Annotated in this window: 44 protein-coding genes (1 of these 44 cut by a window edge); 23 read left to right on the forward strand and 21 right to left on the reverse strand. The window is 47.1% G+C overall.

Features of this window, described 5'->3' with window-relative positions; genetic code table 11:
- Positions 1-562: 562 nt before the first annotated feature.
- On the reverse strand, positions 563-3,382 hold the full coding sequence (locus QUA07_RS01965; protein ID WP_333322113.1) for a TIGR03960 family B12-binding radical SAM protein: 2,820 nt from the start codon (positions 3,380-3,382) through the stop codon (positions 563-565).
- Between the two features lie 143 nt (positions 3,383-3,525).
- Complete coding sequence (locus tag QUA07_RS01970) at positions 3,526-3,876, reverse strand: STAS domain-containing protein (RefSeq protein WP_333209172.1); 351 nt, start codon at positions 3,874-3,876, stop codon at positions 3,526-3,528.
- A gap of 383 nt (positions 3,877-4,259) precedes the next feature.
- On the opposite strand from QUA07_RS01970, the gene QUA07_RS01975 reads away from it, so the two are divergent.
- A complete protein-coding gene (locus QUA07_RS01975) occupies positions 4,260-4,454 on the forward strand; it encodes a hypothetical protein (RefSeq protein WP_333209171.1) in 195 nt (64 codons plus the stop codon).
- Between the two features lie 461 nt (positions 4,455-4,915).
- Here QUA07_RS01975 and QUA07_RS01980 read toward each other — a convergent pair whose 3' ends face one another.
- Positions 4,916-7,750, reverse strand: a complete 2,835-nt coding sequence (locus tag QUA07_RS01980) for a PAS domain S-box protein (protein ID WP_333322115.1) — start codon at positions 7,748-7,750, stop codon at positions 4,916-4,918.
- A 1,263-nt stretch (positions 7,751-9,013) separates the two neighbouring features.
- On the opposite strand from QUA07_RS01980, the gene QUA07_RS01985 reads away from it, so the two are divergent.
- From QUA07_RS01985 to argH, 6 genes are all read left to right on the forward strand, one after another.
- Positions 9,014-9,739: a DUF502 domain-containing protein gene (locus QUA07_RS01985; RefSeq protein ID WP_333082723.1), complete on the forward strand. Its 726-nt coding sequence runs from the start codon at positions 9,014-9,016 to the stop codon at positions 9,737-9,739.
- A 272-nt stretch (positions 9,740-10,011) separates the two neighbouring features.
- A complete protein-coding gene (gene nusB, locus QUA07_RS01990; protein WP_333322117.1) occupies positions 10,012-10,644 on the forward strand; it encodes a transcription antitermination factor NusB in 633 nt (210 codons plus the stop codon).
- A 121-nt stretch (positions 10,645-10,765) separates the two neighbouring features.
- On the forward strand, positions 10,766-12,523 hold the full coding sequence (gene ftsY, locus QUA07_RS01995; protein ID WP_333322120.1) for a signal recognition particle-docking protein FtsY: 1,758 nt from the start codon (positions 10,766-10,768) through the stop codon (positions 12,521-12,523).
- Positions 12,524-13,098: 575 nt separating this feature from the next.
- Positions 13,099-14,586 carry a PP2C family protein-serine/threonine phosphatase gene (locus tag QUA07_RS02000; RefSeq protein WP_333322122.1) on the forward strand — a complete coding sequence of 496 codons (1,488 nt, stop codon included), beginning with the start codon at positions 13,099-13,101 and terminating at the stop codon, positions 14,584-14,586.
- Positions 14,576-14,815 carry a hypothetical protein gene (locus QUA07_RS02005; RefSeq protein ID WP_333082718.1) on the forward strand — a complete coding sequence of 80 codons (240 nt, stop codon included), beginning with the start codon at positions 14,576-14,578 and terminating at the stop codon, positions 14,813-14,815. The genes QUA07_RS02000 and QUA07_RS02005 overlap by 11 nt, the downstream gene beginning before the upstream one ends.
- 288 nt (positions 14,816-15,103) lie before the next feature.
- Complete coding sequence (argH, locus tag QUA07_RS02010; RefSeq protein WP_333322124.1) at positions 15,104-16,489, forward strand: argininosuccinate lyase; 1,386 nt, start codon at positions 15,104-15,106, stop codon at positions 16,487-16,489.
- 99 nt (positions 16,490-16,588) lie between these two features.
- Here argH and QUA07_RS02015 read toward each other — a convergent pair whose 3' ends face one another.
- Entirely contained in the window at positions 16,589-16,780 is a 192-nt protein-coding gene (locus QUA07_RS02015) for a hypothetical protein (protein ID WP_190738786.1), read from the reverse strand.
- A gap of 465 nt (positions 16,781-17,245) precedes the next feature.
- On the opposite strand from QUA07_RS02015, the gene bcp reads away from it, so the two are divergent.
- From bcp to QUA07_RS02035, 4 genes are all read left to right on the forward strand, one after another.
- Positions 17,246-17,719: a thioredoxin-dependent thiol peroxidase gene (gene bcp, locus QUA07_RS02020; RefSeq protein WP_333322126.1), complete on the forward strand. Its 474-nt coding sequence runs from the start codon at positions 17,246-17,248 to the stop codon at positions 17,717-17,719.
- Positions 17,720-17,796: 77 nt separating this feature from the next.
- The gene (locus QUA07_RS02025) at positions 17,797-18,252 is read left to right on the forward strand and encodes an NUDIX hydrolase (protein WP_333322129.1); all 456 of its coding nucleotides are present in this window, start codon (positions 17,797-17,799) and stop codon (positions 18,250-18,252) included.
- Positions 18,253-18,467: 215 nt separating this feature from the next.
- Positions 18,468-19,625, forward strand: a complete 1,158-nt coding sequence (locus tag QUA07_RS02030; RefSeq protein ID WP_333322133.1) for an RNA-guided endonuclease TnpB family protein — start codon at positions 18,468-18,470, stop codon at positions 19,623-19,625.
- 116 nt (positions 19,626-19,741) lie between these two features.
- On the forward strand, positions 19,742-20,548 hold the full coding sequence (locus tag QUA07_RS02035) for an alpha/beta hydrolase (RefSeq protein ID WP_333322137.1): 807 nt from the start codon (positions 19,742-19,744) through the stop codon (positions 20,546-20,548).
- Between the two features lie 75 nt (positions 20,549-20,623).
- On the opposite strand, the gene QUA07_RS02040 is transcribed toward QUA07_RS02035, so the two are convergent.
- Positions 20,624-21,535 carry a pantothenate kinase gene (locus QUA07_RS02040; protein WP_333322140.1) on the reverse strand — a complete coding sequence of 304 codons (912 nt, stop codon included), beginning with the start codon at positions 21,533-21,535 and terminating at the stop codon, positions 20,624-20,626.
- A gap of 315 nt (positions 21,536-21,850) precedes the next feature.
- Between QUA07_RS02040 and QUA07_RS02045 the strand changes: the two genes are divergently transcribed.
- Together QUA07_RS02045 and QUA07_RS02050 are read left to right on the forward strand one after the other, a co-directional pair.
- The gene (locus tag QUA07_RS02045; protein ID WP_333322142.1) at positions 21,851-23,959 is read left to right on the forward strand and encodes a GAF domain-containing protein; all 2,109 of its coding nucleotides are present in this window, start codon (positions 21,851-21,853) and stop codon (positions 23,957-23,959) included.
- A 643-nt stretch (positions 23,960-24,602) separates the two neighbouring features.
- Positions 24,603-27,209, forward strand: a complete 2,607-nt coding sequence (locus tag QUA07_RS02050; protein ID WP_333322145.1) for a Calx-beta domain-containing protein — start codon at positions 24,603-24,605, stop codon at positions 27,207-27,209.
- Positions 27,210-27,680: 471 nt separating this feature from the next.
- Here QUA07_RS02050 and QUA07_RS02055 read toward each other — a convergent pair whose 3' ends face one another.
- Positions 27,681-27,881 carry a hypothetical protein gene (locus QUA07_RS02055; RefSeq protein ID WP_333322148.1) on the reverse strand — a complete coding sequence of 67 codons (201 nt, stop codon included), beginning with the start codon at positions 27,879-27,881 and terminating at the stop codon, positions 27,681-27,683.
- Between the two features lie 9 nt (positions 27,882-27,890).
- Positions 27,891-28,121, reverse strand: a complete 231-nt coding sequence (locus QUA07_RS02060; protein ID WP_333322151.1) for a hypothetical protein — start codon at positions 28,119-28,121, stop codon at positions 27,891-27,893.
- Positions 28,122-28,359: 238 nt separating this feature from the next.
- Between QUA07_RS02060 and QUA07_RS02065 the strand changes: the two genes are divergently transcribed.
- From QUA07_RS02065 to QUA07_RS02075, 3 genes are all read left to right on the forward strand, one after another.
- A complete protein-coding gene (locus QUA07_RS02065) occupies positions 28,360-30,087 on the forward strand; it encodes a diflavin flavoprotein (protein ID WP_333322155.1) in 1,728 nt (575 codons plus the stop codon).
- 324 nt (positions 30,088-30,411) lie between these two features.
- A complete protein-coding gene (locus tag QUA07_RS02070) occupies positions 30,412-31,041 on the forward strand; it encodes a hypothetical protein (protein WP_333082706.1) in 630 nt (209 codons plus the stop codon).
- Positions 31,034-32,779 carry a diflavin flavoprotein gene (locus tag QUA07_RS02075; protein WP_333322160.1) on the forward strand — a complete coding sequence of 582 codons (1,746 nt, stop codon included), beginning with the start codon at positions 31,034-31,036 and terminating at the stop codon, positions 32,777-32,779. The genes QUA07_RS02070 and QUA07_RS02075 overlap by 8 nt, the downstream gene beginning before the upstream one ends.
- Before the next feature lie 105 nt (positions 32,780-32,884).
- Here the strand turns inward: QUA07_RS02075 and pgsA are convergent, their stop codons facing one another.
- From pgsA to QUA07_RS02105, 6 genes are all read right to left on the reverse strand, one after another.
- Complete coding sequence (gene pgsA, locus QUA07_RS02080; protein ID WP_333322163.1) at positions 32,885-33,403, reverse strand: CDP-diacylglycerol--glycerol-3-phosphate 3-phosphatidyltransferase; 519 nt, start codon at positions 33,401-33,403, stop codon at positions 32,885-32,887.
- A 341-nt stretch (positions 33,404-33,744) separates the two neighbouring features.
- Positions 33,745-34,590, reverse strand: a complete 846-nt coding sequence (locus tag QUA07_RS02085) for an ADP-ribosylglycohydrolase family protein (protein ID WP_333322165.1) — start codon at positions 34,588-34,590, stop codon at positions 33,745-33,747.
- 82 nt (positions 34,591-34,672) lie between these two features.
- Positions 34,673-35,383 carry a sugar transferase gene (locus QUA07_RS02090; RefSeq protein WP_333322167.1) on the reverse strand — a complete coding sequence of 237 codons (711 nt, stop codon included), beginning with the start codon at positions 35,381-35,383 and terminating at the stop codon, positions 34,673-34,675.
- A gap of 274 nt (positions 35,384-35,657) precedes the next feature.
- Positions 35,658-40,019: a hypothetical protein gene (locus tag QUA07_RS02095; RefSeq protein WP_333322169.1), complete on the reverse strand. Its 4,362-nt coding sequence runs from the start codon at positions 40,017-40,019 to the stop codon at positions 35,658-35,660.
- A 232-nt stretch (positions 40,020-40,251) separates the two neighbouring features.
- Positions 40,252-40,413, reverse strand: a complete 162-nt coding sequence (locus QUA07_RS02100; protein WP_333322171.1) for a hypothetical protein — start codon at positions 40,411-40,413, stop codon at positions 40,252-40,254.
- A 259-nt stretch (positions 40,414-40,672) separates the two neighbouring features.
- Entirely contained in the window at positions 40,673-40,840 is a 168-nt protein-coding gene (locus QUA07_RS02105; protein ID WP_333322173.1) for a hypothetical protein, read from the reverse strand.
- Between the two features lie 273 nt (positions 40,841-41,113).
- Here QUA07_RS02105 and QUA07_RS02110 point away from each other — a divergent pair, with 273 nt between their 5' ends.
- The 4 genes from QUA07_RS02110 (at position 41,114) to cobT (ending at position 44,607) form a co-directional block, all read left to right on the forward strand.
- Complete coding sequence (locus QUA07_RS02110; protein WP_333099436.1) at positions 41,114-41,827, forward strand: Crp/Fnr family transcriptional regulator; 714 nt, start codon at positions 41,114-41,116, stop codon at positions 41,825-41,827.
- 90 nt (positions 41,828-41,917) lie between these two features.
- Positions 41,918-42,415 carry a universal stress protein gene (locus QUA07_RS02115; protein WP_333322175.1) on the forward strand — a complete coding sequence of 166 codons (498 nt, stop codon included), beginning with the start codon at positions 41,918-41,920 and terminating at the stop codon, positions 42,413-42,415.
- A gap of 249 nt (positions 42,416-42,664) precedes the next feature.
- A complete protein-coding gene (locus QUA07_RS02120) occupies positions 42,665-43,420 on the forward strand; it encodes a DUF2232 domain-containing protein (protein ID WP_333322177.1) in 756 nt (251 codons plus the stop codon).
- An 80-nt stretch (positions 43,421-43,500) separates the two neighbouring features.
- Positions 43,501-44,607 carry a nicotinate mononucleotide-dependent phosphoribosyltransferase CobT gene (gene cobT / locus QUA07_RS02125; protein ID WP_333322179.1) on the forward strand — a complete coding sequence of 369 codons (1,107 nt, stop codon included), beginning with the start codon at positions 43,501-43,503 and terminating at the stop codon, positions 44,605-44,607.
- 428 nt (positions 44,608-45,035) lie between these two features.
- On the opposite strand, the gene QUA07_RS02130 is transcribed toward cobT, so the two are convergent.
- Positions 45,036-45,434 (reverse strand): hypothetical protein, encoded by a 399-nt coding sequence (locus QUA07_RS02130; protein WP_333213295.1) that lies wholly within the window; start codon positions 45,432-45,434, stop codon positions 45,036-45,038.
- Positions 45,435-45,902: 468 nt separating this feature from the next.
- Positions 45,903-46,124, reverse strand: coding sequence for a hypothetical protein (locus QUA07_RS02135; protein ID WP_333322182.1), 222 nt, complete (start codon positions 46,122-46,124; stop codon positions 45,903-45,905).
- A gap of 93 nt (positions 46,125-46,217) precedes the next feature.
- On the opposite strand from QUA07_RS02135, the gene QUA07_RS02140 reads away from it, so the two are divergent.
- The gene (locus QUA07_RS02140; RefSeq protein ID WP_333322184.1) at positions 46,218-47,327 is read left to right on the forward strand and encodes an extracellular solute-binding protein; all 1,110 of its coding nucleotides are present in this window, start codon (positions 46,218-46,220) and stop codon (positions 47,325-47,327) included.
- 38 nt (positions 47,328-47,365) lie between these two features.
- Here the strand turns inward: QUA07_RS02140 and QUA07_RS02145 are convergent, their stop codons facing one another.
- The 4 genes from QUA07_RS02145 to QUA07_RS02160 form a co-directional block, all read right to left on the reverse strand.
- On the reverse strand, positions 47,366-47,893 hold the full coding sequence (locus QUA07_RS02145; RefSeq protein WP_333322185.1) for a hypothetical protein: 528 nt from the start codon (positions 47,891-47,893) through the stop codon (positions 47,366-47,368).
- A gap of 135 nt (positions 47,894-48,028) precedes the next feature.
- Positions 48,029-51,283 carry a PAS domain-containing protein gene (locus QUA07_RS02150; protein ID WP_333322187.1) on the reverse strand — a complete coding sequence of 1,085 codons (3,255 nt, stop codon included), beginning with the start codon at positions 51,281-51,283 and terminating at the stop codon, positions 48,029-48,031.
- A gap of 629 nt (positions 51,284-51,912) precedes the next feature.
- A complete protein-coding gene (locus QUA07_RS02155; protein WP_333322189.1) occupies positions 51,913-53,043 on the reverse strand; it encodes an aldo/keto reductase in 1,131 nt (376 codons plus the stop codon).
- 5 nt (positions 53,044-53,048) lie between these two features.
- The gene (locus tag QUA07_RS02160) at positions 53,049-53,555 is read right to left on the reverse strand and encodes a bifunctional nuclease family protein (RefSeq protein WP_015176672.1); all 507 of its coding nucleotides are present in this window, start codon (positions 53,553-53,555) and stop codon (positions 53,049-53,051) included.
- 228 nt (positions 53,556-53,783) lie between these two features.
- Here QUA07_RS02160 and ribE point away from each other — a divergent pair, with 228 nt between their 5' ends.
- Positions 53,784-54,497, forward strand: a complete 714-nt coding sequence (ribE, locus tag QUA07_RS02165) for a riboflavin synthase (protein WP_333099424.1) — start codon at positions 53,784-53,786, stop codon at positions 54,495-54,497.
- 85 nt (positions 54,498-54,582) lie between these two features.
- Positions 54,583-55,437, forward strand: coding sequence for a DUF4339 domain-containing protein (locus tag QUA07_RS02170; RefSeq protein ID WP_333099423.1), 855 nt, complete (start codon positions 54,583-54,585; stop codon positions 55,435-55,437).
- 305 nt (positions 55,438-55,742) lie between these two features.
- On the opposite strand, the gene QUA07_RS02175 is transcribed toward QUA07_RS02170, so the two are convergent.
- Both QUA07_RS02175 and QUA07_RS02180 read right to left on the reverse strand, forming a co-directional pair.
- Positions 55,743-56,633, reverse strand: a complete 891-nt coding sequence (locus QUA07_RS02175; RefSeq protein ID WP_333099422.1) for a glycosyltransferase — start codon at positions 56,631-56,633, stop codon at positions 55,743-55,745.
- A 15-nt stretch (positions 56,634-56,648) separates the two neighbouring features.
- Positions 56,649-57,671 carry the end of a hypothetical protein gene (locus QUA07_RS02180; protein ID WP_333099452.1) on the reverse strand. It continues 1,350 nt past the right edge of the window, so only the last 1,023 of its 2,373 coding nucleotides appear in the window; its start codon lies beyond the right edge, outside the window; its stop codon occupies positions 56,649-56,651.

The raw sequence follows: 57,671 nt of genomic DNA on the forward strand, positions 1-57,671 counted from the left end.
CTGGAACTAAAGTCTAAAATCTAAAATTTTTGGTTCTTCACGACTTAAGTCGGGGGCTTATTTCCGTTTTTTGACGGGTCAGTCGATTTGAGATTTTAGGTTTTAGATTTTAGATTTACTCCACAGATAAATCTGGGAGCTGGAACTTTAATCTAAAATCTAAAATTTTTGGTTCTCCACGACTTAAGTCGGGGGCTTATCTGCGTTTTTTGACCCGTAAAAAAAATCTATTGTTGAATACCCGCTCTGCGGTTTGAACCGTGAGATTTTTGAATAAGCCGACCACCGACAACCAGTCGATCGATCGAAATTAATCGCTAAATTTGGTTCAGACCCCGCTCCGGCGGGTTTGGCGCTAGATTTAGCCCGTGAATGTACAACAAAAAGGCTTGAAGTCTTGAACAGAAGCAATTTGCACCCAGCCCGCGTTGCTGGTTGACGAGGGCGGCGAGCGACTAAAGCGCTCGAGCCACCGCGGCTTCCATAACAAGCGATTATAGCGTGAAATGACACATCCCGATCGAGAGCCGAAGGTGAAATATTCCACCACGGCTTCCCTATCTTAACCATAACCTAGGATTAGCTGACTACGCTCAACCTGCAGAAGCTGAATTTCCTGCTGGCTGACTTGTTCGAGCATGAACACAATATGTTCTGGCTTTAGCAAGTTGCCATCGCTGCGACAACTGCCGGTAAAGCGCAAGACGGCTCTACCTTCGGATGTAGCACTAGAGGCAGAGGTGCTGTCTGGTTTCTGCTCTACAAGTTCTAGTTTGTGCAGTCGATCGCGCAAATTGACATCCTTCGTCTTTCCCGACTTAGTAGTATGCACCCGCCAAAAAGCCTCGGTTTCGGCGATCGTCTTGACCCAAGCTTCCCAGTTGGCATCAGGAGCCACGGAGACAGGAGCAGAATTTTCATGGTCTAATTCGCCATTTTCTGTCAACGAACCCCCTACAGCCACAGTAATCACGTACTCCGCTGCTTCTAACAACTGGTTAGCAGAAGGAGCCTTGAGATCGATCGACTCAACCTTGTAAATCGGAATATTTTCCGGCAGCTTAGCGGCCAACTTTTCCCGAAAACTCTCAATATCGATCAGCTCAGTGAGCTCAAAGTCGGCAATTTCCCCAGTGCTGGTAACACCCAGAGGCAGAGCATTTGCCAGAGAAATCCGAGGGTTCGGGTGAAACCCGCCGGTAAACGAAATCGGCAAATCGGCTCTGCGGACTACTCGATCGAACAATCGGATCAAATCCAAATGACCAACCAAAGCCATATCGCCCACCTTGCCGAACCAAACCCGCAAACGCTGTTTCCGCTCCGTATCCGGGACAAACTCCCCAGCAAACTCTGGAATTGGCAGCGCATCCACAACCACATTGTGTCCAAAATCGGTGCCACACACCCCGCAGCGCGAACACCCTTCAAAGGAACAGTCGGGAACCGTCGCTGCTTCTAAAGCCTTTTGCAAGTCAATTTTCAGCCAGTTTTTGTCGATTCCCGTATCTAAGTGATCCCAAGGCAGAGCCTGATCGAGAGAGAGGGGGACAGAGGGGGAGGGCGAGAGGGGGATATCCGGAGAATTGGGAAAATCTTCCTTGATTTCTCTGCCTTCTTCCTTCTTGCTTCTTCCGACTTCCATCGGACTGACATCCGTTACATCCGTTACTGAATCCGTTGCCGAACTTCCTTCTTCCTTCTCAAACAGATTCCACTCGCCGCTTTCGACTTGACGGTATTTCCAAGTAAGGCCCGACTCATCTATTGCCTGAGTCCAAGCTTTGTAAGCCTGATCCAAGCTTTCCCACCACGCATCCATACCCGCGCCAAGTTCCCAAGCGCGGCGGACTACAGCAGCCAAACGTCGATCGCCCCGTCCGACAAAATCCTCCATTGCCGAAATCCGCACATCAGTGTAATTCACCTTGACGCCCCGCATTCCCCGAAACTCTTCCTTCAGGAGTTTTTGCTTGCGGGAAAACTCAGCAGTAGAAACCGAGTGCCACTGAAAAGGAGTGTGAGGCTTAGGCGTAAAATTAGAAATTGTCAAGTTAAAAGTGAGTCCTCGCCTGCCATCGATCCTGCATTCCCTGTGCAGCCAGCGGACTGTTTCGGCGATGCCGAGAACATCAAAATCTGTTTCTCCGGGCAAACCGATCATAAAATACAGCTTGATTTTATCCCAGCCGCGATCGACCGCAGTTTTGACACCCCGAAGCAATTCTTCGTTGGTCAAACCTTTGTTAACGATGTCGCGCATTCGCTGAGTACCAGCTTCTGGGGCAAAAGTCAAACCGCCTTGTCGCGTACCGCCGAGAATGTCGGCAATATTATCGTCAAATCTGTCAACCCGCTGGCTGGGTAGAGACAGAGAAATATTTTTATCTTTCAGGCGATTTTTGATTTCCATCCCAACTGCTGGGAGTGCCAGATAATCGGAACAACTCAGGGAAAGCAGGGAAAACTCGCTGTGCCCGGTGGCTTGCATCCCCTGTTCGATCGCCTCTACGACTTGCTGCGGTTCGACATCGCGCGCGGGGCGAGTCAGCATTCCCGGCTGACAGAAGCGACAGCCGCGGGTGCATCCCCGGCGGATTTCTACTGTCAATCTGTCGTGTACTGTCTGGACGTAGGGAACCAGGCCGATCGAATAAGCTGGTATCGGAGTCGCCACGCGGCGCAGAATTCGTTCTGGAACTTGCGGGCGGTTGGGATGAACAGAACCGTCGGCCGCCATATCGTAGAATTGCGGGACGTAGACGCCTGGAATTTGCGCTAAATCCAGCAGCAATGCTTCTCGGCTCAAATTATTTGTTTTGCCTTCTGCCAAAATCAAGCCAATTTCTGGCAGCAACTCTTCTCCATCACCCAAAGCGATGAAGTCAAAAAAGTCTGCGTAGGGTTCTGGGTTGGAAGTTGCCGTTTGCCCGCCAGCAAAAATCAGCGGTATTTGACCGTTTTGGGGATTTGTTGCTCTTTCTTGCCAAGTTAGGGGAATGCCGGCTAAATCGAGCATTTCCAGAATGTTTGTGGCTCCGAGTTCGTAGCTGAGGCTGAAGCCCAGAATATCAAATTCTGTGAGAGATCGCCTCGATTCTACGGCAAACAGCGGAGTTTTGGTCGATCGCAGTTTTGCTGCCAAATCTGGTGCGGGCAAATAAGCTCGATCGCACAACTGTCTCGGCCCTGCGTTCAAAATGTTGTAAAGGATGATGTGCCCCAGATTGGAAGCACCAACTTCATAAACTTCTGGGTAAGTGAGAACCCAGCGCACCAACGCCCCGTCCCAAGGCTTGTGCGTAGCCCCCAATTCATTTCCCAGATAACGAGCAGGCTGATTAATGTCTGCTGTAAGTAATTCTTCGACTTTTACTGCCACGGCTCGACTCGCTAAATATTTGCGACTCTTAAGCAGCCTACCTTAAAATCTGCCAACACGCCAACGACAGTAGTCTGTCTTTTCGGGCATTTAACCGAATTTGCTGTGTTTTTTTGCCTGTTCTCGTCGTTCAGGAGGCTTTATCAGTGTTGTTTTACGCAGGAGTTTTCGGCTTCAAAGCTATCGACATTTTCAAATATCTCAAAAACTCGATCGAGTTGGCTGAGTTCCAGAATCATCTTAATCCCGGGGGATACTGAGCAAAGACTAAACCTGCGCCCCATTTTTTTCGCCTGCTTCAGGCCCGAAACCAATGCCATCAAACCGGCACTGTCAATAAATTTTACTGCGCCCAAATCTACGAGTACCGCTACAACCCCGGGGGCTGCAATTGCTGTCATGAGTTGCCGTCCGAATTCTCCGCAGGTGGCTGCATTCAGGTGGTCTAGGGGTCGAATCACCGTAATTGGTTTATGGGCAAGAAGTGTCTGCATATGTCAAACCTATGGTTGCTACGTACTTTCAACTACTGTGCTGGACAGATGTAAGCCTAAACCTACTTGATTACTCTGAGCCTAACTTGCTCTGAGCGAAATCGACCAGTTGTTTTCAGTAATTTTACTGAATCTTTATTTATTGACTCTTTTTTATAAAATTTTGTGCAAGATTTGCGAAGGAAACGTAAGCTACTATACTATTTTTTATTTATGCGGGCAGGTTTAGTCTTGAGAATTCTAAAAAATGCGATCGACTGTCCCCTGGCTGTTAGATAAAAGTGAATAATGTAATTGAAATCACTTGTTAGTTCTGATTTAGATCACGCGCGCGATCGGCTGTTCAGATAATAATTAAATTGTACGGAGTTCTCTGAGCTACTATGCAAGCAACCTATGCTATTCGTAATCTTGTAGAAAAAGCCCTCTACATTAAGCAGTTAACGCCTGACATTGAAAACGAAATCAACTACGAGCTCACCCGTTTGGGCTACATCTCCGATATTGATTATGAGGCTTTAGAGTTATTAATGGATGAAATGGATGCCGGTCGGGTGCAACTGGTATCTAGTCGATAGTTGAAACCAGGGCCCAGAAAAATCCAAGAGCGACACAAAATCCTTGTAGGGCGCGAAATAGAGGAGTGCGAGAAGCATTGACCCCGACATGGCATTTTTCAATTGAAGCACGTATTTACTGAACTTGATATTTGAGGAGATACAGTTAAGGACGATCGTCCCTGCAACTCATACAGTTTTAGATTTTAGATTTTAGATTTTAGATTTTAGATTTTAGAAGTCGGACTACTGATGATGATCAGGGTTGGGAACTTTTCTACAGTTGCATTCGTTTTAGAAACTGCTATCAGTATCAAAAATTACCAACTTTGAGGCTAATTAAATTTATAACTGTTGGGGCTTGACAAGTTAGATAGAGTTCTGATTCCTACTAAGAAAAACGTTGTTCTGCCGAATTTTCCGATCGCTCGAATGCAAGAAAAATGATGTGTAGTTACGACATCCGTCATCGCGGAGTCAATCTAAAATCTAAAATCTAAAATCTTTGAGCGCGCCGCCAAACTTGCCACCACCGCCACCAACTCAGCAGGCTCGATCGGCTTGGGCACGTAAATTTGAAAACCTTGCTGCAGTGCCCGTATCCGTTCCTCTACCCTACCAACCGCCGTGAACGCCAACGCCGGAATTTCCCTGTCCACCATCCGCGATCGCACTTGCCGCAGCAGAGCCTCTCCGTCAAGGGCCTGTATCCCGATATCGATCGCCAACACATCCGGATTCAGCCTTTCAATCGCCTCCAACGCACGTTTTCCAGAGCTAGCAGTCTCCACCTGGGCCCCGCAATCTTCGAGCACGGTACAGGCAAAATCCAGGGAATCCGCGTCGATATCGACCACCAACACCCGAACTCCCGAAAGATTGCTGTTGACAAAAGACTCCTTTACAGGGGCTCGCGCCTTGCTTGGAGGAATCGCCAACTCCCCGAGTCCCGCAACAGAAAATCCGCCGTCGCCAGGAAGCTGTTGAATTGGCAATCTCACTAAAAACCTCGACCCTTTTCCCTTCCCTGCCGAGTCGGCTTGCACCGTCCCCCCGTGCATTTCCACAAAATGCCGCACTAGAGCCAAACCCAAACCCAATCCGTTGTACGATCGCCTTATAGAGCTGTCAGCTTGGCTGAACCGCTCGAAAACGTGGGGCAAAAACTCTTCTGAAATCCCTTGTCCCGTGTCGCTAACCTCAATTTCGACACTAGCGGGCGACAAATTTTTACAGCAAGCGGATTCCTCACGGGCAAAAGTCCTCTCCATCTTTCGCACCGCCACCCTCACCTGTCCGCCATCGGGAGTAAACTTAATCGCATTCGACAGCAAATTCCAGGCTACCTGCTGCAAGCGACCGGAATCGGCAAAAATCCGTCCTGCAGTTGGGTCGAAATCCGTCACAATTTCAATATTTTTGGCGGCAATCGCGGGCGCGAGAGTATCGATCGCAGCCTCAACAGTCGAAATCACATCCACCCAACGCAAATTCAGCGACAGTTTCCCGGTAATAATCTGCGACACGTCCAGTAAATCCTCGATCAGAGTTGCCAGCGCTCGTGTATTGCGGTCGATCGTTTCCAGAGCCCGAACAGTCGTTTTTTCGTCAAACTTGCGGTTTCGCAGCAGTTGCGCCCATCCCAGCATCGCATTCAGCGGCGTCCGCAATTCGTGGGACAAAGTTCCTAGAAACTCGTCTTTAATTCGGTTCGCCCGCGCCAATTCCTCGGCTCGATCGTGCAGTTCTCTTTCCAACTGCTTGCCAACAGTCAAATCGAGAATAAAAGCCACAGATTCTTGCCGCTTTTGCGCCAGCAAAACATATCCGATTAACACCGGAATCCGGCTGCCGTCTCTCCTCCAGAATTCCTTTTCGTAGGGAGTGCAAGCCCCTGTTGCTTGTGCCTCTGTCATCCCCTTCTGGTCGAGAGACTGGTACTCCGGCGGCGTGATATCAATCGAGTTTAATTCCCCGCCATGCAACTGTTCCCGCGTGTAACCAACTATCCGCAAAAATTCATCGTTGGCCTCGATAATACGGCCGTTAACATCCCCGAAGATAATTCCTATCAAGTTAGCTTCGGCTAACATTCTCAGCTTTTCTTCGCTAGCTTGGAGTGCAGCTTCTGTTTGCTTGCGCTCGGTAACGTCTTGGATATAACCCGACAAACCAGAATCGGAAGGATAAAAACGCATCTTCAACCACTTATTCCATAACGGTACGAATTCTTCATACTCGATTGTTACCTTTTCTGCTAATGCTTGGGTCGCCATTTTGTAAAACGGTAAATCTAAAGCGCAGGGAAATATATCCCAAATTTTTTTCCCAATCAGTTCTACTTTTGGTTGACCTAACAGCTCAATAGCTTGGTGGTTGACATAGGTATAGTTCCAATTTAAATCAACAGCGATAAAAGCATCGGTAATGCTTTCGAGAATGTTAGTAATTTTATCGTTTGCCAATTGCAGCGCTTTAGCTGTTTCTTCTGCTTGCAACCTCGCTTCTTGTTCGCGGGACAAAGCTGCCGCCCGTTCTTGTTCTGCCTGTTTTCGATCGCTAATATCGATGTAAGAACCGATGTAACCGGCAAAAGTGCGATCGGGTCTGTACCGGGGTACGCCTGTACCCAAAACCCAGCGGTATTCCCCGTCATAGCGTCTCAGGCGGCATTCGAGTCGGTACTCGCTGCCAGCGTCGAAAGCTTTTTGGTAAATATCCAGACATTCTGGTAAGTCATCTGGGTGCAAGTTTTCCATCCAACCCGTGCCCATTTCTTGCGCCAAAGTTCTACCCGTAAACTCCAGCCAAACTTTGTTAAAGTAATCGCCAAGTTGGTCAGTATCGGACATCCAAATCATCACCGGCGCGGTATCTGCCATAATCCGAAATCGAGCTTCGCTTTCCTGCTGCTGTGCTTCGGCTTGCTTGCGCTCGTTCCGTTCTTGAACTTCCCGCAGGGCCCGCTCAATCGACGGCACTAGGCGTATCAAACGGCGTTTGAGAACATAATCTGTAGCGCCGCGTTTCAAAGTTTCGATCGCCACTTCCTCGCCCAAAGTAGCCGAAACAAAAATAAACGGCACTCCCGGACAAGTAGTGTGGGCGATTTCCAGCGCAGCTATCCCGTTAAAACAAGGCAGCATATAATCTGCCAAAATAATGTCAAAACGTTGTTTTTCCAGCGCCGTGGCAAAGTCTTCTCGATTTTCCACACACACCAGAGAAAATTGGAGCCCGCCATCCATTAGATATGCCTCAATCAGTTCGGCATCTAGGGGACTGTCTTCTACTAAGAGGATATTGAGCGTTTTCACAAAAATTCCTTTTACTTAAATATTAATTATCTGATACAAAATTTGATCTGGCTGCGGCTTTAAGTGAAGCCCACAAAAGTCTTGCGTGTTTAATGGCATAAAAAAATGTAAAAATCAATTGGTTTCATGAGTTGAGCATTCATATCTCAATCCTAGCTTCTAATCAAGTCTATTGCTGCTTGCAGCGAGGTAAATCCCCGCTCTGACTTGAGCGGCTAGTACGCTTGTTTTTCCTTAACTTTCGTCGGCTTCCAAGAAATCGGCATCGCTGGAGTCTTGCTTCTATGTAGCAGTTTAGCTATACCCTGTTAAACAAATAGTTTCGCGCTTCTGGCTAGAAACAACTAGCTATGTAGTAATTTATCTCGCTTGCTACTAACTACTGCTACCTCGTTTGGCAGATTATTTTTTTTGTAGTGATGCCAGAGTTAATTCTATATTGCTTTGTCGCTCCTCTCAAGCTCGAATTCGCTTGAATTCTGCCATTATTTCCTGAATATCGATCGATCGTGTCAAAAAAAGTCAAAGTTGCTGGTATGTCTGCTTTACTTTTTGCCGGATTTACGTACCATGCAAGTGTTGCATGGTAGGCAACTGTTGCCTTATTGATCGCAGTCGCCCTCAAAAAACACCGTTATTTCAGTAGCAAATGGGTACACTGAATCTATCTAAAGATAGATTTTTGCAGACACACTGCACTCAACCTGCAGAGATTCGCCAGAATTCGGTAAAACTCATAGGTTGCACCATTTTCAAGAACAGGCTTTCCGGCCTATTCCACAAAGAGTGAATTTGATTGTGGGATGGGCAGGAGAGCCCGTCCATAAAAAGCTTATGGAAAATGGTGCAAGATATAAGTAAAACGAAGTGCCACCCCGCCGAAAATCTGAGAAAGCTCGATCGACCAATTAATTTCCTATGCAAATCACAGAAAATTTGATCTGGACTCGCTACACTGCGACTCCCAGGCTGTCTCTGACCGATCGGCTTATTGATTGAACCGAGCCAAAGTGTCTTAAAATATACAATACGGTGAGCTGGTGCACAGCCCGCATATATTAAAACTAAGCGCCAAATTGCAATAATTCTTTAAAATAAAGGTAAAGCACCGGCGATCCCTAACTCTTCCCCCTCAGAAAGGGTAGGGTTTAGCAGAATTGAAGACGATTGTCTATGGTGACATCCAGTAAAGCCCGTGCAGTTGCTTTAGTCTCAGGTTTATTCAGGTTATTGGCAACCAGTTACGAGGAGATTTGACCCGCCGTGCTCCAACGCATCAAACAAGACTTAAAAAACGACCTGATCGCAGGACTATTGGTAGTGATACCCTTAGCTACCACCATCTGGCTGACAATTACCGTCGCCAGTTGGGTGATCAATTTTCTCACCAAAATTCCCAAGCAGATCAACCCTTTTGACGGACTCCACCCGATTTTGGTGAATCTGCTAAATCTTTTAGTAGGGCTGGCTGTACCCCTGCTGAGCATTTTAGTCATCGGTTTAATGGCCCGCAACATTTTCGGCAAATGGCTGCTAGACTTTGGCGAACGGGTGTTGCAGGCAATTCCCCTAGCGGGTTCGGTTTACAAAACCCTCAAACAACTGCTGGGAACCCTCCTCAACTCAAACGACAAATTTCGCCGCGTGGTGTTAGTGGAATATCCCCGGCGGGGAATCTGGACTTTAGCATTTGTGACCGGTACGATCGAGAGTAACGACATCCCGCCTCACCTTTCCGGTGAAACCCCGATCGGCATTTTCATCCCCACCACTCCCAACCCCACTACCGGATGGTACGCTATAGTGCCGGAGGCAGATTTAGTCAACTTGTCAATGTCGATCGAAGATGCCTTTAAAGTCATCATCTCTGGCGGCATCGTCAACCCCAACAACTCAATTGCTGTAACCCCCGAAAAAATCAAGGGCAAAACACTCGAACCCTTGGTATCCGAATCAAGATACCAGGCTGTTCCAGTCGAAGAAGAGTGAACCAAGACATCTTTAGTGACCCGTAAGACCGTGTAAACTTTCCCCATAGCAGATAATATTTCGACAAAACCAGCCCAAACCGAGAAGGCCTATACTCAGAAACCCGGTTTCGAGCATAAATCTTAGGTTTGACAGCCAAGTATCTGTAAACTACCCGCCGCTGGCGAGTCAGACGGCTGGTCTTGTACCGCTTTTAGTCGAGTTTTCTGCTAAAGTTCAAGTCCGCGCGCGATCGAAAAACTTCCTAAATTCTCAATTCCTATCTAAAAATTATGAAAAAAGCCCGCGAAACAGCACGCGAACTAGCACTCCTCGGTATCAGCCAACTGCCAGCGAATCCAGAACTCTTAGAAGCCAAGAAACTGCAAGACGTTCTCCTCGCCGCCATCCGTACCCTGACAGCAGAAGTTCAAGAATCCCTAGAAGCAGCAGCATCCGAAGTGCAGCGGAGTAGCGACAAACTGCTTGCCAGCGAAATCCGCGCCTCCGATATACAAAGTGCTAGAACAATGGTACGGGAAGCAGTCGAACTCACTCAAACCGCAATCAACCGTCTCGGTTCAGCAATGGAGTTTCCAGAACTAATCCAGCTAGCCAACCAGCAAGATGTCCGCACCTATGCTTTGCAAATTCTGACGAAAGTCAGCGCCAACCGTGTTCAAATTGATGAATTGCTCTCGGAATCCCTTGTAGATTGGCAAATAGAACGGTTGCCCCGGATCGATCGAGATATCATGAGAATCGCGATCGCCGAAATGCTATATCTCGGCTTACCCGAACAAGTCAGCGTCAACGAAGCCGTCCAACTGGCAAAACGCTACAGCGGCGACGAAGGACATCGCTTCATCAACGGAGTCCTTCGCCGAGTAGTCGATAAAATCAATGCAGAAGTTGTTAGTCCGTAGTCCTTAGTCAGTAGTCCTTAGTCAGCAGTCATTGGTCATTAGTGATTGGCAATCCGCAATCGGCTCTACACTAGGGACTGAGGACTAATGACTAATAACTATTCTCTATTCCCCATCAACTATGGTATTTAATTGGTTTCGTCGCCAGTACAGCGAAAGCAAATCTTCTGAAACAGAGGCAACCCCCGAACAGCCGCAAGATGAGTCGGCAAAATCCGCACCGGTTGAGCCTCAAACAGATACAACAGAGCAAGCTTCTCCTGCTGTAGCCGAAGATTATCTCAATTGGGCAAAAGCTGCTTACAAAAATATTCAAAAACAGCAAAAACCCGAAACAGAAGTTTCCGAGACAGCAGCGCCCGATGTTCCAGCAGCCGAAGGAGAAATCGCGACAGTTGCAGAAGTTCCAGAACCTGCGACTATTGAAGCAACCGAGCCGATCGAACTTGAACCAGCACCCACAGCACCAACTGTTGCAGAAGTTCCAGAAGTGGCAGCACCAGCAACAGTTGAAGCAACCGAGGTTTCGGAACTCGATGCAGCCAACCCAGCAGAAATTCCAGAAACTCTGCAACCAACAGCCGGGGCGATCGACATTGCACCTATTGCTCAACAATTAGAAGTTACAGCAGAAAATATAGAAATTGCCGAACCTGCAACGGAGGTTGTAGAAACCGAATCACTCGCATCCGACGGCGCAGCAGGCGAAGCCCTGCCGTTTTGGGCCAGAGCTCAGGCCGATCGCATGGAGCGCATCGAACGCCTCAAAGAAACCGCCCTTGAAGAACCAGAGGTAATTGCAGCCGCCGCCGAGAGAGCGGCAATTATCGAAGAAATTCCCGGTTTCGCCTTTGACGAAGGCTTCCTGTGGTCTTCAGAAATCTTAGCCAGTCAAGGCCGCCGCCCAGACCAAGTATCCGTCGAAGAAATCACTTGGCTGCAAAAACTGCGGAAAGGCTTAGAAAGAACTCGTCGCAGCTTAATTAATCGACTAAAGGCGATCGTCGGTCAAGGGCCGCTCAATCAAGACGCGGTAGCCGAAATTGAGACTTTGCTACTGCAAGCTGATGTCGGAGTCGCAGCCACCGACATCATTATCACGCGCCTCCAAGAAAGACTCACACAAGAAGTGCTGCCGCCAGAACAGGCTCTAGCCTACCTGAAAACCATCCTGCGCGACATTCTGGATGCTCCCTGTGCCGAAACCGCCGCCGGTAATCCCGCCTACAGCCTGACATTTGCCCCCGAAAAAGACACATTCAACATCTGGTTGATAGTAGGAGTCAACGGTGCGGGCAAAACTACGACGATCGGCAAACTTGCCCATATTGCTCAAAAATCCGGCTACAAAACCCTGATTGCTGCCGCCGACACTTTCCGCGCCGCCGCCGTCGAACAGGTGAAAGTTTGGGGTTCCCGCAGTGGCGTTGAAATTATCGCCAACCCAGGAAAAAATACCGATCCGGCTGCTGTCGTGTTTGATGCGATCGCCGCCGCCAGCGCCCGCGGCACAGAACTGCTGATCGTAGACACCGCAGGCCGCCTGCAAAACAAAAAAAATCTGATGGACGAATTAAGTAAAATCCGTCGCATTGTAGACAAGAAAGCCCCAGGCGCTACCGTAGAATCTCTACTGGTCTTGGATGCCACACTGGGTCAAAATGGTTTGCGACAGGCAGAAGTGTTCGCAGAATCGGCCAAATTAAGTGGAGTAGTATTGACAAAACTCGACGGTTCTGCTAAAGGTGGTGTTGCCCTAGCAGTAGTGCAGCAGCTTGGTCTGCCCATCCGCTTTATTGGAGTCGGGGAAAGCATCGAAGACTTGCGCCCGTTTTCTAGTTACGAATTTGTGGAAGCCCTACTCGATTTTAGATTTTAGATTTTAGATTGATGAGGTATCTGCCAGCCGCTTCCTTTTTTGGAGGCGGACACAGATCTTCAAAATCTCAAATTATTAACCTTAAACTAGCATCGCAGGACTTGCGCCGATCGCCACGAGCGATCAAGTGAAAAATAAATATCTAGAAACAATACCTTCGTTCTGTTATTACTTGGTTGGGCTCAAACCGCGAGCCAAAGCAAGCGTGTCAAATTAAGCTCAAATTTAGTATCAGTCGGCTGTCTGATTGCACATTCTTCCCGATCCCCCTGCCGCCCCCCTGATAGTCGGGTGGGACAGGAAATGCTCACAGTCCCCCTTCTTCTTAAGGGGAGCCGCTGCGGTCTTGGGCCCACCCAAGTAGAGCAAGCAGCGTGGATTTAGGGGGTATCTAGACTCAGCTATAAACGAGATTTCTTAAGAATTTTAGACTTAAGTTGATACCAATGTCCCAGTACCGAACCTACTTGCTCAAACCAAACTACTTGTTCTAAAAAAAACGGGTTTCTGTTCAAGTGGCCCGTAAGTCCTTAATCATTCCTCCTCCGTCTAAGATCGAAAATCACAAATTTAAAATGACTGCTGTGCCTTTGCCTCGCCCCTCACCTCAACCTGCTGACCGCCCACCGGGTCGCAATTCCACCGACGCGACGCCAGTATTTGCCCTCAAAGAACTGGTGGCGCGTTTGCACCGATATCAGCACAACGTTCAAGATATGTTGGGCTCGCTGGGATTTGCCCTGCGAAGTTTTAACAATCTCAACCAATTTTTGGAGTTGGTGCCTTTGGTGGCGACTCGCGTTACGGACGCCGACGGGGGAGCTTTAGTGCTGTTCAAACCCAACGGTCAAGTCAGGTTCCAGCAGTTGCATTGTCAGGAAGGACGGCAGTGCCAAGATATGCGAAAAGCGCTGGAAATAGCCACCAGGCAAGCTACAGCAGGTGTGGGCGCTACTGCTGGATCTTTTTCGGAAACCTCTGGGCAAACTTCTAGTCTAGACCTGCAAGTCGGTCGTTATTTGGGCCCGGATGTTCATTTGTTTGGGGCGCCAATTTTAGTCAACAATTTGGAACGCGGACGGCTTTATGTTTTTAGCAGTGATCCGCAATATCTCTGGACTCCCAGCAGACAGAAATTAGTTCGGTTGGTGGCGGATCAAACCGCTGTGGCTATTTGCAAAGACGAACTTACTGTTAAGTTGGCGGAAAAAGACCGCTTAGACAGAGAGTTAGAAATCGGGGCGGAAATTCAATTGCGGCTGCAACCCCGTAGTTGTCCGAAAATTCCCGGCCTTGACGTGGCCGCCCGCTGCCAAACTGCTAGCAGAGTCGGCGGAGATTATTATGATTTTATTCCCGCTGACTATGACCCGATCGGCAAGGAGAATGAGGGGGAAAACCCCCCATCCCTGATTAAAAATCTCAAGTCCAAAATCGACAAGGGCCGCTGGAGCATTGTGATCGGCGACGTGATGGGCAAGGGAGTGCCGGCTGGCCTGTTGATGACGATGACACGGGGTATGCTGCGGGCGGAGGTTTTGAACCGCCACTCGCCGTCGAGAATTTTGCAACATTTAAACCGGGTTATGCACGCGGATTTGGAAAATTCCCACCGTTTTGTGACTCTGTTTTATTCGGAGTATGACCCGAAAACTCGCGTTTTGTCTTACAGCAATGCTGCTCACCACCCGCCTTTGCTGTGGCAAGCTGCCACTAATTCGATTCTTCAGCTTGATACTTTGGAGGGAATGTTAATTGGGCTGGATGCTGATTCGCTTTACCAAGAAGCCCACATTCAATTGCAGCCAGGAGATACTATTATTTATTACACAGACGGATTTACTGATGCTTCTAATCAAAGGGGCGATCGGTTTGATGAGGATAACTTGACCTCGGCTTTTCAGTGGGCCTGTCAAAATTATCAGCAGTCTGAAGAAATTTTGGATTATTTGTTCGATCGCGTGCACCAGTTTATCGGCATCGGCAATCGTAACGAAGATGACATGACACTGGTTGTACTCAGGGTAACACCTTTAGCAGGAGAAAATCACCATGATAGTTAATTTAATGCCGGAAATTACTGCTGGATTAATCAACTCGATTAATTGGCACGATGCTGCTCACATGGTAGTTTTGAAATCTCATTTGAGTTCGACGGTGCTTTTGGGCCAAAGTTACGAAATTTTTACGAATTTCCAGAAAGCTTGGAACAATTTTGTTTCGACAGGTCAAATAGGAGCTTTTTTTATAGGTATTTTTGTTGGGTGGTTCTTGAAAGGGATTTTTCGTTAGAGTTATTGTCGCAGAAGGTATCGGGAACGGATTTAAAAGGTTTTTAGCCAAAACTTAACTTTTTTATGATGCAGCAAAAGTTTCACAATTTTGTAGTCCAGACTTCAGTTTTTTCTGGTCAAAAGATGTATAAAAACTTTGTAGTCAGAACTTGAGTTTTTTATTGCCGAATTGGGAATGGAGGACTAAAGTCCTGACTACAAACCGGAAGAAGGACTAAAGTCTTTGCTAAAAACCGGTTTTTATAGACTTCTGCAAGAGAGATATAATCTAGTTTTAGCTTGAGCAATGACAACACAACAAAAAACTTGGAGTCAAAGATTTGAATCGGCGTTGCACCCGGCGATCGCCCGATTCAATGCTAGTATTGGCTTCGATATTGAATTGATTGAGTATGACTTGACGGGTTCTGTCGCTCACGCTAAAATGCTGGCAAAAACGGGGATTATTTCCGCAGCAGAAGGGGAACAGTTAGTCAATGGTTTGGAACAGATACGCCGCGAATATCGCCAAGGACTTTTTGTTCCGGGAGTTGATGCAGAAGACGTTCACTTCGCTGTAGAGAAGCGGCTGACGGATATTGTGGGAGATGCTGGGAAAAAGTTGCACACGGCCCGATCGCGCAACGATCAAGCCGGCACTGATACTCGCTTGTATTTGCGCGATCGCATCGCAGAAATTCGCGAGCAATTACGGGAATTTCAAGGGGTTTTGCTCGATATTGCCGATCGTAACGTGGAAACTTTAATTCCCGGTTACACTCATTTGCAGCGCGCTCAGCCGATCAGTTTGGCTCATTACTTGTTAGCTTATTTTGAAATGACCGATCGCGATTGGGAACGCCTCGGCGATATCTGTAAGCGGGTGAATGTTTCGCCTTTGGGTTGTGGCGCGTTGGCGGGGACGACTTTCCCAATTGACCGACATTATACGGCAGAACTATTGCATTTTGACAAGGTTTATGCTAACAGCTTAGATGGAGTGAGTGATCGAGATTTTGCGATCGAATTTCTCGCTGCCGCCAGCTTGATTCTGGTACACCTGAGCCGCTTGTCAGAAGAAATGATTTTGTGGTCTTCTCACGAATTTGGATTTATTACGCTCAAAGATAGCTGCGCTACTGGTTCTAGCATCATGCCCCAGAAAAAAAATCCCGACGTGCCGGAGTTGGTGCGAGGCAAAGCGGGGCGGGTGTTCGGTAACTTGCAAGCCTTGTTGGTAGTAGTGAAGGGACTTCCTTTGGCCTACAACAAAGATTTGCAAGAAGATAAAGAGGCTTTGTTTGATACCGTCAAAACGGTACAAGGTTGCTTGGAAGCAATGACCATTTTGCTGCGGGAAGGCATCGCCTTTAATGGCGATCGCCTCGCCGCTGCCGTTACAGAAGACTTTTCTAATGCTACAGACGTAGCCGACTACTTGGCCGCCAAAGGCGTTCCCTTCCGGGAAGCTTACAACCTTGTCGGCAAAGTCGTCAAAACTTGCCTTTTGGGGGGCAAACTCCTCAAAGATTTGACACTTGAGGAGTGGAAAGACTTGCACCCAGCTTTTGAGACAGACATTTACAGCGCGATCGCACCTCAGCAAGTGGTGGCGGCTCGCAATAGTTACGGGGGTACCGGGTTTGAACAAGTGAGAAAATCACTTATCGCTGCGCGCGATCGGATCGCCTAAACATCGTTGAATTATTCGACAAATTCCGGCTGGCTATCTCTCCTTAGAGCGATCGTGTTTTCCACTCTGGTTCTAAGTTCGGCAGATAGCCTGACTCAATTAATCTTCAGCAGCAGCCATGTCTTTGTCTCTGCCGCCACCGCTCATGGCGCCCATGCCACCGCCGTTACCGCCGTCAAATCGTCTTCTCTTGTTGGAGAACATATCTTGATTTCTCCGCTTGCGAAACTTGCGAGCGTATGCTTGATTTCGTTGTGCCTTCTCTTTCTTGAGATTGCGGCGCTTAGCCATTCTGACCTCACTAATAAACATTGACAGTCCCCGGGCTTTCACGCCCAGGGATTCTTAAGTTTGACACTCTGTGCACTCTTGGTGACTGAGATTCTTGGTTCAGCGAAGTCACTTACTGGCGACAGGATTTCTCCAGCCAAAATATAGGTGTCTTCTCCCCAAGCGTTAATTCCGGTATGCCCTACCGTACTCGATCAGTTCTCTTTATGTAGTTAGGTTTTCTTCAAATTTAGCTTTCCTAAACCGCAACACCGTTAGGTGTGACTACGCACTCAACTAATCCAGTTAAGTTTTTACGTTGGCTAGTTATACTCAATTTTAGACCGATGACGATCATAGCACACCCGGTACAAGACCCAGAAAAAAGAACACGGGGATTCCAGTCGCTGGGAATCTGGGTTTGATCGGGACGCAATGTTGTCAATCTTCCAGAAGATTTCTATAAACTCTTGACAAATACGACAAATGACTATGATTCCCGGTGACGTAGCTCCTGTCTTCAGCCTGCCCGACGCGCAAGGCAATGTCGTCAGCCTTGCAGATTTTCGAGGGCGGCGAGTTGTACTTTATTTTTACCCTAGGGACAATACCCCTGGCTGTACCAAAGAAGCTTGCGGCTTTCGCGACATTTACTCAGACTACCAGTCGCGCAATATAGCAGTCCTCGGCGTCAGTACAGACGGGGCGGGGCCCCACGCCAAGTTTGCAGCTAAATATCAACTGCCTTTTCCCTTGCTGTGCGACTCAAACGCCGAAGTTGCTACCGCCTACGGCTGTTACGGACTCAAAAAATTTATGGGAAAAGAATTTATGGGAATTACTCGATCGACCTTCGCGATCGACCCTGATGGTAGGATTGAAAAGGTTTATCGGAAAGTCAAACCAGAAACTCACGCAGCCGAGATATTAGCAGACTTGCCAGACCTCTCGCCTGAATGAAAAATTAAAAATTAAGACTTTTGAGCTGCCAGCTAAGAAACCTGAAATTACTTTCCCCTAAACAAACTTTTGAGTTTATGCGTCGATTGTGGCAAATTGTACAAACTGTGCTGGGACTGATTTTTCGACATCCCGTCACTGGTACTGCGGTGATTCCCGTATTGCCTGACGGGCGAATTGTGTTAATTCGCCGCCGCGACAACGGTCGCTGGGCACTGCCGGGAGGTATGGTGGATTGGGGAGAGGATATTCCCACAACTGTGCGCCGGGAATTAGCGGAGGAAACAGGACTCAATTTAGTCAAAATCCGTCGCTTGGTGGGTGTTTACTCGGCTGCCGATAGAGACCCTCGCCTGCACTCGATTTGTATCGTAGTGGCAGCAGAGGTAGAGGGAAAGATGCAAGTTCAGGATACGCTTGAAGTCAGCGAGGTTGAGGCTTTTTTGCCCGCATCCCTGCCGGAGGGGGCACTCAGCCACGATAACGACCAACACTTACAGGACTATTTTCAAGGCCTGACAACTTTGGCGTAAATCGGCGGGGCATCGAAATTTCAGAAAAGTCGGAAATTACCTCGCGGTCAAAAATTGTCTGTTATGAATGTGGAATTAATTTTCACCAAAGAACTGGGCGGAGCGTAGCGGAGGGCTGAAGCCCCTTCCTTATAGGACGGCTTTGATTCTCTTCATTTTCAGTTAATTGTATTGATAATACATGGTACAATAAAGCAATCAAGCAATAGTAAACAATGAAAGCAAGGTACAAGTACAGAATCTATCCGACCGACCAACAGAAACAGAGCTTGGCTCAGTTATTCGGTTGCGTTCGCGTTGTCTGGAATGATGCTCTTGCACTTTGCAAACAATCCGAAAAAAAGCCGAAATCGACAGAACTTCAGAAAATAGTAATAACTGGGGCAAAACAGACTGAGGAAAGGACTTGGCTGGAAGAGGTGTCATGCGTTCCCTTGCAACAGTCTGTAACCGATTTAGAAACGGCTTTTAAGAATTTCTTTGATTCCTACAAAGGGAAAAGAAAAGGGCAAAAAGTACGGTATCCTAGGTTTAAAAAAAAGACAAGCCGTCAATCGGCAAGATTTACTCTTCGTGGATTTTCCCTGAAGAAAAACGGTGGCGTTTACTTAGCAAAAATTGGAATTGTCAAGCCAATATGGTCTAGGGAGTTGCCGTCAGCACCTAGCTCGGTCACGGTAATCAAGGATTGCGCTAATCGCTATTTCTTAAGCTTTGTTGTAGAGGTCGAACCATTTCAATCCGAGGCTTTGCATCCAAGTATTGGTATCGACTTAGGGATTAAAACCTTTGCGGTAATGAGTAATGGCGCAAAAGCCGAAAGTCCAAGTTATAAAAAACTGGACCGGAAAGTTCGCAAACTGCAACGCAAGTTAGCTCGCCAACCTCATGACTCCAAAAGAAGGAATATAACTAGAATCAAGATCGCCAAGCTTCATAACCGTATTTCTGATGTTCGTAAAGATTTTATACACAAATTATCCACCAAAATAGTCAACGAAAACCAAGTGATTGTTTTGGAAGATTTAAATGTGTCGGGCATGGTTAAGAACCGCAAAGTGGCTAGAGTAATCAGCTTGCAAGGTTGGAGAGAATTCAGGACTTTGTGCGAAGCTAAGTCTGAAAAGTTTGGCAGAGAGTTCAAGGTGATTAGTCGATGGGAACCCACCAGCCAGGTCTGTTCGGACTGTGGTTTCAAGTGGGGTAAAATCGATTTATCTATTCGCTCAGTGCTCTGTTTGAATTGTGGTACCGAGCAGGATAGAGATGAAAATGCGGCTAGAAATATAGCTCAAGTCGGGATGGGGAATCGCCACGACTCTAAATGGAGTGCTGAGGGATTGTCAGACTATTTCGGTAGCAGAACCCGATGAAGCGTCAAGAATCACCGCGCCCTGACTGCCGGTGAGTATTTCAATGTTTTCCTACTTTTATTCACAAACTCTGAACATTAAATTAATCATCTTTTTATTACTAAATATTTAACCGGATGTACTCACCGCTACGCAATTCTCGGGTCAAACTCTCTGTAGGGCAAATCTTCTGGCACGAAGTCGGTCAAGGCCCGAATTTAGTATTTTTGCACGGTTCTTGGCACGACAGCAGTCAGTGGCTGAGGACGATCGAACATTTGACTCCCTACTACCACTGCTTCGCACCGGATTTGCTGGGGTTTGGCGACTCGGAACGCCCGAATCTTCATTATTCGATCGACTTGGAAGTAGAATGTCTCGCCCAATACCTCGATACTTTGAAGTTGCGACAGGTTTATTTAATCGCTCACTCTGTGGGCGGCTGGGTGGCCACCAGCTACGCTATCAAATATCCCGATCGAGTTCAGGGTTTGGTGTTGTTGGCCCCAGAAGGCGTCAAGGTTGGCAACCGGCGGGGGCGGTGGCAGACGGCTAGCTGGCTGATCGGTCAACCCCCGCTGGCTTTGTGGTTGCTACGATCGATCTATCCAATTGCTAAGTTGCTGGGTAGCCAAAAAAAGATTGACGGATTGCTAAAGTTCAGACAGCAGTTGATGGAGTCCCCAGTTGCCGTGCAGTTGCTGTTCGGGCGGCGGCGGGCTGAAATTACAGCGGAGTTAGTTGATGAGAATTTGCCTTTGCTGAAAGCGCCTGTTTTGCTGTTGCACGGTTCTGAAGATACTCCCGCAGCTTCGTCTCTGTGTCAATCCTATGCTGCTCTGGCTCCTAATGCCGAACTGCAATTGGTCAGTCCGGGGGAAAGCAATTTGCCGCAGGAAGTCCCGGATGTTGTTGCTAAATATATTCGGGAATTTGCTAGGTGAATTGGGAATTGGTCATTGGGAATTGGTCATTGGGAATTGGTCATTGGGAATTGATAAAATGACAACAGTCAACAGTCAACAGTCAACAGTCAACAGGCTAATTCCCCAAAAAATAGCCTCTGGTGCGTCAATTAAGCCTGCTGCTGTATCAGGAAAGGCTGCGGTGAGGTATTTTAAAAGCATAGTGCGATCGCCCCCCGTGACCGCAATTTTGCTATCAGGAAACAAACACCGCCAATCTTCAATAAAATCCCTAACTCCTGCCACCGTCGCATACACAACTCCGCTTTGAATTGCCCCAGCAGTGTCTTTTGCCCAGCGGTGCGGCAGATTTTGTGGTAAACTCATTAAAGGTAATGCAGCAGTTTTTTTACCTAGGGACGATAACTGCAAACCCAAACCTGGTAAGATTGCGCCCCCAACTAAATACCTATTGACATCAGCCCCAGTAAATGTTAAAGCTGTACCAGCATCTATAAGTAAAACTGGCCAACCCAATTGGTTGCCAGCGCCCAGTACAGCCAAAGCTCTGTCAATTCCCAGGGTAGGATAGAGTCCCCCGATCGGCAACTGGTCTAAAGTAATAATTCGGACATCAGGATAACTCTGCCAAATTGCTGTTTGCTGGGTAACTACTGAAGCCAATATTAGAGGCAGCCGCACTAAAGAAAGTGTGCGAGGATTAGAAAAAGCGGTAGTAGCAGGAAGACAAAGGAGAGTTTGAGAAGATATTTCCTCGATCGACCTCATTACTATTTGCACCAAATATTCTGCTTTTTCCTCCTCCGAGAGTCGGGAAACAGCATCAGTATTTAGATGCTGTGTATCCCATGTTTTCTCCAGGGTTTTGCCCACAAATAATCCCCAGTGCAGCCGGGAATTGCCGATCGCCAAAGCTATTTTAATCTGGGCTTTACCTGTCAATCCAGAAGTAATGTTGTCGGTGCTTGCTGGCGAACGGAAATTGTCGGGAATTGAATTTTCCATATTGATCGATCCGGCGCAAACATTGAACTAAAGATAGATTTTAGATTAATTTTATTCGCTTAAACGGGCGGTTAACTCTATTTGACATCTGACCAAGTTCCATGCCACGCGCCAATTAGTATTGTCGGCTGCAGAGGTCATACTTGCTAAATATAAATATTTGTAAAGCAAATAATTGCTTTGCTCAGGCGGCATCCTTTATAATGTCTTAAGATATTCCAAAAGTCCTGGTAGCTGCGATGGGGCTGTTGGCGGGGTAAACATAGGTTTAAAAAACCAGACTCAATCAAAATACTGTACAACTCCTGAGTAAATATGTCTTTAAAAATACAAGAACACGAAAACCCCTGGCAAAGAGTAACTTCGCGGTTGCCTGAATCGGAAAACTGGAGGCAGGAAGAAAGTCTTTCGCTGCCGGAAGTAGACCAACAAAAAGCCCTAATCGTGCAGATGCAGCAGCAAGTTCAGTTATCAAACTTGCTGAACCAAATTAATAACGAAATTCGCAGTACACTTGACATAGAAGAAATTTTGACATCGGCCTGCAGATTGCTGGGACAAGCATTACAGTGCAGTCGCGTGAGCATTTTAGTCAAAGAATCAAATACAGAAAAAACTTTAGTTACGCGCGGAGAGTACAACGCGGGGGACTATCCGATCCAACTGGGAATGAAAGTACCGATGACTGACAACCCGCATTTGGCTGCAGTCGTGTCTCAACAAGATTCCCTAGCAGTGACGAAGTTTCTCGATTTTCCGGGATTGAACCCACAAACCCGAAAAATTGCCGAAGCTTTGGAGATTAAGTCAATGCTGGCAGTAGCTACTCGCTATCAAGGTGAAGTGAATGGCATAATTGGCTTGCATCAGTGCGATCGCGAACGGGAATGGACTGATTGGGAAAGGCAGCTTTTAGAAGGGGTAGGATCGCAATTGGCGATCGCGATCAATCAAGCCAAACTCTATAGCAAAACCAGGCGCCAAGCCGAACGAGAATCGCTGCTAAGGCTGATCGGCAACCAAATTCGCAGTACCCTGGATCTGGAAACTATCCTGGAAACAGCGGTGAGGGAAGTCCGCCAAATGTTGCAGTGCGATCGAGTAATTATCTATCAGTTTCAAGACAACTGGCAAGGAAAAGTTGTTGTTGAAAACATGACGGTTCCTTGGCCTTCAATTTTAGGAGATATGGGGGCTGATAAGTGTTTCCGGGGAGATTACGCCGATCTTTACCAGCAAGGGCGAGTCAAAGCAATTAATGATATTTTTAATGCTGGTTTAGAGCCTTGTCATGTCGATTTCTTAAATAGTTTGCAGGTTAAAGCTAATCTGATCGTGCCAATTGTTACATCCAGAACTGAAGAAAATACCCCCGACACAGCCGGAAGCTATAATCCTAAATTTCCCGGTAGGCTGTGGGGTTTGCTGATTGCTCACGAGTGCCGGGATACCCGCAATTGGCAGCGGCAAGAAATGGAGTTGCTCTCCCAGATAGCCAACCAAATGGCGATCGCCATTCAGCAAGCAGAACTTTACAGCCAAGTCCAAGATGCTGCGGTAAAATCTCAAGCTCAAACCCAGCAGTTGCAGGCTGCATTAGAAGAATTGCGATCGGCACAGCAGCAATTGATTCAAAGCGAAAAAATGTCAGGTTTGGGTCAAATGGTAGCGGGAATTGCTCACGAAATTAACAACGCCAACAATTTCATCCACGCTAACTTGTTTCATGCTCAAGAATATTTTAAAGCCTTGAACGAAGCTCTAGAACAGGCCGGAAATGCCTGCCCGGAAGCAGCGGAAGCAATTGTCAGAATCAATGAAGAACTAGAACTCGATTACATTCGAGAAGACTTTGGTAAACTGCTCAATTCAATGCGGGAAGGCAGCGGGAGGATTCGCTCGATCGTGATGACGCTGCGAAATTTTTCTCGTTTAGACCACGCTGAATTAAAACCAGTAGATTTGAATGAAGGTTTAGAAAGCAGTTTCTTGATGCTGCAAAATAAGCTAAAAACCCATATCAAAATAGACAAGCAATACGGCACTTTGCCGCCCGTCCAATGTCATGCCAGTCAAATTAACCAAGTATTTTATAATTTGATTGACAATGCTTTAGATGCGCTCCAGTCAACGAGCAAACCGAGGCAATTAACCATCCGCAGTTGGCAAAGCGAGCCGGACTGGGTAACAATCTCTGTCCGCGACACGGGAACTGGCATTCCTGTTGAAATTCAAGACAAGATTTTTGACCCATTTTTTACTACTAAACCTGTGGGTAAAGGTACGGGTTTAGGACTTTCAGTGTGCTATCAGGTAATTGTTCAAGCTCACGGCGGCAAGCTGAGTTGCATCAGTCAGGTTGGCGAAGGAACTGAGTTTATTGTAGAGTTGCCCCTGACAAATCAGAGGAGGATAAGTGCATAATTCCTGCTTTAGTCAGATTAACCGTGTTTTGTCACTCTGGCAGTAGTAGAGAACCCATTTGACATCTTGAGGGCGATCGTAAATCACATTACGGATCACCAATAAACTTGGTTTTTTAGCGATGCCTACGGCCAGCTTCGCTAACGCATTTTTAAGGGAATCACATTTAACTTACACCCGAACCTCAATTTTCACAAATTCCCAACTGGGTGATGCTTAGACATATAAAACTCTAAGTATTTTTACTCATGATTGTCTCTCCTGATGCACTTTTGTCCGCTGAAGCAGTGAACGCTGCCTCTTGGGGGGGCCGGAATGTGGGATTTCAGCTCTCCTCTACAGATGTGGAAAACCCGCTTTTTATAGGTCTGAAAAAAAGATCGCAATTTTTCCGGATAAAACTTATTGATGATGAAAGTTAAACATACCTAAGTAAATATGTGTAAATAGGTGTAATTATTTACACTCAACCTTCGATCAGGGGCAATAATACCTTCAGATGCTTATTGGGCAAGCATTTTTACTTGATTTACCTACACGTATGAGGAAATGTTTCTTGCAGTAACAGATCGCTACAAGAAAGCCCAACCTCTGGTTTTCAGTGACTTCTAATCCTTAATTACTCATCATCAAAGGAGAAGCTATGGCTACTTCATTCACTGGTTCTTTGGGTACAACCACTAATTACAGCAGCATCAGTGACCTAATTACACAATGGCCTACTGCCGCCAAGAATCAAGGCATCCAACTGTCTGGGATAGCTTTTGATGGCTTTGAAACGAACTACACTAGCCCTGAACCCATCGCCAACCTCACGTTAGCAACGAACGAAACCCCTAAAAGCGGGTTGAGCTACGGCGCTCCGGCTGGTATTGGTGTCCTAGGCTCTTATAGTGGTTGGTTTACCGACCCCACTAAAAGTCGGGCGGAAATCAACTATGACCCCAACACCAATCTATCTCAGACGCTGAAGGTGAAATGGGCAGATAACAAAGACATCACTAGCGCCACGATCGGCCTCAGTGGATTATTTCCCAAATCAAGTTCTACTACAGCCGACGATCAAGGCGATGAAGTTGGTTCGCTGCAACTCTTTAAGGATGGGGCGCGGGTATCGGCCAGCAATTTTACGATCACTCGCCTCAGCGCTCCTGGCACTCCAAAACCGCTCGGTGTGTCTTCAGATGGAGTTACTTTCACTGGCGATCGTACCGATGGCAATTTCACATTCCAGATAGTAGGAGACTCTCTCACCGGCATTACTTTTGACGAACTGCGGTTCTCCGCCACAGCCTACGCGAACCCCACCGCTGCCTACCTCGCTGCCTCCACTAAAACCGATAGTTCCGACTACCTAGTGCGGAGTATTCAATATCAAGGCTTTGATGTGACGCCAACGCCGACGCCGACGCCAACTCCGACGCCGACGCCGACATCTCCAAGTCTCTTCCAGTTCGCCCAACCAAATTACACGGTGGCTGAAGGCGGCGTGGCTACGATTAACGTTACTCGCACCGGTGGCACGGCGGCTGCATCGATTAGCTACACTACTCTTGACGGTTCGGCAAGTTCAGCAGGCACAGCAGCAGATTACACTTCGGCGGCGGGGGTGTTGAATTTTGCTGCGGGGCAAACAACCGCTAGTTTCACCGTGCCGGCTTTGACTGATTTGAATGTGGAATCGCCGGAAACGGTGAATTTGGTGCTCTTCGGTGGCAATGTCGGCAGTAGTCCGTCAATTTTGACGATTAGTGATGTGCCGCCAACTCCGGGGACAACTCCGACGCCGACGGCGACAACTCCAAGTATCTTCCAGTTCCAGCAACCAAATTACACGGTGGCTGAAGGTGGGGTGGCGACGATTAACGTTACTCGTACTGGTGGCACGGATGCTGCATCGATTAACTACTCTACTCTTGACGGTTCGGCAAGTTCAGCAGGCACAGCAGCGGATTACACTAGCGCGACAGGGGTGTTGAATTTTGCTGCGGGGCAAACAACCGCTAGTTTCACCGTGACGGCTTTGACTGATTTGAATGTGGAATCATCGCCGGAAACGGTGAATTTGGTGCTCTTCGGTGGCAATGTCGGCAGTAGTCCGTCAATTTTGACGATTAGTGATGTGCCGCCAACTGGGACAACGGTAACTCCGACCCCAACTCCGACCTCTCCAAGTATCTTCCAGTTCCAGCAACCAAATTACACGGTGGCTGAAGGCGGCGTGGCGACGATTAACGTTACTCGCACCGGTGGCACGGCGGCTGGATCGATTAACTACCAGACTCTTGACGGTTCGGCAAGTTCAGCAGGCACTGCCGGCGATTACACTCCGGCGACAGGGGTGTTGAATTTTGCTGCGGGGCAAACTACCGCTAGTTTCACCGTGACGGCTTTGACTGATTTGAATGTGGAATCATCGCCGGAAACGGTGAATTTGGTGCTCTTCGGTGGCAATGTCGGCAGTGGTCCGTCAATTTTGACGATTAATGATGTGCCGCCAACTGGGACAACGGTAACTCCGACGCCCACTCCAGCAACATCAACAGCAAGCCAGTTTGTTTTTAGTGCGGCTACTTTCACCACTCCGGAATCATCTGGCTTTGCTACGGTGACAGTCAATCGCATCGGCCCCACTACGGCTGCCGGAACCATTAGCTACAGTACTCTTGACGGCAGCGCCCTATCAACTGGAGGAACTGCGGCTGATTATGCGTCTACTGCTGGTGTACTCACCTTTGGCCCTGGGGTAACTTCCACGACGTTCAACATCTTTGTCAATGCTGATACTGTGCCTGAAATGACTGAGAGTGTTAACCTATATCTCAACAACGGTCCCGTCGGCACTCCGTCAACAGCAAGACTAGACATTATTGACGGTAGCAGCAGTGCATCTGGCAATGTCTTCCAGTATAGTGCGTCTAATTACGGCTCGATCGGCGCTCAGGGGGGCGGCACAACGGTTACAGTTACCCGCTCAAGCGGCTTAGGTGCAGCATCGATTGATTATATTATTCTGGCGGGGACTCCAGGCGCCGGCCCTGCACCTGTATATGGTACCGACTACCTGCTTAACCCGGGCGGCGCCACTGGTGGCACGTTGTCCTTCGCCGACGGCCAACTCAGCCAAACCTTTGCTCTTCAAGACAACCCATTTAGTACCAATAATGGGATTGTGCGCTTAGGTCTTGCTAACCCCACTGCGGGCTACAGTTTCGGCAGTACAGCGGCAACAAGTATCACTCTCATCTAAGGCTATTAGTAGGGCGAGCAATCCTTGCTCTACTAATATGTCCGGCACGTAGTTAAATGCTTTTTATCAGTCTGGCTCCTCACTACAGCTTTTTTCAAAAAAGTGAGGTAGGCGGGTAAAATCTTCGCTAGGTTAAGTGCAGCGAGCATTGTCGGTGATTATTCAATTACTGACTTTCGTTTGGCTAGTACGATCGACAATAACAAAGTTAGCAATGTCAGGCAAGATGGGATTCGGTTGCCAGGTGGCCATACCGATATTGAGAACAACGATATCACCAACGCTACTATTGGTGGTGGTCTCAACAGAGGTGGTATCGGGTTACAGGATTCCAGCTTGTTTGGTTGTTCAGGGCCGACAACAATCAGGGCGGTTTCATTCTCACGAAAATCGCAATTTTGACTCTGTAGGGGTAGTGCCCCGTGCCTACCCCCACGAGCCTACCCCCCCACAGACGATTTCACAGGCGTTTTAGACATGGGGGCAGCCACGGGGGGCTGCCCCTATAAGAGAATGAAACACCCCTGCCCAAGATGGGGAATCAAACCAAGATGGCAATTTCACAGTCGGTATATTTGGGGCAGTTTCTAGTTCCCACCACTCCTGCAATCCCTGTTGCCCGTGTCCTAATTGCCCACCAAAATTAGTTTTATCAAAGGAAGTTTCAGACATAGCTTTACATCAATAAGTAGATTTTTGATTACGGATTGGAAATTTTTTTCTTCTATCATTATCCCCAAATCCCCGACTTTTTAAAGAAATCTGGAATAAGAGAACGCGATCGCATTTGACGTTTGATAAGGTTGACTTAAATGCCGAGTTATTGTCCCTAATCCAAATCGCCGCGCGATCGAGAATCGCATTTGAGTGATATTCTTCTAAAGTGGCGATCGCCCAACCGATTGAACTCATTTTTATTACCACAGAGATAAGTTTATTGTCAACTGTTTATAGATCCAAAATTGATTTTATTGAATTTTCCTTCTTCCTCAAATCCGTTAAATCCCGATTCAGTGCGCGTTGCCGAACTGCCTTATGCCATAACTTTTGGGATACTTAACAGCCTCATAAGAAAATTTATAAAGATTTACAAAAAAAACGTGTCAGAATGAAGACAATAAGGTAATGGGTAACAGACAAGGAGGCACTGATGGTAGCGCTGACTGAACGAGTCCAACGCAGATTGACGGTGGAAAAAGTCGAAATTGCCTCTGATACAACGGCAATTCGATGCCTGGACTGGGATAGAGACCGCTTTGACATCGAATTCGGACTCAAAAACGGTACAACTTACAACTCATTCATCATTCGCGGTGAAAAAACAGCCCTCGTCGATACCTCGCACGAGAAGTTTCGCCAGCAATACATGGAAACTCTGACGGGCGAAATTGACCCCAAAGAGATTGACTATTTAATTATCAGCCACACCGAACCAGACCACAGCGGTTTAGTCAAAGACGTGCTGGCGTTGGCACCCCAAGCAATTGTCGTGGGGGCAAAAGTAGCAATTCAATTTTTAGAAAACCTTGTACACCAACCATTTGAGCGATTGGTAGTCAAAAACGGGGACAAACTAGATTTAGGAAACGGCCACATTATCGAATTTGTATCGGCGCCGAACTTGCACTGGCCCGATACTATTTTCAGCTACGACAGCAAAACTCAAGTGCTGTTTACCTGCGACGCTTTCGGGATGCACTACTGTTCCGACAGCACCTTCGATGACGATTTAGCAGCAGTTGAGGAAGATTACCACTTTTATTATGAGTGTTTGATGGCTCCCAATGCTCGATCGGTACTCGCTGCGATGAAGCGGATGGCAGAGTTGGGAGAAATCAGTACAGTTGCGACCGGTCACGGCCCCTTGCTGCGACACAACGTAGTTGAACTCACCGGGCGCTACAAAAAGTGGAGCCAAGCGCAAGCTAAGGCAGAAACCACTGTAGCGGTATTTTACACTTCCGATTACGGATTTAGCGATCGACTCAGCCAAGCGATCGCCCACGGTATCACCAAAACCGGTGTCGCTGTGGAAATGATGGATTTGAGAATCGCCGACTTGCAAGAAGTCCGCGAACTTGTTGGTACCGCCGCCGGTATCGTGATTTGTTCGCCGCCGAGTAGTGGTACGGCTGCTGCGAATGCCGAAGCTGCTATCAACACAATTTTAGTTGCGGCTAACAACAAACAATCTTTCGGTTTGTGCGAATCCGGCGGTGGCGATGACGCATCGATTTACCCGCTGCGAAACAAGTTCAAAGAGTTGGGTTTAAAAGAAGCATTTCCCAACATTTTAATTAAAGAATCACCGACAGAAGCTAGTTATCAACTTTGCGACGAAGCAGGCACCGACTTGGGACAGTGGCTGACGCGGGACAAGGCTGTCAAACAGATGAAATCCCTCGACAGCGACCTCGATAAAGCTTTGGGACGAATCAGCGGCGGACTGTACATCATCACCGCCCAAAAAGGCGATGTTAGCGGTGCGATGCTGGCTTCTTGGGTAACTCAAGCTAGCTTTAAACCGCTAGGTTTAACAATAGCAGTTGCGAAGGATCGGGCTATCGAATCGATGATGCACGCGGGAGATAAATTTGTTCTCAACGTGCTCGAAGAAGGCAATTATCAAACTTTGATGAGGCACTTTTTAAAGCGTTTTGCTCCTGGTGCCGATCGATTTGCCGGAGTTAAAACTCAACCAGCAACCAACGGTTCTCCGATTTTGACAGATGCTTTGGCGTACATGGAATGCGAAGTAGTCAGCCGGATGGAACTTTCGGATCATCATATCGTATATGCGATCGTCGATAGCGGCCGCGTCTCCAATCCAGATGCACTGCCTGCTGTTCACCACCGAAAAGTCGGAAATCACTATTAGGAAGTCAGTTGACTGTTGTCAGTTGACTGTTGTCAGTTGTCAGAAGCAAGAGGGAAATCCAACGATATATTGATCGACTGTCTGAGTCAACACACCCCCAACATATTAGTAAGGTGCGTCAGCCGATGTTTTATTCGACTTCATCATCGACTATCTACTGACGCACCCTACAATTACAGTCCAGGACACAACTGGCTAGCCAAAAACTCTCAACTTTGGGTGCTTGTGGCGCACCTTACCAGGTTCAGGGTGTTGGGTGCGCCACAAGCAGCAAACCGGGCAAACCGTTGTCATTTAGACTCCATTTTAATAGGGGAATTGCCAATGCCTGCCAATCTTTTAGAAGACCGAGATTACACAATTATTATTGCCAGAAGCGATGCCAGCAGAGACCCTCACCATCCTTGGTACGAGGATTGGGTAGAAGCACAGGCATCTCTGATCGACTTAGCAAAAAAATGTCAGGAATTTGACAGCGACGGCATCACCCTTTACGAAGCTTCTACTCCTATGTGGAAGTATAAAAATTCAAATGTTGCCCGGTTAGCTCAAATTTTGCAGCGACAAAATACGGAACCGGATTCAGAAAACCCGACTGCAATTAATTTGGAAGAAGCTCTGAAAGCAACTTTTAGTGATTATTTCGCAAGCAAACCAAATGCCAAAGGGAAGAACGGAGCAATAATTGTTGCAGTCCTAGATCAAAAACCAGAAAATACTGCTGCTGTTGCCGAAATTCTTGTAAGTGCGGCCAATACCATAGATAAAGATGAAGAAATTGGAGTGAGCTTTATCCAAATTGGGGATGATTTGACAACCAGGGAATTTCTGATTGACCTGGATACCAATTTACAGGGTCGAGGTGCAAGGTTTGACATTGTAGATACCAAGTTTTGGCACGAAATCAAAAGAAGTTCTGTAGTTCAGTTTCTCATAGGTGCAATTAATGACTAACACTTTGACTCCTAGACTCGCATCCGATGCCAAACCCCGCGACGTGCAGTTTATCCCGATCGCACTCGATACTTTTATTGTGCGATCGCGCACTTGGGACAGACTCAAATTTGAAGTCGAGTATTCGCTGCAAAAGGGTACGACAGCAAATAGCTATATTATTCAAGCTGACAAAACTGCTTTGTTCGACCCGCCGGGGGAATCTTTTACTCAAAATTACCTGGAATTTTTGCAGCAACGGGTGGACTTGACAAAGCTGGATTACATAATTTTGGGACATTTCAATGCTAACAGAGCAACTACGATTAAAGCTCTGTTAGAATTAGCTCCTGAAGTAGCTTTGGTTTGCACGAATCCCGCCGCAATTAGTTTACGAGCCGCTTTCCCCGACCAAGAATTAAACATTATGATCGTTCGGGGAGAAGAAACTCTCAACTTAGGAAAAGGTCATGCCTTAAAATTCATCGCGACTCCGACTCCTCGCTGGCCTGATGAACTTTGCACCTACGATCCGCACACTCGAATCCTGTTCACTGACAAACTATTTGGAGCTCACGTTTGCGGCGACCAAGTATTCGATGAAGGGTGGAGCGTTTACAGCGAAGATCGGCGCTATTATTACGATTCCCTGCACGCATCTCAGGCAAAACAAGTGCTGACGGCAATGGATAAATTCGCCGATTTACCAGCAGCATTTTATGCTCCCGGTCACGGCCCGATCGTCCGTTACGGCCTTAATGAACTGAGCAATTTGTATCGGGAATGGAGCCAGCAACAAAATTCAAAAGACTTGACAGTTGCTTTGATTTATGCTTCTGCTTACGGAAATACGGCTACTTTAGCGCAGGCGATCGCCAAAGGAATTACGAAAGCCGGCGTTGCGGTGGAAAGTATTAACTGCGAATTTGCCGAACCGGGAGAAATTCAAGAGGCGATCGAAAAATGCGCGGGATTTATCATCGGAACTCCCACGCTAGCAGGACACGCTCCGACGCAAATTCAAACTGCTTTGGGAATTGTTTTATCTACCGCAACTAAGAGCAAATTAGCGGGGGTGTTCGGTTCTTTTGGCTGGAGTGGAGAGGCGATCGACTTAGTGGAAAATAAGCTGAAAGATGCTGGGTATCGAATTGGATTTGAGCCGATTCGAGCTAAATTTAAGCCGACGGCGGCCACAATTCACGAGTGCAAAGAAGCGGGAACGGATTTTGCTCAAGCTTTGATTCGATCGCAAAAATTGCGGGCACCGAAACCGCAGTTAGCAGCAGGGAGCGATCGCACTGAACAAGCAGTAGGGAGATTGGTTGGTTCGCTGTGTGTACTCTCGGCGAAGCGGGGGGATGTTAGCAGTGCGATGCTGGCTTCGTGGGTGTCGCAAGCAACGTTTAATCCCCCCGGTGTGACGATTGCGGTGGCGAAAGATCGATCGATCGAAGCTTTGATGTACGCCGGAGATAAATTTGTGCTGAATATCTTAGCCGAAGGGCGACAGTTGCGGAAGTATTTCATGAAAAACTTTGCTCCCGGAGAAGACAGATTTGCCGGAGTCGAAACAATGGAAGCTAGCAACGGCTGTCCGGTTTTGACTGATGCTTTAGCTTATCTGGAATGCGAGGTAATAAGTCGGATGGAATGCGGCGATCACTGGGTAGTTTATGCAGCGATTGAAAACGGTCATTTGCTGCAAAATGATGGGGTGACAGCGGTGCACTACCGGAAATCTGGGAGTCATTATTAAGGGGAAGTAATCTTGATAAATCCTCGCTTTTCCACAAGTCCGCCGGGGGTTTAAACCCCTGCCGGACTCGGGGAAAGCGCGTGTTTCATAATATATAAAACTCCCTTACTTTTCTTTTATTTCCTGTTCCGGCCACAGATAAATAGCGCCAGAAATCAAAGTTAGAGCCACAGAAACCCAAAAAGCAATTACTGCGGGAAAATTCCACGCTTCAGACAGAGGAGCAATTAAAAGCGCGATCGCCACAATCTGACTCACCGTCTTCAACTTCCCCCAAATATTAGCACCCGAAATCGTAGTTTTATTAACACGCCACCCCGCAATTGTCAACTCCCGACCCAAAATTAAAAACACTGCCCAAGCCGGCACTTTCCCCAACTCAATCAACACTAAAAGCGGGGCGAGAACCAACAATTTATCCACCAAAGGATCGAGAAACTTACCCAAATCGGTAATTTGATTTAGTTTTCTAGCCAAATAGCCGTCCAGCCAATCAGTAGCCGCAGCTACCACAAAAATTGCGGTGCAAATCCAGCGGCTTTGCGCGCTTGGGTCGTACAAACCGTAGAGCAGAAAAGGTACTCCCAGTAAGCGAGAAAAAGTAATCAAATTAGGCAAATTCATAAGAGATAGGACTAAGGCCAACTGGCACATTAAACAAAGGTATGTAGTTGCGCTTTAGCGCTCTTAGCTTAGGAAAGAGGGCCCAAGCACAACTACATACCTAAAATTTAACCCTATTTGTGACAGTTGGCCTTAGTCCTAATAGAAAGAAGTTTGGCAACGAAGTAGTGTAAGGGATTGAACGGATGTAATATCAAATCCGTTAGCATCGGAATAGTAAATTCGAGTTCACTGTTGACTGTTGACTGTTCACGACGTTCACGGCGTCAACAGTCACCAGTCAACCGTCAACATCATGTATGAGTGTAACCGGAAATGATATAACCTATCTCAGGAAGAAGTCAGAAGTCGATCGCACAATTCATTAACTTTCGATCCAGTTCTATGATATAATCTCGACCGTAAGATTGATTTTCTAATCCTTGTACCAGATTTTCTGGCAGGTCTTGGGCAATTTCACTGCTACAGGAACCAGCAGCTAAAGCAATAGTTGCTACTGTATCGACATCTCCCGAAAAGGCAATGCAATCTTGGAGCAGTTTGCTCATACTATCATTTCGCATGACGGCAGTAATAGCTGCTCTAACACAGACCAAACCTTTAACGCTGACTTCTCCTTGCCAAGGTATCGACCACTCACCAGCGACGTGCCTTTCTAGAAAATTTCCCAAATTTTTCTTTAAACCTAGCTGATAAATAAAGTAATGGGACATCAAAGCTGCTGCTATAGCTGCATTAATGCCATCAGGACTGTTGTGAGTAATGGCAGCTTGAATGGTAGCATTTTCGATGACTTTTTCAATAGTAGGAAAAATGCCAATCGGCCCGGCTCGCATCGCCGATCCGCTTTTATCGCTAGCGGAGTGAATTTTTTCTAAGAATTCTTTTCCGTCTTGAACTTGTAGCAAAAAATTGTAAAATTTACCAGCATAACCAAATCGCCGATCGCGCTGAAAAGCTGCAACAAATTTGCTGGCTAAAAGTTCCGGTGTCCAAGGTTCTCGGCTGACGATAGCTTCTGCGACGGCTAAACTCATCTGCGTATCGTCTGTGTAACATCCAGGCTGGATGTCGTGGCGGGGATGCTTGATGTAACCGTTGAGATTGTTGTACAATTCGATCGTCTGCTGGTCAACAAATTCAAAACCAGCACCGTAAGCGTCACCAATCGCTAATTCTATTAACATATATTTAATCCGTTTCCTACTATTTCATCCCCTATTTTTCCTAAAATTTAAAATCCAAAAACCCCCCAAAACAGCAAGTCTATTAACACGCACCGTTTTTACTTAAGACAACCAAAATTGTTTTGCAAATCAGAGTGATGTCGTAGACAACAGACCACTTGCCCTGATAGTCGAGATCCATGCGGACAATCTCGTCAAAGTCTTTAACTCTAGACCGTCCGTTGACTTGCCACTCCCCAGTCAGACCGGGTTTGACATTTAAACGCTGCCAGTGGAACTCGTCATAGGCAGCAACTTCATCGGGAGTTGGCGGTCGAGTTCCCACTAAACTCATGTCGCCAACTAACACATTCCAGAATTGAGGCAACTCATCCAAACTCGTGCTCCGCAAGAAGCGGCCGACGCGGGTAATTCGCGGGTCATTTTCATTCTTAAAAATGTGACCCTTGGCTTGGTTGCTAACTAAATGTTTGAGATTTTCTGCACCCACAACCATAGATCGAAATTTCCATATTCTGAAATGTCGCCCTTGGAAGCTGCAGCGGACTTGACTGTACAGCAGCGGGCCCGGATTGTCCAACAGCATCGCCACAGCCACCGGCACCGCCACCACAGCAGCAATTGCCAGTCCCAGCAGCGCACCCAAAATATCGATCGCCCGCTTCACCTTGCTCGTTACGGATCGGTGATGCTGTTGTTTTGATACACAAACTTTGTAAGTAGACTCTTGAAAAAATAAGGACAGCATTTCTGATAATGATGATTTCGACGAGGCATCCATCGGAACTTTCATATGATTTCTCTCAACTTTAACGATCTCTTACGTCCATCTTATTAGCCATCCCAAATCTGCAGAACCTGAAGAGCTGAGCTTTGCACAATCTTTAAAAAGCCATCACACTTTTATAAAGTTTCTATGTACTTTTTCTAAAAACGTATAATTTTTATGTAAAATTACGTAAATTTACATAAAAAAGTTAGTCCAGTCCCCAAAAAAACCTGGTTTCAGCTAGGACTCTTCCCGGAAGACAGGGAGGATTCTACTGAGAAACCGGGTTTTTTGCCGTTTAGCGATAAATATCGGTGCGAACATCCCAAGCAAGTGTTAGCGGCTCTAACAATTTTTGTTGGCTGCTAGAGGCGAGTTTGCCTAAATATTCACGAACAACAAAGGCGTGTTCGAGATTCAAACGATAACCCCGTGAGACCTCTTCAAAGAAAAGCGGCTCAGCCAAAATTTCTTCCCAATCAGGATTTTGCCTCGACTCCTCGGCCAACAGCATGAAATCTTCCTCCGCAGGCACAAGTCCCGCCGGCAAATTTCCTTCCAAAATCCGCAAAATTCGGGGTTCGCAGGTGCGGGTATTTACGCCTTGGCGTTCCAACAACTGCAAAATTTCCTGAAAGCTCAGAGTTTCCTCACCCAAAACCTGCATTAATTCCCACAGCAGAAAAAAGTCGCTGTACTGCTGCTGCGACACATCCAAAATGTGAGGATAGAGCGCCAAACTCGCCAACCCGCAGGCAACTCGACCAAATTTTTGGGGAAAATTTGTACTTTGAGATACAGAATTTAATGCAGAATTGTCAATCTCAAAAATATCTCGATCGCCCTGCAATTCCTGGTCTTGAACCACGATCGCATTCGGCAACTTCTGCCGCAACCAGCGGGCGATCGCAGGCCAAGCACCCATACCCCCGGCACAAATCGCCTGATTAATTCCCGCCGGCGACATTCCCGCGCGGCTGAGCAAAGCATTCAATTCACGGTTCAACTGCTGCACAAAAGGCACTAAAACCAGACTTTCCAAATCTTTGCGCTTCACATCCCAATGCTGCTGACCAATATCCAAAGCAAAACTTTTTTGATGTTGCAAAATAACTTTTATTTGCCTTGCCGCTTCTAACAATTGCAGACCAAAAGCAGAACCTTGTAACCGCTGCTGCAATTGATAGCGGCTCGGCAAATCAGGATGGCCAGGACGTGGCAAATCGATCGACATTCCCCAAGTTTCATTTTTAGCCAACAACTGACAGATAATATCCTGATCGAAAGCATCGCCCGCAAAACCAAAACTGTGGCAAGTAAAATCAGCACGAGTTAAATCTTGAAGATTGGACGGCAACTCAACTAAAGCTAATTCCACCGTCGCCGCCCCCGCATTCAAAATCAAAGTTCCCCCGCTAAAAGACGAAGCATTCACAGTCAGCGGTGCAGCTTCTTCAGTGCCCTTAGCAGAATCCACGGCTGACGACTCGACTTCCATGCCATTTTTCACAGGACTTACAGCCGCAAGCAAAGTGGCGATCGCATCTTCCACCACAAAAATTTGCGAACCAGAAGCCACCAGAGACGCGCCCAAAACCGCCTCCCGCAGATTAAACATATAAACATCCGACCAGCCGGCCGGAGTCCCCAAAATTACACCCTGCAAGTCTAAAAGCGCCGCATCAAGAGTTTCTGGCGTTAGTCCCGAAGCCCTACAAATTAAATTGGAAACTGGCAATCCTGCAAAATTCGCCCTCGGCATTGCAGAATCCAAAATTTCCTCGGATTCGGCAAATTTTTGCCCCTGCTTCCTCGGATTCAAAGTAGCCAGCAGCGCCCGCACAGCTTGCAGCGGCAAGGCGATCGAAAAAGCCTGCAAGGGCGACCACTGCAACAGCGGTTCGTACATCCCAGCAGCCTCCCGCTGATAAGGAATGCCCACCTTTAAAGGCAATTTAAAATTTTCCAGTAAAAATTCTCCTGCAGCCAAAGCCTGGGGTCGGAATCCCACCGACTTGACTGTCACCTCTGACCCTGGGCTGCCTGGGGCTGTTTCCGCCAGCACCGCAGCCGAGGGAATCCGAAAGCTGGGGTCTGTTGGGGAAGCCTCAGCCTGCGATGCTTCCCAGTAAATTGGGTGCAACTGGCCGCTGGTGCGATCGAGCAAAGCCGCAGACAGGCCGCTGGAACCGAAATCAATGCCCAAATACCAGCTAGAATTCCGGCGTTCTGGGGATGGGGCGATCGCACCTGCTGCAGAATGCCCAGCCGAGTCTTGCTGCTGTGTTCCGGCAAACTCGCTAAAATCAGTTTTCCCCTCAACAACTGCTGCTTTACTCTCTGTCGAAATTAGGTTTTTTTTTTGACTTTCTGGAGGACTCGATCGCAGTTCGTTAGTTTCGGCAGTTTCTGGAGGGGGAGAATCAGTCAAAGGTCGATCGGTCTCGGTTAAACTAGCCAAAATCTCGTCTAGCGTCAAATTCGAGTCCTCTTCCTCCGCAAACAAATCATCCTCAAGTTCGTTTTCCAAAACAAAAGGTTCATCATCAGAGGAGAGTTCCAACACATCGGAGAACAAATCCTCCAGCGTGCCGAGTTCTTCCTCTGCCGCCTCCGCAAAGGGATTGTTTGCAATGCCTTCGGGGGAACTCGCCGATAAATCCAAGCTGTTAGCGGCTGAGAAATTTGATCGCCCGAAGCTAGTATTTTCCAATCCCTCCAGATTGTAGAGGTCTGCCTCCAAAAGTTCCAGAGTATTGTTGTCCAAATTAAGAGCTCGATCGAGGTCATCTTCTAATGCCTCGACCGGCAGCAAATCCTCGTCCGGCGAAGCTTGGATGTACCCATCATCGAGCCGCTGCGAGGATGAGTCAAACTCGCCAGTTTGAACGTCACCGGCACTTGGCACAGCGGGGGTAGCACTGGGTCGGTGAGGGCTAATTTCTCCAGGCGTTCTCAACGGCAAAGCTGGTGATTGAGGGAGTGTAGCGCCGAACTGCTCGCCTTGGTTTTGACCCGTTTCTAGATTTTCTCGATCGTCCCCGTCAAGTTGCACCTCAGCGGTTGAGGGTGGTGCTTCTGAAACTTGAGGTACTGTTGCCACTTGCGGTTCAAATAAATCTGCACTATCTAAAGTTAGAGACTCTACAGAATTCCCCATTACAAAGTCTGAATCTTCATCTACTAAAGTCTCTTCCAGAGATTCGCCTTCATCCAGCAGATTTACAAACAAATCTTCGGTCATTTTTAGCGATTCGGCAGTTTCCTTATCCGTCGCAGCTTGATATTCTACACCTTCACTTTTGGTCTCAATTACATTATTTTCTACCGGGAAAGTTTCGATTTCTAATTCTACTTCAGGAACCGCTTCTCCCGCAAACAAACTTGCATACAAATCCTCAATCTCTTCTTCGGTTTCTGTTAGCCTATTCTCCGATTCACCGCCAGTAAACCGAGTTGCATTTCGAGATATTTCGGCGGTAGAACCCAACAAATTATCTTCCAACTTCGGGAGCAAACCTGGGGCTTGAATGCGGTCGCGATCGCGCCTCAACTGTCTGAATTGCGGAGAAATTTCTGTACCGGCGTAGGGAAATCTGTCTTGTTCTCCGAATTCACCGGTGCGAATTTCCTGCACCGAGTCTCCCGTCTGACTCTCTGCGGCTGAGTGCTCGATCGCAGTATTTGAAGGGGCTGGAGCGACAGGAGATTGATCGGCTGCTGTTGGGGTGACGGTTTCGAGATTATTTGCTAAATCGATCGGCTGTTGAACGTAGGATGAAGCTTCTCGCCCCAACTGTGCAGCTAAGTGGTTGACCAAAGCCGCGAACATCGCCTCGCTCTGCTGGCTCAAACCGTACATATTTTCGAGTTCTTGTGTCAAGGAAGCTTGATAGCTTTGCAGATTTGCTTGCAAAGCCTCGAACACGATAGCCATCCTAGAATCGAGACTCATCAGCAGACTGTCAGCATGAGATTGGAAAAGTTGCATTTGCTCCAACCTCTGACCCGGCGTCAGCAGCGGGTGTTCTTCTGAGGTTTGTCGGTTAAGTGTTACGTCAATAGCCGATTGTTCATCAGGCGCACTGCCCAAAGAGTATGGTGCTGAGATGCTTTGCAATAACTGATTTTCTAGGGAACTTAGAATTTGGGAGAAATCGCTAGTCAAGGTCTCTTCCAAGCGAGCAGTCAGTACCTGCAAGAATTCAGCAATGATTTGCTGTTGGTTGGCTTGTTGTTGAGCTAGGGATTGTTGCTGCTGCCGTTTTGCTTCTAGCTGTTTGATTTCTTGAATTAGAGCTTGCTGCTCTTGCCGCAGAGCTTCTATGTCTTCTTGGAGCGGCCCTGTCAGGTTGGAACGCAGGTTGCTGATTTCTCCGGTTACGGCAAGCATGATTTGCTCTGCTGCTGAGGGGCCAGGGGCGGGCAGAGGCACTTTGGGTACTGGAACTGGTTGCGGGCGGACATTTGGGCGGGCGGGGGCCTTTGGGGCCGTTAGCTTTGAGTCTGAGGAAACCAGATAAGCGCGAACTCGCTCTAAAAGTTGGCGCTGGTGGACAGTATCAAGAGAACCCGTCCAAGGCAAGCGGGGTGCGGGCTTGCTGAGTACCTCGTCTATCTCAGCAATCAGTGCTTGAATTTTGTACTTCTGAGAATTCAAGGGCGGAACCTCTGGGAATGCGGCTTGGGAGAAACTTTACCGACAAAAGACTGAAGTCAGGCGGCAGCGATGCCAATAGATAGAATAATCTGAATGCGAGTCCGTCAATAATTTACTAATATTTTCTGACAACTGTTAATTAACCTTTTGCCTTCGGAGCGCTTCTATTGCCTATGATAGGTTAGTCGGTACTTCCGCACCAAATGCCCGCTTCTATCAATTCCAAGTGCTTTCAAATTCTGCGACTCAGGGGCGAGTTTCCCTGCCGGGAGGCTGATTCCTGCTCGGAATAGCTGCGAGCCCGACGAACTTTTGCCTTCACCTGCTTGAACGGCGGGTCGCACACTGTCACCGCGAGTTTCATTAGCATGGTGGCGCGCCAGTGTCTGTTCATTTTTCACCGACTTGGAAAAAACCTCAAACAATTTGCGATTTGGGATACCGAGATTCGGGATTGTCCCCGTATACTGGATTTGAGTAACCTTTAATTATAGCCTTTTATCTGTCTTCATGACTAGATACTAATGGTACAATAATCTTGGGGTAGCAGAAAAGTTTGCTGGGAAGTGGGTGGGTTTGGCTCGCCAAGAGCGCCTGTCTTTAGGCTCGCAATGGCTGGGGATTTTGCCGCTCGTGCTGACATTGGCCAGGTTCTAGGTAGTTTGGACTTGGGATCTGTCTACCGTGCTTGCAGGCTGGTACTCGTGGATTCTGCGTTCTCGACTGCAGGGCCGAGTGACAACAAATCTCTCAGCAGTGTTAAGCTTGTCTTCGCGAAGTGCTTTCAAAGGTAATTCGATCGGCTCAGTCGTTTGCCACATTGCTAAAATTTTGTTAATAAAATTTGCTCAGTGGTATATATCTAAAAAATTATGGTATATTCTTTAGTTTCTAGCTCCCAATTAGAGCTTGAGGCTATTAATTCCCATATTGAGCCTTTGACCGCAAAACTTTAGAGGTAAAATTGCCGATTTTAGATCCTTGATTTTAGATCATTGTTTCTCAAATCTTGAATCTCAAATCGAATGACTCGGCTGCAAGCTATTTCTAACTGCCCAGCGCAGCTCAAGCGCATAAATTAAAATGATGGCCTCATGGAAGACCGCTTTAACACCCGAGATCCGAATTCTAATATAAATCAATTGATAGTTTCTACTCCTTTTTTTGCAGGATTACCCGATTCTGTAATCGAGAGAGCAACTGTCCACATTGTTACCCGAAGTCATCCGTCAAATCAAGTGATTTTACTCGAAAATGACTGGGGAACATCAGTGTATTTTATATTGGATGGTTGGGTGAAAATTCGCACCTACAACCTAGACGGAAAAGAAGTAACACTGAATATTTTAGGGAAAGGAGAATTATTCGGGGAAATGGCCGCGATCGAAGAAGCACCGCGATCGACAGATGTGATCACCCTAGCCCCGACACTGATCGGCAATATGCCATCTCAGGATTTTGTGCAGCTCATTCATACCGAGCCGCTAGCAGGCATTCGCCTAGCTCAACTGATGGCGCGTCGCCTGCGACAAGTCAACCGCCGCCTGCGTTTGCGAGAGTCTGACAGTACGTCGCGAGTAGCAGATATTCTATTATTTTTGGCAGAGGGGCAAGGCAAAAAAATCCTGGAAACAGGAGGTACTGAAATACCGAACCTGCCACACAGAGAACTGAGCAGCCTCAGCGGGCTGGCTCGCGAAACAGTAACGCGAGTGCTGAGCAAGCTGGAAAAAAAAGGAACTATTCAGCGCGAACGTGACGTTTTGTGCATTCCCGACCTGCACGCCTTAGAGCGTCTGTTAGTCTAGAAGTATCAGAGTTTGCTTTTATTGAATCTAATTCAAAAGCACTCTCTGTTAACTAACTGATATTAATGATTTCCCGCAGGAGGTAAAGCTGTGAGTTTTAAGAAAATTTTCGCCGCCTTAGATGATTCTGAACTCGGCCACCGCGTCTTCACTCAAGCTTTAGAATTAGCTCTGAACGATCGCGCCCAGGTGATGCTCTTTAACTGCGTTACTGTTAACTCGCTGGGCGAGACGGCAGTGCCAATTCCGGTAGATTTGGGCATGAATGTCGAGTTAATGGATCAAGCTTATCAAGCTCAACGTTTGCGCCTGGAAAGGGAGGTAAAACAGGCTTCTGGTTTGTTGAAAAATTACTGCGACGCCGCAGCAAACAAAGGATTGCAAGTGGAATTTGACTGCAAAATGGAGGGCGATCCGGGGCATTGTATCTGTGAATCTGCCGAAAATTGGGGCGCAGATTTAATAGTGTTGGGGAGGCGTGGCCGCACGGGGTTCACAGAAGCTTTCCTCGGCAGCGTCAGCAATTATGTCGTTCACCACGCATCTTGTTCGGTTTTGGTAATCCAGGAAGCCAAAATTGAAAAATAATGCTGCTGAAAATTTAGGCTGAGAAAACCCATCTAAAGTAAGACTTGCGTTCCTACCTAAACCCGGTTTCTGCGAGCAATATTAAATTTGGCGGCGAGGCATCCAAACAGTGAAACCGGGAATCAGCCGTATGGGGCGCAAGTCCCGTAAAATCTAAAATCTAAAATCTAAAATCTAAAATCGGGAATCAGCCGTATGGGGCGCAAGTCCCGTAAAATCTAAAATCTAAAATCTAAAATCTAAAATCGGATGAGTGATTTTTTGTCAGCAGATGCTGCGTCTAATGCGAGTAGTTCTCCCAGTACAAATAACGAGCGGCAAACCGCCGATATTTCAGCAATGGCTGGCGATCGCACAAATCCAGATCCGGGGAAGCGCGCCTCTGGGGAAGCGCCTTTAAGGCTGGTAGAAACGGCTTTTTTGGCAAGTACCGCTAGCTTAATTTGGCTGGTAAATTATTACTTTCCCCTGGGGCCTTTGCTGCGGGTTTTTTTCCCGATACCCATCGCCCTGGTTTACTTGCGCTGGGGCAACCGAGCAGCTTGGATGGCAGCTTTGGTATCGGGTTTGCTGCTGTCGGTACTGATGGGCCCGACGCGGAGCATTTTATACGTGATGCCTTTTGGAATTATGGGAGTTGCGCTGGGAGGACTTTGGAGGCGCAAAGCGAGTTGGTCACTCTCTGTTAGTGTGGGTGCAGTAATTGGTACTGTAGGCTTCTTTTTTCGGTTTTGGCTGCTGTCAGCGTTGGTGGGTCAAGATTTATGGGTTTACGTAACCGCCCAGGTAACAGAGATGGTGGAATGGGTGTTTGTGAAGCTGGGCTGGCTTAATGTACCGAGTTTGAACACAATTGGGGCGATCGCCGCCGGGATGATTTTGGTTAACAATATTGTCTATTTATTTGTAGTGCATTTAGTAGCTTTGCTGCTATTAGATCGTTTGGGAAATCCAATTCCGCGGCCGCCAAGCTGGGTGCAAGTTTTGATCGATTATGAAGAGTAGTTATTCGGAGTTGTTGACGGTTGACGGTTGACGGTTGACGGTTGACGGTTGACTAATAACTAATAACTAATGACTAATTTATGATTGGTATTTATACAGAAATTGAACAGGGGCAGCGGTGGCTCGATCGCTATCGGGGACGAAAACCGATATTTGCCTGCGTGTTAGGATTTACCGCTACTGGCTTAATTCCGGGGATTTCAGCAGCAGGAGCAACCCCGCACGATCGACAATTTACTTGTTTAGCTGATGCAGAATTTTTGTATAACGGCCCTAAACCGTCGCCCCAATATCCTTTGCCACCCCTAGAAGCGGGTGCATCACCGGTACTCATATCTCGCGCTGTAGTCGAAGCTTTGGAACTTCCCCTTTATCTATTTAATGCTGGTTTGCCCCTCCCACCTCGGGTACCTGCAATTGATTTGGGTGGTACTCCGGCAAAGTGTCTGATTTCTGGGAATGCTTTAGAACTCGAAACAGTCAAACATTTACTCGAACAAGGATTAATTTGGGGAGCTAAATTAGCCGCTCAAACTAATGGCAGCTATTTAATTTTAGGAGAGTGCGTAGTTGGGGGAACTACTACTGCTTTGGGCGTGTTAATGGGTTTGGGTATTGCAGCGGCGGGCAAAGTTAATAGTTCTCATCCTCGCTGCAATCACGCTCAAAAATTGGCTGCGGTGACAGCGGGACTCAATAATGCTGAGTGGGAAATTGGCGGACAAAACAGCACTCCCCTGGAATTGGTAGCGGCGGTGGGCGATCCGATGCAAATAGCGGTGGCTGCAATGGCGATCGCCGCGAGTCGGACTTGCGGGGTGCTTCTGGCCGGGGGTACGCAAATGCTGGCAGTGTACGCTTTGATGCAAGCCTTAGCCCGTGAATATGCTCTAGTATGGCGTCCCAAACAAGTTGCGGTGGGGACTACGCGCTGGGTGGCCGAAGACCCTACAGGAGACACTGTAGGACTCGCTAATGAGATCGGCGGTGTGCCTCTGTTGGCGGCGCAGCTAAGTTTTGCTGGATCTCGCTACGGGCAATTGCAAGCTTACGATCGCGGCTATGTTAAGGAAGGTGTCGGTGCGGGAGCGTGTGCGATCGCCAGTGGCTTGACTGCAAATTGGACTCCAACTCAACTCCTCCACGCTGTTGAAGCTTTAGCCTCGCGCTGTGAGATTAAACATTAAGTAGATAGTTATAAGACAATACGGTTCAGTTAAGGAAAATTGTAGCGAAAATGTTGGGCGGAGTGAAACGGAGGGTTCGTTCCACGGGCCCAACCTACACAGCATCTGTTTTTAGCACTAACCCAAGCGTATTGAGTTATAAGAATCGATGCCGGATTTGTGAACTTCTCTCTTTCTTCTCTTTCTTCTCTTTCTTCTCTGTCTTCTATCTCTCTGCGTCCTCTGCGCCCTCTGCGGTTTGTCAAAAAAATCTTGTTCACCAAAGAAATAGCCTTCCTATTTCTACACAATATCTCGCTTTCATGCAGTATTCTTCCTGTTAATTCCCGACCGGAAAAACTCTCTGCAATAACTCTATAAGTAGACGAGCATAAATCAACGCAATTTGTATTTGTTTTTGATTAGTACCCCATCCCCGCTAGCAATATTTAATTAGGCCCGCCTAGATGTTGCGAGTGCATTCTTTTGGAGAGCAACTGTTCTTCCAAGGCGGCAATTCGATTGTAAGCTGCTGTTAGCTGAGCTGTTAAACGCTGGATTTGAATCTCTGCGCTCAGCTCTTTTTCCAAGCTTTGAGAATTCTTGTCGAAGTAGCTGTCATCTAACAGTATGTCCTTGTGTTCGAGGAGGCCGTCGAGACTGCTGTAGCTTTGATAGGGCGAGGTTTGGTTATTTCCTACCGTTCCAGAGCGATCGTTTCTCTGTTGCTGGGTCAGCTTCGTCTCCTTGGCAGACTCCAAGAGCTTTTCATTGAGGTTTTCTATGAGTTTGTAGAGGGCCTCGACTTGTTGGCTCAATACTGTAACTTGCTGGCGGAGCGCTTCCATACAATCATCCTTTGGCTCGTAACTTAATATCTTTACATTTTAGGTAAATCTTTAAATAACTTGGATTTATCACTAAATTATTTAATTTTTGACGTAATTGTTGTGTTCCCAATCCTGACGGTAGATTTAGGGAGGCAGCTTGAAGATAATCGCTCGCCATTCGTGAGTCGATTGTAGATTTTAGATTTTAGATTTTAGATAGTCTTGGACACAGGAAGCGGGTGGGTTAACCCCCATACTTCGTTCAAACCTTCAATCAGAGCTAAAACGTCGGGTTTCTGAGAGTCGGATCGCAGAGCGTCCTATTAGATTGACTGCGCTCTCGCCAGTGCTTTCAGGATTGAGATGAATGAATTTTTAGTTTTTTTAGTTATTAAGCTGTCGCCGATTTAAAAATATTTTTTTACTTCGGTTGTGTGAAAAGGCTCATCCAACTGCAGATGGCAGCGCTCTCGTTGTTTCGTTATATTAAAAAATGTAACACAGATGCGGTCGATCGACCCGGCTGGCGAGCAAAACTGGCTCAAAGGAACTTGCAGCAGAGAAATTAGGCGTTAAGTTGAGGGAGTTTTCGGCATCGGAAAGCTCGATCGACAAGTTAGAAGGTAAAATCAGGGCAAGAGCCAAACAGACTCTCTTCGCAGCAGAACCGAGTACAATGGCTCTGTGTTTGAGGAAGAAATAAGACAAAATCGGCGCCAACTACCGGACTCGACAAACAATTATTTCCCGGGCTGTAGAACACAAAACGATGGGTCAATATTTAGAAAAGCGGATTCACAGGTGAAACGAAGGTCTTTGCTATTGGGGGCCGCCACCCTAACTTTAAGTCAATTGGCGGCAGGGTGCGACTCGAAGCCCATTCTCAAAATTCGATCGCTCAAAAACGGTATTCCGGCCCAACTGGTAAGCAAATTTAGCCGCGATGTACAACCGTCTCCGCTTTTGCAGGTAACGCAAGAAGCACAATTAAAAGAATTATTCGCCCTGTTGCAGGAGTGGAAACGGGTTCCCGAATCAAAAAATCAAGCTAACTTGGTGATGTTGGGAGATTACTGGCTGACTCTGGCAATTAGGCAAAAATTGATTAAGCCGATCGATCCTGCTAAGTTTGCTAATTGGCCACAATTGCCCGAAAGATGGCAAAAACTCGTCAGGCGCAACGATGAGGGTAAATTAGATCCTCAAGGTAAAGTGTGGGCTGCACCTTACCGCTGGGGAAGTACGGTAATTGCCTATCGAACCGACAAATTTAAGGCTTTGGGGTGGACTCCGACAGATTGGAAAGACTTGTGGCGAGTCGAATTGCGCGATCGAATTTCTCTGCCGGACAGTGCCAGAGAAGTTATCGGTTTAACATTAAAAAAACTAGGAAAATCTTACAATACGCAGCAATTAGATCAAGTCCCAAATCTTAAAAAAGAACTTGCAAATCTGCACCAACAAGTTAAACTTTATAGTTCTGACGCTTACCTGCAACCCTTAATTTTAGGCGATACTTGGTTGGCCGTAGGTTCCTCTGGGGACTTGCTGCCGCTGCTGCAAACTCAAAAGGATATTGCTTTAGTAGTTCCGGGTTCGGGAACTGCACTTTGGACGGATTTGTGGGTACAACCAGCATCAGGGAATCCAGTTTCTTTAGTGGAAAAATGGATTGATTTTTGCTTGCAGCCTCGGGTTGCTCCTCAATTATCTTTACTGGCTAAGGCTAGTTCGCCGATAATTGTCGGCATGAAACCCGAAGATTTACCGGAAGCTGTTCGCACTAATTCTGTGTTATTGCCTGATGCTAAGATTCTTGCTGCTAGCGACTTTCTGCTGCCTTTTGGGGATGCGGGGATCTCGCTGTATCGATCGCTCTGGCAAGAAACTAGGCAAGTAGTGAGAAGTTAAATTACAGTGAGGTACATAGCTCTTGTAAGGACAGTAATCTAAAATCCTTTCACCCTTCCTCGAAGACCTGGATTTGAGAGAGATTCTAAATCAATCCGACAGTTAAGCCGATCGCCCTTGCACGAATAAACTGCCAAAGCTGTCCCTTGACGGTTGCAAACTCGCACATTGTAACCATAATCGTTGGCGACAGTGCCAAAGCGGTTAACAAACTGATAGCGTTCCATATAATCGAGCAAACTCCAAAGTTGGCGATTGACTATGATAATTACCCAAGTATTGCCGGGATCGACAAACCAGCGATCGAGCAATTTGCCCCCAAAGAGTTTTTGAGCTAACCACAGACTCGGCACGCTTTTTTCGGTTTGCGAAAGCGGGGGCGACGGGAAATTAGCAGCGTTGCCAGTCGGGCAGACCGGCTCCTGGGAAAAGGCAGCAGATTGCTCCCACAGCAAGGCTCCGAGGCACGCAGAACAGGCGATCGGGAACAAAAATAAACTTTTTGTCAAAATGCCGTGTTTGCGGCGGAAAACTTGATTTTTGTGGCTAAATTTGTGGTAATTCATAAATTGGCAAGAGCCGGTTTTGTACAAAAGTTATCTGTTAATATCGATTCCTGTAAAATAGGTTTGTAGTGAGGAATTTAGTGTGCAGGAAATTTTGAGGACTGAAGTTCTTACTGCGAACCGGCACAATTGTTGTTAAAATTCCGATCGCCTAAACAATGAAGCAGGCAGACAAGCAGCAAAAGTAGAGCCGCAATCTAACTCGCTAGTAACTTCAATATCGCCGCCCATCATCTGACAAAAACGCTGACTGATAGTCAGCCCCAAACCCGTACCGCCGTACTTGCGAGTAGTTGAATTGTCCGCTTGAGTGAAAGGTTGGAACAGGCGCTCTTGCTGCTCTGGTGTCATGCCGATGCCCGTGTCCGTCACTCGGAAAATTAAAAAGTCTGAATCCAAAATTAACATTTGAGCAACTCTCGGTTGATATTTATTTTTTAATTCTTCACTGGTAATTCTTTCGACAGTAAGCACGATCGCCCCATTAGCAGAAAATTTAGCAGCATTGCTGAGCAAATTCAGCATTACCTGCCGCACTTTCATCAAATCGCCGTGCATCGCGCCGATATTGTCAGAACTCAATACTTGCAAAGTATTGCCGTTTTTATCCATTAGCGGTTTGATAGTTGTTACTACCTCCTCGATTAAGCCTCCAACATCAAAGCTTTCGAGGTAAATCTCCATCTTGTCAGCTTCAATTTTGGAAATGTCTAGAATGTCGTCAATTAGGCGCAGCAAGTGTTTGCCAGCAGTGCGAATTTTGTCTAAATCCGAGACTACCTCTAAATTGCCTAACTCTTCGGCATCTTCCGCTAGCATATCGCTGTAGCCGATAATCGCATTGAGGGGAGTGCGTAACTCGTGGCTCATGTTTGCCAGAAAAGCACTCTTGGCGCGATTGGCGAGTTCTGCGGCTTCTTTGGCCAACTGCCATGCTTCCTCAGCGTCTTTGCGTTCGGTGATATCCCGCAGTGTCGCCACCACGGCTTCGACGCTGCCGTCTGTCGCACAAACCGGGCTGAGAATGTACTCGTAGTCGCGGGTTCCCCAGTTTGCCGTGGGGACAATTACTTCGCCTTTCACGGGTTCGGCTGTGGCAAATATGCCCTGGCATTCTTGGTGAACCCGCTGCATAATTGTGGGCGACCAGCCTAATTCCTGCCAGGTTTTGCCAATCATTTCTCTGGGGTTCATGCCGGCGGCTTGAGCGGCGGTGCGGCTGACATAGGTGTATTTTCCCGATCGATCTACTAGAAAAATTAGGTCAAGAGAAGCGCCTAGAATGCCGTCAACTGTTCGGGCGTGTCGGGCTACCTGAGCCGTCATTTGTCTGACTGTGATGGCGCCGCGGACTCTGGCGGCTAGTTCAAACCGCAAGAGTTCGTTGGCTTGTTTGAGGAATAGGGTGCGCTGTTCGACTTCTATTTCTAGTTCTGCTTTGGCTTTTTCTAGGGTGAGTTCGGCAAGTTTGCGATCGCTCACATCTGTAGAAATTGTACCGACTGCATAAACTTTACCTTCGGAGTTGCAGAGGGGAAATTTCAGAGAAATATAAGTGTGCGGGCCATCGTCTTGAGGGATGATTTCTTCGATGGTTAGGGGCGAGCAGGATTCGAGAACTTTCAGGTCGTTTTCTCGCAAGGCTGCTGCTTTGTCTTGGGGAAAAATATCGCCATCGGTTTTCCCTGTTATTTGCTCCTTTGCGATGTCAAACAAATTGTCAAAATGGCGGTTGGTGAGCAGGTATTTTCCCTCAAGGTCTTTGATGTAAATTACTGCTGTTGAGTTGTCTAAAATCGCTTGCAGCAGTGCTTCGCTCTTTCGCAGGGCTTTTTGAGTGTTTTGGCGATCGACTATTTCTGGCTGCAATTCCCAGTTGAGGCGATTTAAGTCTTGCCAAGCTTCCTGGACTAGATTTAAGGCGATCGCGCTTTTTTCTAATTCTGTATTTTCTGTATTTACCTGCCGCGACTGGTTTGAAACGGAGTTTTCGGGCAATTCTAGGGGTTGGAAAGCGAGCGGGATGTGGGGATTTGCGATCCTCTTCGAGGGCTTCGCTAACGGGCGAGCGCCCGCCAATTTTTTATTATATCGAAAATCTACGGCTAATTGACCATCTAAACTCGATTTTTTGGGAAATAAATCGGGGAATTCACCGAAATTTAAATTGTCATAAATTATATCAAATGTCCGCGATCGCTGGTGCGGTTCGGCGCTGGAGTTAAATGCCCAATTCCCGTCTGCTGTTGATAAATCTGAGTTAGCGGGTTTGGCAATCCGGCGAGTGACGGCAACTCCCAAGGCGAAGGGGACAAGGGCAGCCGCAGACATTGCCAGCAGCCAGTTGTTGCCCCACCAAGTTGCGATCGAGGTTTTGGGGATGCCCCGAACTAAAATTGCTGCGGGTTTTCCCGCTAAATTGCCAAGGGATTTGGCAGCTACTGCATAAGTTTGACTGCCTGTTTGTAGGTTTCCGGCGACTGGTTTGCCGCCACCGGCGAGTGCAGATTGTAGGAGAGATTTGTCTATGGAATTTAAGTCTGGTAACTGTTGTTTTTTTGTAACTGCTTGCGAACTTGCCAAAACAAATTGGCCGTCAGCCAGCGGTGCGTAGATAGCCTGATATCCCCCGCCCTGTAAATTGAGGGTTTTGCTGCTAGCAACTACCGACGTTGTGCTGATGATTTTTCCTAATACTAAGGCAGCAATCACTGTCTGAGTTTTTGGATCTTTTACGGGAATTGCTGCGTAGTGGACGAGAACAGGTCGATCGCCCTTTCCGGGCGGCAAAGATCCCAATTGTTCCTGAACTTCTGATTTGGCAATGATTTCGGTAGCCGTAATTGGGTTTTTTGCACCAAATGCTCGATCGACTATTTTTTGCAGTTTAAAAATTTTTCCCTTCTGGTTGGAGTTGACGCTAACCACTATCTGCCTGTTTTTTCCCACTAATGCCGCGCTGTCTATTTCCCCTGTTTTGACTTGATTTTCTAGAATTTGCTTGACAGATTTTTGCAAATCTGATACTTTTTTGCCGCTGTTGTAAGCTAAGGCTGTTTGGGCGATCCTTTTGCTGTCAGAGGAGTTTTGCAAACGGTCGGCGGCGCGATCGAGTTGGAGATTGTAGTTAATTTCACTAAGGCTCAGTTCTGATTTTGCTTGATTTTGCAGTTGATTGTTTGCAACGGCCGATGTTAGCAAAAGTGCTGCTCCCGTTAGCCCAACTGGCAAAATTGTTTGTAAAGCCACCAGTCCAATTAGCTGTTTTCTGGTGACGGACAAGTTGTAAGTGGACGGATTGAAAGCAGCTTTCAATGTTCTTTCGGAAGTCGCAACTTTAGTTTGCTGCAGACAATTTTGCTGGCTGTCGTTTAACTGAGTATGAGCCATAGTAGTAGATGCGAGATCGGTTGTAGATGACAGGCCATCAATTAATCGGGAAGGGAATTAATTAGAAATTTGAGATTTGAGATTTTAGACTTCGGCGTGAGCGCTCAGTCGAACGATTTTATATTTTATATCGAGTTCGCTTAGTCACTCATCATAAAATTGTTAGCTCTCGCCGGGGGCAATAAAGCAAGAAAATGACTGGGATATTTTTAAATAAATCAATTTATCGGTGTTCAATCAGATTGTCTTATTTAGTTGTTTTTCCATATACTGTCGGCTCCTATTTAAAGTTTGTTGCGAGCAGACAGGGGACATTGGTGTCAACTTCAGACTAAAACCATTTGTATCTCTCGTTTATAGCCGAGTCTCGCTCCCCGTAAATCCCCCTTAAGAAGGGGGACTTTGACGCTCTTGTCCCTGGGGGGTTAGGGGGAATCAGCAAGACTATGAACTCAAACAGTAGATTGGTACAACATAAGACGTTAAGTGGACACCAATGCCTGCAGACAGTCCGCAAGTTAAGTAGTTTTTTGATCGACTATAGAGTAAATTCACTTAAAAAAAGTTTAGCGTAATTATTGCAACACTTAGATAGGCTCGATCGACTTTTTCCCGCCTTCACCTTTTTTTCAATCCCACAACCGCCTGCCTGCTTTGCCGCCCAGTCGCTGGTGAGTATCTTTGAGCAAAATTGGGATGTCTAACTCTTCGGGACACCTGGGCAAACATTCGCCACAATCGGTGCAGCGGTTGCCTTTGCTGCCGGGAAACCAGTGTCCGGCATTTTCAAACATGGCGTAGCGGTATTTGCCAAAGTCAGTCATGTCGAACCCGACGGCGAGATTGCGGAGTCGCAATACTTCGGGAATGTTGATGTTTTCCGGGCAAGGCAAACAGGCATAGCACTGGCTGCATTTGTCGGTTTTCAAAGTGTCTGCAATAGCCGATTCTAGCCGATCGAACGCAGCGATTTCGGCGTTGGTGAGGGGAAAGTCGCGATCGCCATATTTCAGAGGTTGCTCTAATTCTGTCGCATTTGCAGCCCCCACACTCAAAGTCCCAATCCTAGTATCGCTAAGTAAAAACCGATAGTTTAACTCTAAGGGCGAGAAAGGCGAGCACAATTGTGCGAGTGTTTCCGGGGGCGTGTAGAGTTGCCCTCCTTTATCGGCTGGGGAAATGATGAAAACGCCCATATCTTTGTTTTTGGCGAGTTCAATTGCCGGGGCGTTGCGCTGAAAAAAATAGTAATAATGCAGATTGACAAATTCAAACAAATCTGTATTGATTGCAGCCAAAATCAGATCCAGAGGCCCGTGAGTCGAAAAGCCAACGTGCCGAATGCGACCATCAGCCAGGGCTTTGCGTACAGATTCCATGCAGCCTGTGGTCGATCGCACAATCGCCAAATGTTCCCAAGTATTCAAACCGTGAATTGCCAGACAATCGATATAGTCTAAATTCAGGCGTTTGAGGGATGCGTCGATGCAGCGTTCCATAGCTGCTGCATCCTCCGTTGGGGAAATTTTTGTAGTGACGTGAAGGCGCGATCGATCGACCGACAAACCAGCCGAAAGGGCCGCGCCAAGATATTCCTCGCTGCAACCGTAACCTGCAGCCGTTTCCAGGTGATTGATTCCCTGAGACAACGCCTGTTGTACAGTCTGACAGGCAGTTTCCTCAGAAGCCAAATAGCGCATGGTTCCCAAGGAAAATACCGACAGGTGCAACTCCGTTTTGCCAAACCGTCGATAGCGCATAAAGTTTAGGAAGTTTCGCCCGGGCCCAAGCCGCTTCTCTTAATCAAATCCTCTGGACGGAGGTTTGAGATAAATTCCCGGAAGGCCCGGCGTTCGGCCTCATCAGCATCTCGATCGACAGGTATCGAAGCATCGGCGACGACTTCTTCCATCACCCAGATGGGGCAGTTCGTTCGCAGGGCTAAGGCGATCGCGTCGCTAGGTCGGGCATCGATCTCTTTTTTAACTTCTCCCTGACGGACGATCAGGACGGCATAGAACGTGTTATCTTGCAGCGAGTGAATAACTATGCGCTCCAAGGTAAGACTCCATGCCTCTAAAAAATTGACCATCAGATCGTGAGTTAAGGGCCGAGGAGGCTTGTGGCCTTCGATCGCGCTAATAATAGCCTTTGCTTGCTCCTGACCGATATAAATAGGCAAAGCCCGTCGCTCAGTAGCGTCTCTCAATAGGACAATAGGACTGCGCGTGGCTGCATCTAAGGCAATTCCAGCGACTTTCATTTCAATCATTCGATCGGCCTCATAGAATTAAGAAACTGTAAGGCAGTAGAGAACTTGGACATAAAGATCACCTAAATCCAGTATGACTTGATCTTCGCCTGAATCAGCAACTGATCGGGGACTGTCGATTTTAGATTTTAGATTGACTCCGGGGGACAGGGAGACGGCAAAACCTCCTGTCTCTGGTTTGTCCCTGTGATTTGATGTAAATAAGCGATCGACTAAGGAAAAATACTTATGTTTACAGGACTAATTCAATCTCTCGGAAAGCTGAAGTCGCTAGGCAACGATTATTTCCAAATTTCCTGCACATCAAACAACTCCTACCAGATTTTACAAGATTTAGCCATTGGGGACAGCGTAGCCGTGGATGGAGTCTGTTTGACCGTGGTGGAAGTTCTGCCCCAAGGTTTTGTCGCCGTCGCTTCCCCGGAAACCCTGCGCCGTACTACTTTGGGAGCATTCCCCGATGCTTGGGTCAACTTAGAAACCTCCCTGCGCGCCGGTAGCAAATTGGGGGGACATTTCGTGACGGGACACGTAGATGCGATCGGCACTTTAGCAACCTCAACCCAAACCGCCAACGCTTGGGAGATGCGGTTTACTGCCCCACCGGCAGCAAATTCGGGATGGCAACGTCAAATCGCACCTTACATCGTTTCCAAGGGCAGTATCGCCGTCAACGGCATCAGCTTAACCGTGGCAGATTGCGATGCTGACGGCAATTGGTTTGAAGTTGCTGTCATTCCCCACAGTTTTGGTGAGACAAACCTCAGCTATTTGCAACCAGGAAGTTTAGTTAATTTAGAAGCAGATATTCTGGGTAAATATGTCGCCAAATTTCTCCGCAGCGGCTCAAAATCCCATCCCGAACCGTGGGAAGAAACCCCCACAATCAACAGTTTGGGAACAATTACACCAGAATTCTTAGCAGAACACGGATTTATTTAATCTTCGGGTGCGCGCGGCGCACCTTGCTAAGATAAAACTCGGGGGTTGAAAGCTACTACACAAACGAACTCCTAATTGCAAGCTCATGAAAATTCCATCATGGCCCGCGTGGTTTCCTTATCCTATCTCATGGTTAAGGGGTTTTGGACTTGTCTACATTCTCTCCGCCCTGGTCAAATCTCAACTCCAAAGTGGTGACAACTTTTTAGTCATTTTCATTGGGGCTTGGCTTACAGTACCGTTTGTATTCACCTTTTTCCATTGGGCGATCGCAGCGACAGTGAAGTTTCTACTGACTTATTTGCCAGCGCACCCAAAACTCAGCTCTGTCCGCCAGTACCTAACCGATCGCTGGACTGGACTAGAGCGGTCACACTGGAGAGAAGGACTGAACGCTTTCATTGTCAGCTTTGTAGCTTTTCTCATTTCAGTTTTGGTAATAGCGTACCTGCTACCAGTTCCCAGTAAAGCTGAAGCGTCGGAGTTCGACACTTATTTATTGAGGCGCAACATTCTCGTACTCAGACGCGATCTAATTCCGATCGGCATGCTCCTCCTCTCACCCTACCTTTATCAGTACGATTTGTGGGTTCGACATCGGCGGGCGGTCAAATTGGCTGCCAAAGCTAAAAAGCAGAAACCAACAAAAACGCGATCGCCTGCTGCCACAAACTTACCCGCTCCAAATCCAATAGAACAAGAACTCAATCAACTGAGTGCCGATGCTGGAGCAACTCGGATGCGACCTGCGAGACTAGCAGCCCCCGAAGTTGATAACTGGTACGTGTTCCGCTCTGGTAAAGCCGAGGGGCCGTATACCGCATTGCAACTGTGGGAGATTCAGAAAATTACGGCTCGCACAAAAGTCAGGCGAGGAGAGGGTGACTGGCAACGCGCTGGTGAAGTTTCAGAACTGACCAAATATCTTACACAACAATAGACCTCTTGCACAATAATCTTGTGCTATTAAGGAAAGTTTAGCCAATTTTATAATCTAGCAGGCTGGGCAAGTTTAAGGAGATGCCAATCAACCCAATAATTCAAAGTTTGACTTAAACTTGAGCCTAATTTTAAGGATAACACATATTTTTTTTGCAAGAGGTCTAAAGAATAAACTTGTAGTTGTAGGGTGCGTAATCCGCGAATTATTTTATCAATAATTGACGACTAAAAACAGACGCACCCTACTAACTCTTAATTCTCTCTCTGCGTTCTCTGCGTTCTCTGCGGTTCAATAATCCCACTCTATTCCTCAACAAAATTGTTTTTCTCCCAAAACAACCCCGCAGCAATTCCCGCCTGAGAAACTAAAAACAATGCAGCAATTAATAGCTTTTGAAAGCCCGGTGCGTGGAAAAATGGATAAGTTAGCAAATTCAAATAAAATGACGGATGTTGTAGTTTCCCATTAGCCCCGCGTTTCGAGATAATTTGCTGAAACAAAAAAGCACCTCTACCATAATTGAATTGCTGTTTCCAAAATTTGCGAAGAGTTAGTGCATGGGAGTGATAGACTATAACTTCGGGAGCGTAAATGGCGGCATTGCCCGAATGCAACCACCGATCGCAAAATTCGCGGTCTTCTCCAGCCGCTAGAGAAAAAGTCGTGTCAAAGCCGCCGATTTTTTGGAAAGCCTCAGCGGGAAGGGCAAAATTGTTAGAAGTGAAAAATTGCGCGCGATCGCCAATAGCATTATAGTAACTGTAAAGGTAATCGATCAGTTGCTGGCTGGCAGTAGAATAGATGTTATCCGGCAGCGCGTTTACAGTTCGACCTCCGATTAAGCAATCTGGTGTTTCCACAAATCGCTTTTCCAGATTTTGCAGCCAATCTACCCCCACAGTACAGTCATCGTCTGTAAACACTAAAAATGTGCCTTCTGCTGCAAAAGAGCCAGTATTTCGCGCCGTTGCAGGGCCGGAGTTTGGTTGTGTCAGAAGTGTGATATTTAGCTGATTTTTAAAAGGCAAAATTGTATTTTCTACAGAGATTTCGGTGCTATCGTTGACCACGATAACTTGAAATTTATCGCGCGGATATTCAATTTCAACAAAAGACTGAATACACGCCGCTAATTTATCGGGGCGATTGTAGGTCGGAACAATAATTGAAAATAGAGTTTTAGCTTGGTTCATGGTAACTAATAACTTTTAATTTTTCAAGCGATATAGCACCGACTCAGTATTAAAATCTTTACCGAAAACTGGTTGCAGCGGGCCCTGAGCACTTGTCAGCCAAGATAAAGATTTTCTGGTAGCTGCGTTTGTCTCAGTCAGGGGCCCGAATCCCACAGTCCTAATTTTATTTTGCCGCAGGTTGTCAATCCATGCCGAAAGTCGATCGGCTCTAAATGGTACATATAAAACTTGTCTGTCCAAATTTCTCCCGTAAAACAGGTAGCTGCGCGAACTTAAAAAGAAGCCTATTCTTTCATCTGGTAGTGTATTTTTATCAATATATTCGTAAATACCGCGATACAGTTCGGTGCGTGCAAAATCTCGCTTCTCCCTCCAATGACCAATTACTATCAATCCTATGCACACAGCAATTATTACTATATAAATTGATTTTTTGCGACTTGGAAATAGTTGATTCAGCCATCCGAAGCTTGGATTTATTTTCAACAAGCTCGCAGCCAGAGTCAGTGACACAATATAAAATATCGGATCTAGCAATATATCTTGCCAACTCGGAGCTAATATTTTCCAGATACTATTAATAGCTTCTACTGGATTAGACTTAAAATTATCAATCAACAAACTCCCCCAAATAATACTATCTCCGGTGAAAGAAGCATTTTTAATATAATCAAAAATTTTGTTGCTAATAATTCCGCAAAAACCGCTAATCAAAACCACTGCCAGAACAACTTGGTTTTGAGTTTTCAAGAGAGTTGCTGTAGCTGCTGCGGCGATGGCGAGTACGCTTAAAAAGGGAAATCCGTATCTGAGGTTAAAACCGAGTATAGGGCTGAGTTTACCGATCGACTCTCCGACAGTCCCGGAGGTGTAAGGTGTAATTAAATACAGAACTGCTGTGCTGGCGAGAAGTATAATTAAAATAATATTATTTTGATTAATTATTCTACTTTTACCCTGAATAAATGCAAGAGGTGCTGCCAATACCTGAAGTGCGATCGCCAGAAAGGGCAGTTGCAATCTAATGATAATTTG

It is taken from the genome of Microcoleus sp. T3_A4 (genome assembly GCF_036700465.1).
Lineage (GTDB): Bacteria > Cyanobacteriota > Cyanobacteriia > Cyanobacteriales > Microcoleaceae > Microcoleus.

What these genes read in the sequence shown, in the direction of transcription:
- QUA07_RS02000 (WP_333322122.1), top strand. Translation starts at nt 13,099, where the DNA reads ATGACTGCTGTGCCTTTGCCTCGCCCCTCACCTCAACCTGCTGACCGC.
- QUA07_RS02110 (WP_333099436.1), top strand. Translation starts at nt 41,114, where the DNA reads ATGGAAGACCGCTTTAACACCCGAGATCCGAATTCTAATATAAATCAA.
- QUA07_RS02100 (WP_333322171.1), bottom strand. Translation starts at nt 40,413, where the DNA reads ATGAACAGACACTGGCGCGCCACCATGCTAATGAAACTCGCGGTGACA.
- QUA07_RS02160 (WP_015176672.1), bottom strand. Translation starts at nt 53,555, where the DNA reads ATGATTGAAATGAAAGTCGCTGGAATTGCCTTAGATGCAGCCACGCGC.
- QUA07_RS02130 (WP_333213295.1), bottom strand. Translation starts at nt 45,434, where the DNA reads ATGGAAGCGCTCCGCCAGCAAGTTACAGTATTGAGCCAACAAGTCGAG.
- QUA07_RS02030 (WP_333322133.1), top strand. Translation starts at nt 18,468, where the DNA reads ATGAAAGCAAGGTACAAGTACAGAATCTATCCGACCGACCAACAGAAA.
- QUA07_RS02040 (WP_333322140.1), bottom strand. Translation starts at nt 21,535, where the DNA reads ATGGAAAATTCAATTCCCGACAATTTCCGTTCGCCAGCAAGCACCGAC.
- QUA07_RS02145 (WP_333322185.1), bottom strand. Translation starts at nt 47,893, where the DNA reads ATGAATTACCACAAATTTAGCCACAAAAATCAAGTTTTCCGCCGCAAA.
- argH (WP_333322124.1), top strand. Translation starts at nt 15,104, where the DNA reads ATGACAACACAACAAAAAACTTGGAGTCAAAGATTTGAATCGGCGTTG.
- QUA07_RS02025 (WP_333322129.1), top strand. Translation starts at nt 17,797, where the DNA reads ATGCGTCGATTGTGGCAAATTGTACAAACTGTGCTGGGACTGATTTTT.
- QUA07_RS02015 (WP_190738786.1), bottom strand. Translation starts at nt 16,780, where the DNA reads ATGGCTAAGCGCCGCAATCTCAAGAAAGAGAAGGCACAACGAAATCAA.
- QUA07_RS02060 (WP_333322151.1), bottom strand. Translation starts at nt 28,121, where the DNA reads ATGAGTTCAATCGGTTGGGCGATCGCCACTTTAGAAGAATATCACTCA.
- QUA07_RS02070 (WP_333082706.1), top strand. Translation starts at nt 30,412, where the DNA reads ATGCCTGCCAATCTTTTAGAAGACCGAGATTACACAATTATTATTGCC.
- QUA07_RS02055 (WP_333322148.1), bottom strand. Translation starts at nt 27,881, where the DNA reads ATGTCTGAAACTTCCTTTGATAAAACTAATTTTGGTGGGCAATTAGGA.
- QUA07_RS02085 (WP_333322165.1), bottom strand. Translation starts at nt 34,590, where the DNA reads ATGTTAATAGAATTAGCGATTGGTGACGCTTACGGTGCTGGTTTTGAA.
- QUA07_RS02045 (WP_333322142.1), top strand. Translation starts at nt 21,851, where the DNA reads ATGTCTTTAAAAATACAAGAACACGAAAACCCCTGGCAAAGAGTAACT.
- QUA07_RS01970 (WP_333209172.1), bottom strand. Translation starts at nt 3,876, where the DNA reads ATGCAGACACTTCTTGCCCATAAACCAATTACGGTGATTCGACCCCTA.
- QUA07_RS02050 (WP_333322145.1), top strand. Translation starts at nt 24,603, where the DNA reads ATGGCTACTTCATTCACTGGTTCTTTGGGTACAACCACTAATTACAGC.
- QUA07_RS02090 (WP_333322167.1), bottom strand. Translation starts at nt 35,383, where the DNA reads ATGAAAGTTCCGATGGATGCCTCGTCGAAATCATCATTATCAGAAATG.
- nusB (WP_333322117.1), top strand. Translation starts at nt 10,012, where the DNA reads ATGAAAAAAGCCCGCGAAACAGCACGCGAACTAGCACTCCTCGGTATC.
- bcp (WP_333322126.1), top strand. Translation starts at nt 17,246, where the DNA reads ATGACTATGATTCCCGGTGACGTAGCTCCTGTCTTCAGCCTGCCCGAC.
- ftsY (WP_333322120.1), top strand. Translation starts at nt 10,766, where the DNA reads ATGGTATTTAATTGGTTTCGTCGCCAGTACAGCGAAAGCAAATCTTCT.
- QUA07_RS01975 (WP_333209171.1), top strand. Translation starts at nt 4,260, where the DNA reads ATGCAAGCAACCTATGCTATTCGTAATCTTGTAGAAAAAGCCCTCTAC.
- QUA07_RS02150 (WP_333322187.1), bottom strand. Translation starts at nt 51,283, where the DNA reads ATGGCTCATACTCAGTTAAACGACAGCCAGCAAAATTGTCTGCAGCAA.
- QUA07_RS02170 (WP_333099423.1), top strand. Translation starts at nt 54,583, where the DNA reads ATGAAAATTCCATCATGGCCCGCGTGGTTTCCTTATCCTATCTCATGG.
- QUA07_RS02075 (WP_333322160.1), top strand. Translation starts at nt 31,034, where the DNA reads ATGACTAACACTTTGACTCCTAGACTCGCATCCGATGCCAAACCCCGC.
- QUA07_RS02175 (WP_333099422.1), bottom strand. Translation starts at nt 56,633, where the DNA reads ATGAACCAAGCTAAAACTCTATTTTCAATTATTGTTCCGACCTACAAT.
- QUA07_RS02155 (WP_333322189.1), bottom strand. Translation starts at nt 53,043, where the DNA reads ATGCGCTATCGACGGTTTGGCAAAACGGAGTTGCACCTGTCGGTATTT.
- QUA07_RS02035 (WP_333322137.1), top strand. Translation starts at nt 19,742, where the DNA reads ATGTACTCACCGCTACGCAATTCTCGGGTCAAACTCTCTGTAGGGCAA.
- ribE (WP_333099424.1), top strand. Translation starts at nt 53,784, where the DNA reads ATGTTTACAGGACTAATTCAATCTCTCGGAAAGCTGAAGTCGCTAGGC.
- QUA07_RS02005 (WP_333082718.1), top strand. Translation starts at nt 14,576, where the DNA reads ATGATAGTTAATTTAATGCCGGAAATTACTGCTGGATTAATCAACTCG.
- pgsA (WP_333322163.1), bottom strand. Translation starts at nt 33,403, where the DNA reads ATGAATTTGCCTAATTTGATTACTTTTTCTCGCTTACTGGGAGTACCT.
- QUA07_RS02065 (WP_333322155.1), top strand. Translation starts at nt 28,360, where the DNA reads ATGGTAGCGCTGACTGAACGAGTCCAACGCAGATTGACGGTGGAAAAA.
- QUA07_RS02120 (WP_333322177.1), top strand. Translation starts at nt 42,665, where the DNA reads ATGAGTGATTTTTTGTCAGCAGATGCTGCGTCTAATGCGAGTAGTTCT.
- cobT (WP_333322179.1), top strand. Translation starts at nt 43,501, where the DNA reads ATGATTGGTATTTATACAGAAATTGAACAGGGGCAGCGGTGGCTCGAT.
- QUA07_RS02105 (WP_333322173.1), bottom strand. Translation starts at nt 40,840, where the DNA reads ATGTGGCAAACGACTGAGCCGATCGAATTACCTTTGAAAGCACTTCGC.